General features: G+C 53.8%; 48 protein-coding genes and 1 tRNA gene (1 of these 49 only partly in view). 31 read left to right on the forward strand and 18 right to left on the reverse strand.

Annotation, left to right across the window (positions count from 1 at the left end):
• Together ACP7AL_RS06395 and ACP7AL_RS06400 are read left to right on the forward strand one after the other, a co-directional pair.
• Positions 1 to 634: the 3' portion of an ROK family protein gene (locus ACP7AL_RS06395; protein WP_425989883.1), read on the forward strand. The gene continues 443 nt to the left of window position 1, outside the view; the window shows 634 of its 1077 coding nt (coding positions 444–1077); the start codon falls outside the window, past its left edge; the stop codon is at positions 632 to 634.
• A gap of 221 nt (positions 635 to 855) precedes the next feature.
• A tRNA-Ser gene (locus ACP7AL_RS06400) sits at positions 856 to 945 on the forward strand.
• Between the two features lie 125 nt (positions 946 to 1070).
• On the opposite strand, the gene ACP7AL_RS06405 is transcribed toward ACP7AL_RS06400, so the two are convergent.
• On the reverse strand, positions 1071 to 1649 hold the full coding sequence (locus ACP7AL_RS06405; RefSeq protein ID WP_425989885.1) for a hypothetical protein: 579 nt from the start codon (positions 1647 to 1649) through the stop codon (positions 1071 to 1073).
• A gap of 521 nt (positions 1650 to 2170) precedes the next feature.
• On the opposite strand from ACP7AL_RS06405, the gene ACP7AL_RS06410 reads away from it, so the two are divergent.
• Both ACP7AL_RS06410 and ACP7AL_RS06415 read left to right on the forward strand, forming a co-directional pair.
• Positions 2171 to 2698, forward strand: a complete 528-nt coding sequence (locus ACP7AL_RS06410; RefSeq protein ID WP_425989887.1) for a hypothetical protein — start codon at positions 2171 to 2173, stop codon at positions 2696 to 2698.
• A gap of 534 nt (positions 2699 to 3232) precedes the next feature.
• Entirely contained in the window at positions 3233 to 3547 is a 315-nt protein-coding gene (locus ACP7AL_RS06415; RefSeq protein WP_425989889.1) for a hypothetical protein, read from the forward strand.
• A 1-nt stretch (position 3548) separates the two neighbouring features.
• Here ACP7AL_RS06415 and ACP7AL_RS06420 read toward each other — a convergent pair whose 3' ends face one another.
• The gene (locus tag ACP7AL_RS06420; protein WP_425989891.1) at positions 3549 to 3725 is read right to left on the reverse strand and encodes a hypothetical protein; all 177 of its coding nucleotides are present in this window, start codon (positions 3723 to 3725) and stop codon (positions 3549 to 3551) included.
• 261 nt (positions 3726 to 3986) lie between these two features.
• Here ACP7AL_RS06420 and ACP7AL_RS06425 point away from each other — a divergent pair, with 261 nt between their 5' ends.
• Positions 3987 to 4175, forward strand: a complete 189-nt coding sequence (locus tag ACP7AL_RS06425) for a DUF3606 domain-containing protein (RefSeq protein WP_425989893.1) — start codon at positions 3987 to 3989, stop codon at positions 4173 to 4175.
• 91 nt (positions 4176 to 4266) lie between these two features.
• The gene (locus tag ACP7AL_RS06430) at positions 4267 to 4389 is read left to right on the forward strand and encodes a DUF3309 family protein (RefSeq protein ID WP_425989895.1); all 123 of its coding nucleotides are present in this window, start codon (positions 4267 to 4269) and stop codon (positions 4387 to 4389) included.
• A gap of 601 nt (positions 4390 to 4990) precedes the next feature.
• On the opposite strand, the gene ACP7AL_RS06435 is transcribed toward ACP7AL_RS06430, so the two are convergent.
• Positions 4991 to 5413: a DUF6641 family protein gene (locus tag ACP7AL_RS06435; protein ID WP_425989897.1), complete on the reverse strand. Its 423-nt coding sequence runs from the start codon at positions 5411 to 5413 to the stop codon at positions 4991 to 4993.
• 171 nt (positions 5414 to 5584) lie between these two features.
• Positions 5585 to 5707, reverse strand: coding sequence for a hypothetical protein (locus ACP7AL_RS06440; RefSeq protein WP_425989899.1), 123 nt, complete (start codon positions 5705 to 5707; stop codon positions 5585 to 5587).
• A gap of 296 nt (positions 5708 to 6003) precedes the next feature.
• Between ACP7AL_RS06440 and ACP7AL_RS06445 the strand changes: the two genes are divergently transcribed.
• The 7 genes from ACP7AL_RS06445 (at position 6004) to ACP7AL_RS06475 (ending at position 11441) form a co-directional block, all read left to right on the forward strand.
• Entirely contained in the window at positions 6004 to 6654 is a 651-nt protein-coding gene (locus ACP7AL_RS06445; RefSeq protein WP_425989901.1) for a hypothetical protein, read from the forward strand.
• Positions 6655 to 7017: 363 nt separating this feature from the next.
• Positions 7018 to 7590, forward strand: coding sequence for a hypothetical protein (locus ACP7AL_RS06450; protein WP_425989903.1), 573 nt, complete (start codon positions 7018 to 7020; stop codon positions 7588 to 7590).
• 268 nt (positions 7591 to 7858) lie between these two features.
• Positions 7859 to 8230, forward strand: a complete 372-nt coding sequence (locus ACP7AL_RS06455; RefSeq protein WP_425989905.1) for a hypothetical protein — start codon at positions 7859 to 7861, stop codon at positions 8228 to 8230.
• A gap of 288 nt (positions 8231 to 8518) precedes the next feature.
• The gene (locus tag ACP7AL_RS06460) at positions 8519 to 9406 is read left to right on the forward strand and encodes a DUF4365 domain-containing protein (RefSeq protein ID WP_425989907.1); all 888 of its coding nucleotides are present in this window, start codon (positions 8519 to 8521) and stop codon (positions 9404 to 9406) included.
• Positions 9407 to 9418: 12 nt separating this feature from the next.
• Positions 9419 to 9874, forward strand: coding sequence for a hypothetical protein (locus ACP7AL_RS06465; RefSeq protein WP_425989909.1), 456 nt, complete (start codon positions 9419 to 9421; stop codon positions 9872 to 9874).
• Between the two features lie 350 nt (positions 9875 to 10224).
• Entirely contained in the window at positions 10225 to 10635 is a 411-nt protein-coding gene (locus ACP7AL_RS06470; protein ID WP_425989911.1) for a hypothetical protein, read from the forward strand.
• Between the two features lie 2 nt (positions 10636 to 10637).
• Complete coding sequence (locus tag ACP7AL_RS06475) at positions 10638 to 11441, forward strand: hypothetical protein (RefSeq protein WP_425989913.1); 804 nt, start codon at positions 10638 to 10640, stop codon at positions 11439 to 11441.
• A 57-nt stretch (positions 11442 to 11498) separates the two neighbouring features.
• On the opposite strand, the gene ACP7AL_RS06480 is transcribed toward ACP7AL_RS06475, so the two are convergent.
• Both ACP7AL_RS06480 and ACP7AL_RS06485 read right to left on the reverse strand, forming a co-directional pair.
• Positions 11499 to 11843 (reverse strand): KTSC domain-containing protein, encoded by a 345-nt coding sequence (locus ACP7AL_RS06480; RefSeq protein ID WP_425989915.1) that lies wholly within the window; start codon positions 11841 to 11843, stop codon positions 11499 to 11501.
• A gap of 193 nt (positions 11844 to 12036) precedes the next feature.
• Positions 12037 to 12933 (reverse strand): hypothetical protein, encoded by an 897-nt coding sequence (locus ACP7AL_RS06485; RefSeq protein WP_425989917.1) that lies wholly within the window; start codon positions 12931 to 12933, stop codon positions 12037 to 12039.
• Between the two features lie 292 nt (positions 12934 to 13225).
• Between ACP7AL_RS06485 and ACP7AL_RS06490 the strand changes: the two genes are divergently transcribed.
• The gene (locus ACP7AL_RS06490; RefSeq protein ID WP_425989919.1) at positions 13226 to 13792 is read left to right on the forward strand and encodes a recombinase family protein; all 567 of its coding nucleotides are present in this window, start codon (positions 13226 to 13228) and stop codon (positions 13790 to 13792) included.
• 147 nt (positions 13793 to 13939) lie between these two features.
• On the opposite strand, the gene ACP7AL_RS06495 is transcribed toward ACP7AL_RS06490, so the two are convergent.
• Together ACP7AL_RS06495 and ACP7AL_RS06500 are read right to left on the reverse strand one after the other, a co-directional pair.
• Positions 13940 to 14158 carry a hypothetical protein gene (locus tag ACP7AL_RS06495; RefSeq protein WP_425989921.1) on the reverse strand — a complete coding sequence of 73 codons (219 nt, stop codon included), beginning with the start codon at positions 14156 to 14158 and terminating at the stop codon, positions 13940 to 13942.
• A gap of 140 nt (positions 14159 to 14298) precedes the next feature.
• Entirely contained in the window at positions 14299 to 15243 is a 945-nt protein-coding gene (locus ACP7AL_RS06500; RefSeq protein WP_425989923.1) for a Ku protein, read from the reverse strand.
• 666 nt (positions 15244 to 15909) lie between these two features.
• Here ACP7AL_RS06500 and ACP7AL_RS06505 point away from each other — a divergent pair.
• From ACP7AL_RS06505 to ACP7AL_RS06525, 5 genes are all read left to right on the forward strand, one after another.
• Positions 15910 to 16305: a response regulator gene (locus tag ACP7AL_RS06505; RefSeq protein ID WP_425989925.1), complete on the forward strand. Its 396-nt coding sequence runs from the start codon at positions 15910 to 15912 to the stop codon at positions 16303 to 16305.
• Positions 16302 to 16691, forward strand: a complete 390-nt coding sequence (locus ACP7AL_RS06510; protein WP_425989927.1) for a response regulator — start codon at positions 16302 to 16304, stop codon at positions 16689 to 16691. Before ACP7AL_RS06505 ends, ACP7AL_RS06510 begins: the two co-directional genes overlap by 4 nt.
• 11 nt (positions 16692 to 16702) lie before the next feature.
• Entirely contained in the window at positions 16703 to 17659 is a 957-nt protein-coding gene (locus tag ACP7AL_RS06515) for a sensor histidine kinase (RefSeq protein ID WP_425989929.1), read from the forward strand.
• Between the two features lie 406 nt (positions 17660 to 18065).
• Positions 18066 to 18257 (forward strand): DUF3551 domain-containing protein, encoded by a 192-nt coding sequence (locus ACP7AL_RS06520; protein WP_425990042.1) that lies wholly within the window; start codon positions 18066 to 18068, stop codon positions 18255 to 18257.
• A gap of 212 nt (positions 18258 to 18469) precedes the next feature.
• Entirely contained in the window at positions 18470 to 18742 is a 273-nt protein-coding gene (locus ACP7AL_RS06525; RefSeq protein WP_425989931.1) for a SemiSWEET family sugar transporter, read from the forward strand.
• 79 nt (positions 18743 to 18821) lie between these two features.
• Here the strand turns inward: ACP7AL_RS06525 and ACP7AL_RS06530 are convergent, their stop codons facing one another.
• Positions 18822 to 19154, reverse strand: coding sequence for a hypothetical protein (locus ACP7AL_RS06530; protein WP_425989933.1), 333 nt, complete (start codon positions 19152 to 19154; stop codon positions 18822 to 18824).
• 184 nt (positions 19155 to 19338) lie between these two features.
• Between ACP7AL_RS06530 and ACP7AL_RS06535 the strand changes: the two genes are divergently transcribed.
• The 5 genes from ACP7AL_RS06535 to ACP7AL_RS06555 all read left to right on the forward strand — a co-directional run bounded on the left by ACP7AL_RS06535 (position 19339) and on the right by ACP7AL_RS06555 (position 25101).
• Entirely contained in the window at positions 19339 to 20844 is a 1506-nt protein-coding gene (locus ACP7AL_RS06535; protein WP_425989935.1) for an ATPase domain-containing protein, read from the forward strand.
• A 25-nt stretch (positions 20845 to 20869) separates the two neighbouring features.
• Entirely contained in the window at positions 20870 to 22888 is a 2019-nt protein-coding gene (locus ACP7AL_RS06540) for an ATP-binding protein (RefSeq protein ID WP_425989937.1), read from the forward strand.
• Positions 22889 to 23621: 733 nt separating this feature from the next.
• Positions 23622 to 23939 carry a hypothetical protein gene (locus tag ACP7AL_RS06545; protein ID WP_425989939.1) on the forward strand — a complete coding sequence of 106 codons (318 nt, stop codon included), beginning with the start codon at positions 23622 to 23624 and terminating at the stop codon, positions 23937 to 23939.
• 28 nt (positions 23940 to 23967) lie between these two features.
• On the forward strand, positions 23968 to 24573 hold the full coding sequence (locus tag ACP7AL_RS06550; protein WP_425989941.1) for a general stress protein: 606 nt from the start codon (positions 23968 to 23970) through the stop codon (positions 24571 to 24573).
• A gap of 354 nt (positions 24574 to 24927) precedes the next feature.
• On the forward strand, positions 24928 to 25101 hold the full coding sequence (locus ACP7AL_RS06555) for a DUF3606 domain-containing protein (RefSeq protein ID WP_425989943.1): 174 nt from the start codon (positions 24928 to 24930) through the stop codon (positions 25099 to 25101).
• 2203 nt (positions 25102 to 27304) lie between these two features.
• On the opposite strand, the gene ACP7AL_RS06560 is transcribed toward ACP7AL_RS06555, so the two are convergent.
• Both ACP7AL_RS06560 and ACP7AL_RS06565 read right to left on the reverse strand, forming a co-directional pair.
• On the reverse strand, positions 27305 to 28210 hold the full coding sequence (locus ACP7AL_RS06560; RefSeq protein WP_425989945.1) for an alpha/beta fold hydrolase: 906 nt from the start codon (positions 28208 to 28210) through the stop codon (positions 27305 to 27307).
• Positions 28211 to 28312: 102 nt separating this feature from the next.
• Entirely contained in the window at positions 28313 to 28483 is a 171-nt protein-coding gene (locus ACP7AL_RS06565; protein ID WP_425989947.1) for a carotenoid oxygenase family protein, read from the reverse strand.
• 276 nt (positions 28484 to 28759) lie between these two features.
• Here ACP7AL_RS06565 and ACP7AL_RS06570 point away from each other — a divergent pair, with 276 nt between their 5' ends.
• The gene (locus tag ACP7AL_RS06570; RefSeq protein WP_425989949.1) at positions 28760 to 29440 is read left to right on the forward strand and encodes a TetR/AcrR family transcriptional regulator; all 681 of its coding nucleotides are present in this window, start codon (positions 28760 to 28762) and stop codon (positions 29438 to 29440) included.
• A gap of 11 nt (positions 29441 to 29451) precedes the next feature.
• Here the strand turns inward: ACP7AL_RS06570 and ACP7AL_RS06575 are convergent, their stop codons facing one another.
• Positions 29452 to 30189 carry a flavin reductase family protein gene (locus ACP7AL_RS06575; protein ID WP_425989951.1) on the reverse strand — a complete coding sequence of 246 codons (738 nt, stop codon included), beginning with the start codon at positions 30187 to 30189 and terminating at the stop codon, positions 29452 to 29454.
• Positions 30190 to 30242: 53 nt separating this feature from the next.
• Positions 30243 to 31442: an ABC transporter substrate-binding protein gene (locus ACP7AL_RS06580; protein WP_425989953.1), complete on the reverse strand. Its 1200-nt coding sequence runs from the start codon at positions 31440 to 31442 to the stop codon at positions 30243 to 30245.
• A 149-nt stretch (positions 31443 to 31591) separates the two neighbouring features.
• Between ACP7AL_RS06580 and ACP7AL_RS06585 the strand changes: the two genes are divergently transcribed.
• Both ACP7AL_RS06585 and ACP7AL_RS06590 read left to right on the forward strand, forming a co-directional pair.
• On the forward strand, positions 31592 to 33421 hold the full coding sequence (locus tag ACP7AL_RS06585) for an AMP-binding protein (RefSeq protein ID WP_425989955.1): 1830 nt from the start codon (positions 31592 to 31594) through the stop codon (positions 33419 to 33421).
• A 56-nt stretch (positions 33422 to 33477) separates the two neighbouring features.
• Positions 33478 to 34605, forward strand: a complete 1128-nt coding sequence (locus tag ACP7AL_RS06590; RefSeq protein ID WP_425989957.1) for an iron-containing alcohol dehydrogenase — start codon at positions 33478 to 33480, stop codon at positions 34603 to 34605.
• A gap of 79 nt (positions 34606 to 34684) precedes the next feature.
• Here ACP7AL_RS06590 and ACP7AL_RS06595 read toward each other — a convergent pair whose 3' ends face one another.
• Together ACP7AL_RS06595 and ACP7AL_RS06600 are read right to left on the reverse strand one after the other, a co-directional pair.
• Positions 34685 to 35140 (reverse strand): MarR family winged helix-turn-helix transcriptional regulator, encoded by a 456-nt coding sequence (locus ACP7AL_RS06595; protein WP_425989959.1) that lies wholly within the window; start codon positions 35138 to 35140, stop codon positions 34685 to 34687.
• A 40-nt stretch (positions 35141 to 35180) separates the two neighbouring features.
• Complete coding sequence (locus ACP7AL_RS06600) at positions 35181 to 36743, reverse strand: long-chain-fatty-acid--CoA ligase (protein WP_425989961.1); 1563 nt, start codon at positions 36741 to 36743, stop codon at positions 35181 to 35183.
• Positions 36744 to 36891: 148 nt separating this feature from the next.
• On the opposite strand from ACP7AL_RS06600, the gene ACP7AL_RS06605 reads away from it, so the two are divergent.
• The gene (locus ACP7AL_RS06605) at positions 36892 to 37740 is read left to right on the forward strand and encodes an enoyl-CoA hydratase-related protein (RefSeq protein WP_425989963.1); all 849 of its coding nucleotides are present in this window, start codon (positions 36892 to 36894) and stop codon (positions 37738 to 37740) included.
• An 80-nt stretch (positions 37741 to 37820) separates the two neighbouring features.
• Positions 37821 to 38723 (forward strand): NmrA family NAD(P)-binding protein, encoded by a 903-nt coding sequence (locus ACP7AL_RS06610; protein ID WP_425989965.1) that lies wholly within the window; start codon positions 37821 to 37823, stop codon positions 38721 to 38723.
• Between the two features lie 155 nt (positions 38724 to 38878).
• On the opposite strand, the gene ACP7AL_RS06615 is transcribed toward ACP7AL_RS06610, so the two are convergent.
• The 3 genes from ACP7AL_RS06615 to ACP7AL_RS06625 all read right to left on the reverse strand — a co-directional run bounded on the left by ACP7AL_RS06615 (position 38879) and on the right by ACP7AL_RS06625 (position 40305).
• Positions 38879 to 39013: a hypothetical protein gene (locus ACP7AL_RS06615; RefSeq protein WP_425990044.1), complete on the reverse strand. Its 135-nt coding sequence runs from the start codon at positions 39011 to 39013 to the stop codon at positions 38879 to 38881.
• Between the two features lie 73 nt (positions 39014 to 39086).
• Positions 39087 to 39785, reverse strand: a complete 699-nt coding sequence (locus ACP7AL_RS06620) for a superinfection immunity protein (RefSeq protein ID WP_425989967.1) — start codon at positions 39783 to 39785, stop codon at positions 39087 to 39089.
• A gap of 253 nt (positions 39786 to 40038) precedes the next feature.
• Positions 40039 to 40305, reverse strand: a complete 267-nt coding sequence (locus tag ACP7AL_RS06625) for a helix-turn-helix domain-containing protein (protein WP_425989969.1) — start codon at positions 40303 to 40305, stop codon at positions 40039 to 40041.
• A gap of 146 nt (positions 40306 to 40451) precedes the next feature.
• On the opposite strand from ACP7AL_RS06625, the gene ACP7AL_RS06630 reads away from it, so the two are divergent.
• Both ACP7AL_RS06630 and ACP7AL_RS06635 read left to right on the forward strand, forming a co-directional pair.
• Positions 40452 to 41168 carry a hypothetical protein gene (locus tag ACP7AL_RS06630; protein WP_425989971.1) on the forward strand — a complete coding sequence of 239 codons (717 nt, stop codon included), beginning with the start codon at positions 40452 to 40454 and terminating at the stop codon, positions 41166 to 41168.
• A gap of 40 nt (positions 41169 to 41208) precedes the next feature.
• Positions 41209 to 41529 (forward strand): SHOCT domain-containing protein, encoded by a 321-nt coding sequence (locus ACP7AL_RS06635; protein ID WP_425989973.1) that lies wholly within the window; start codon positions 41209 to 41211, stop codon positions 41527 to 41529.
• Positions 41530 to 41536 lie beyond the last annotated feature (7 nt).

A 41536-nucleotide genomic window follows, 5' to 3' on the forward strand; every position in this document is an offset into this window, starting at 1 on the left:
GGCGGAGGGCGCGAAGGTGAGCCTGATCCCGATCCGCTTTCATCCTGATGAAGCGGCGCTGATCGGCTGCGCGCACCTTGCTCCGTCATGGATTTTCGAGGGCCACGATAGCCTTCTTGCGGTTGATATCGGCGGTACCAACATCCGGTGCGGCGTGGTCGAAACCCGCCAGAAAAAAACGCCGGATCTGTCGAAGGCGTCGGTCTGGAAGTCCGAACTCTGGCGTCATGCCGATGATGAGCCGACCCGTGAGGGAGCGGTGAAAAAGCTGGCCGGAATGCTGAAAGAATTGCTGAAAGAGGCCGATAATGAGGGCCTGAAACTGGCGCCCTTTATCGGCGTCTCGTGTCCCGGTGCGATCAATGCGGACGGGTCCATCGAGAAGGGCGCGCAAAACCTGCCGGGCAATTGGGAGAGCAGCAAGTTCAACCTGCCAGCCAGCCTGATCGAGGCGATCCCCAGCATCGGCGATCACGACACCGCAATTCTGATGCATAACGACGGTGTGGTGCAGGGCCTGAGCGAAATTCCTTTCATGCAGGACTACAAACGATGGGGAATCCTCACTATCGGCACGGGCCTCGGCAACGCTCGCTTCACCATGCGAAATCCGAAGGAAAAGAAGAAAGGGTGAGGCTCGCTCGGCGGGGATTTGAAGCAGGCTGACACGGTAGCGCCATCGTGGCGGCGCGTCGGAATCCGGATGGCGTGAGCAGGGATGAGACCGGAAGCCGGACCTTCGGCATGGCCGTCTCCCATTCTCAAGCCTGAAAAAGCAGACAGCGCCTTGTCTGGACCGGCATCCTCGCATAGAACTCGCCCCGCGACCCGGCGGAAACCGCCGTTTTGGTACCTGGAGAGGTGGCAGAGTGGTCGAATGCACCGCACTCGAAATGCGGCATAGGTGCAAGCCTATCGGGGGTTCGAATCCCTCCCTCTCCGCCATATCCCAAGATAAGTATCTGATTTCACAGTAGAAATAGCAGTCTTAGAAAATCTGCCCCAATCTCTGCCCAAACAAATTTTGTGGATCGGCACGGACAGAGATGGTCAATCGTGGACAGCATGCGCTATCGCGGAAGCAACTCATAACAGTCGCTGAGATGCTGCGAGCCGATGAGTGCTGCACCCTTGCTGCAGTACTGGATCATCTTCTCAAGCGAGCCCCTGCCTGGATCGTACGCCTCGACTTTGACTTCCCCAAAGCGACGAAGCTGATGCGCTGATCCCGCGACGAGCAGGGGCCTTCGAAAGGCTTGACCCTCCGGACGTAACGCGACAACCGCATGAACGTGAAGCAAACCGAACTTCAGAAAGTTTGCCGCTTCCTTCGCAGACATCATTCCCTTTGAGCCTGGAAAGTCGACATACGAAACGCTGAGCGGCTGTTGATAACGCTTACGTCCGATGTTGTTGCCGCATGCTTCGATAACCAGTCGCGTGAACCAATCACGATACTTGGTCAGGTAATTCGCAGGATCTTTCTTTGACTCGCTCGGATCAAAGACGACTGAATCAAACTTCATCGTGACCGCGAACACGTTATCGACGATAGCTTGATTCAACGCTGCTTCTTTTGAACCGACATGATCACGATAGATCGACTTGATTACGTAGGCGATAGCATCTGGATTGATGAAGTTATTCAAAATTATGACCTCTTGTTATTGTTTGTTTTGGGTCATGATAAGAAGCGCATCACGATAGTTTCGTGCGACGCTTTGAACCGCTACATCGTATAAGCAGTCACCAGCCATCAAACGTCAGCATCGCTGGCGCTGTGTAGGTTGGTGGCGCTTCTCAGCGCATCTGGCGAGCACAATCATCGTCCAGAGTGCGAAACATGGCGAGTTAGAAGCGTCGATGTGACGGTGGTCACTTCTATATATAAGCGCCGCCGCTTCAACTCGGCTTGCATAACAAAAAATACCGACGTGACGGTGCGCTCACGCTTTACGTATGATGATTTGGCGCGATCACATACTGGAATTTTGGGTGGTGATTTCACCGGTGAAATTCGCCCATTAAAAAGCCCATTATTTAGCCGGTAGGCTCTGGAAAGGCGACGAGCTCTCGTGGGTAAATCTGTTCGATAGAAGGCTCGCAATCTTACGTTGACATTCCGCCCGGAAAATACGGATAGGGGTTTGCGTCCGATCAGGAGACGCAGATGCCATCTCATCCGACGCGCAGAACTTTCATCGCGGCCTCATTGGTTGCGCCTGCCGCGTTGCCAGCAATCGATGCCCTTACGATAGATGATCCCGAACGAATTCGGCTGATACAACGTCGCGAATATCTTCATTCAGAAATTGCAAAGCTTGATCGGCGGTGGGCTTTGGCCTACGCGAAACTGCCGTTGTGGTGCCGACCTGGACCAAAGTATCGCGATCAAGATGGGCGTATGTTCGGTGGAACGGTCGGCTGGCCGGATGCGGGTTTGAACTCAATCGAACTAGATACCGGCGTTTATCTTGCTCGCCCGTCGATTCGAGATATCTTCGAACTTCGACGAGCCGATCGGTGGTTGATGGCTTACGACGAGAGCGAGAAGCTCTTCGTTTGCAGGCTTAGAAAGCTCGTCAGTCGTCTTCGTGAGAAGCGGCGGGTCGAACGTGCGGCGGAATTGCCGCGATCATCAGCATGGCTCGCGTTGGAAATAGAGCTGGAAGCGATCGAAGCGGCGATTTCTGTATAGAGGTAAATGCGGTGGTTGCGGGTCTCACACAAGATAGAGATGCGGATTGTTTCGGAGTTGATCCTCTGCCTTTCTAGCGAGGCGATAGTCATCAATGAATGAGAGGTTCGAGTACGCACCTTGCTTTGCTAACAGGTGATACACGCCTCCGATGTGTCGCAGCTTTATCTTGGTTGGACCGGGCGGAAGCTTTCGCGCTTCCATCAGGGTGCTGCGTGCATGCGCCATCAGATAATCAGTCGAATCGCTCATGGGACGCAAACGTAACGACGGCGAAGGTGTTCCTTGTATCGTCGGCGGTGGGACCCGCTAAATCTAGCGGCTTGAAGGGGTGTTCTGTATTTGTTCTAGTGAAGTCATGAAGCTGGAATTCGTGAGATCGGAGATTGCTCGCCTCCGGGTGCAGATACGCGCGCAGAGATCCGACATCCGACGACTTGAACATGCCGGGATCTGTTCGCAGTCAGCGCGTCAGCTACTAGAGCGAATGGAAAATCGGGTGGATGAGCTTTCCGCTGAGCGGGATAGATTGAAATGCATTGGGAAGAGCCAGAGGGCGGCGACCATTCCGTAGCAATCCGATCCGACTTTTATGAAGCATTGATAGACGAAGTGGACAGTTTCTTTGGCCGGCAGATCGCCAAACACAATCACTACTTCCAATACGAAGGCGAGACTTACGCCGTGTTCTCCTTCAAAGAGAAGCCAGACGCAGAAAAGTTCATGACTGCATTCGAAGGCGAACCGTTCGACTTTCGAGATGTCGGCAGAGGAATTCACTGGATGCGCTGGTATAAAGGCCGACACGCGAAGCGAATGAAGGCTAAAAGTCCGTACGACTTTCGCTGAGTTACTCTGCGGCCTGTGGGATTTGCTTGTAGACGGCAGCCAGCATCATTTCTGTGCCGCGAATTGTCGTCTCAAGACGTTCGCGTTCATATTCAGTACGGACGGTTTTTAGCTGAGCATTGAAATGTTCGAGATCGCGAACAAGGCGTTCGCGCGACGCTTCCAAATCCAAATACATGACGCGCACTCAATAAAAAAACAATCTGGGGAACGTATCAGTTTCCAAGGCCGGAGCAAGCATTGGAACTAGAACGGCTTTGAAGAATTTTTGGGTTATCGAAGTCATGACGCCCGAACAACGCAGCAACACCGTGAGGTGACGGCCAGTTACTGACAGCTTGCGATCGACCAAGATTCCGCAATGCGGAAAAAGGTCTAACGAGCGGTGCGATCAACTGGGTTGATTACGGCCTCATCGAAGCCTTGGAGAAATTCGAGCATGGACAATCTGGCGATCAGGGGACAGCAGGACCGCAGCAAAATCAACCTGAGCGAGGACCACGAGGTGCGACACTGGACAAAGCACCTTGGAGTAAGTCGAGAGCAACTCGAAAAAGCAGTTGAGAAGGTTGGAAATTCGGCGGCCGCCGTTCGCAAGGAATTAGGTGTGATGGGTACGGGCCATTAGGACATGGATGGCCTGTAGGACGCGCGGCAGCTTTTCGTCCCCAAGCGAATTGCCGCGCGTCTCCTATCCGCAACTTTGAAATTTCCACGCATTGCTTGGCGGATTCAGTGGAGTCGGCGGCGGCAACTTCTACGGAACGGGTTATTACGGCGGAGGCGGACTTGGCCTGGTTATCTTGATTCTAATTGTTCTTCTTCTGCTCGGCAGGATGTGAAACAAGGACGGACGTGTACTGCCTAAAAAGAGGCCCCGGCTATCCTAGGCTTTTTCTCGCCTCAGACCCGTGCCAGGTTCGGCTGCTCGCTATCCTCGATCCCTCTCTCATTCCGAAGATCGCGACCTTCCTGTGCGTTCTTCTGGCTCTCGGCCGACTGGCGTACTCGTAAGCCTCTTTTTGACGAAGCCAGCAGCTTCTCGCTGTTTCCTTCGGCACGCACGGATGGCTCCAGTTTTAGAGCTTGGTCAGCTCAAAACAAAGCTAGTGGTCCAATGCGGCCGCTCCCAAATGCGCTGCTGTCGCGGGCAGAAACCGGCAAAATGCATCCATGATCTCATTATGGCCGGTTGACACCCGGTGCCATCAACGCAGGGGAGGCGCATCGGTTTCCGGGGAGCTGAAGTCATTCCTGATGACCTCGCTGCTCACCGGTGAGCAACTAGTATCACAGGTTGGGCACCTATCGTCGCAGGTCGCGGACCATTCATCGGTCCATTTCGTGCCGCACGGGCATTCATAGAAGTTGAAGAAGAGCATCTTGCCGACTCTCGCGGTGGGTTCGGGGAGCGAGTCTCCTCGCCCCCGAACGTTGAATCAGCTAACTTACCTTCTTGCGTGTCGGTGGCGTTCGCGATACCTGCGCCAACTGTGTATCAAGTTCGCCAGAGCGCGTTGCCGCAATCAAAGTATCGATCACGGTCGGGAGCTTATCGAGCGAGGGAACTGAAATCGCGGCCTTTCCTTTCTCGAACTCAATCGATTTTGAGCCTGACTTGATTGAGAAGAGGTAAGAGCCATCGATGTTCTTACGCCACCAAGGCAGAACGCGTTGATCACTTTCGATCGATGTTCGAACCCCATCCTTCTTGGCAAAGGAGCGAACCTTGCGGACGAAGTTGGCGTCCCTGAGCAAAAGCTTCTGCTCCTCCAGGCGCGCGATTGTACGCAAACGACGATCGGCAGTCGGGTTAGAGTCCGCTTTCGGCAGCGTCGTGAAGTTCAGTGATTTCAGTGATGTCATGTAGTCCTCCAACAAGTGGTTGCTGAGGACGACCAAGTATAATGTCGATTGCCGCGATCACATACCGAAGAGTTAAAGAAAGTAAGCGGTGGTGCTTTTCCGCTGGCTCGCACCACAGATGACTTCAGGGGGATTTTCTACCACCTGGTTGAAGGCCTTTGGCTTGGTCAATCAACGCTCGCCCTCTTTTTTGCCTGCGACAAGATCACTTGTTTCAACATCCTCGATGTACGAAACGGTGCCTTCGCCGTGGGTCATAGTCTCGAAGTGACCGAGGCCGGATGCCTCAAACATTTGCTTCCAAACCGTATCCAAATCCTCTGCTGCGCGTAGTACAATGTCGGTGGTGCAAAACTGCTCCCATTTGCCGCTTAGATCGACACGACGGTTTGCTTCAATTGTTCTCTGTTTCCTAGCGTGGTCGACTTAACTGTAATCGGTATCGACCTCGGGAAACGTTTCCAGCCGCCGAAGATGTGACGACTGCTTAAAGCCGGCCGACGGGCGGTTTAATCACCGGCAAAAGTCCGCAGTGGGCTTGATTTCCGAACTGGAACCTTATCCAGTAACCGTCTGCCGGGAGCGGCTATATGGATATTTTCTTTTTTCAGCTCGTGATCATTTTTATTCCCGGCATCATCTGGGAGCGGGTGGATTGCGCATACGGCCGCGAACACCCGAAAGAGCAGTGGGACGTTATCCGTCGCTCGTTCGTTTTTGGCTTGGCGTCCTACGGCGTCCTCTATGGCGTGGCGTGGGTCCTTGGCTGCTTCTTCGGCGACCTCGGCTTGAAGATGCCTCAACTGAAGAAAGAGGAGGCGTTTCTTGACATCTCCACTTTCCGTGAAATCGTCCTCGCTTCATTGGTTGCGGTTATCTGTTCGATCCTGTGGCTTTACGTCACAAATTACAAACTCGTCACTCGCTTACTTCAGAAGATTGGCGCCACAAAGCGCTACGGCGACGAGGACATCTGGGAGTTCATGTTCAACTCCCGCAGAGCGGAGGTTGAATACGTGCATCTTCGCGACTTCGATAAGAAGCTCGCGTATGCGGGCTGGGTTGAAGCATTCTCGGAAAGTGAGAAGCAGCGGGAAATCGTCTTACGCGATGTAAACGTGTTCGATTTTGACGGGAATCTGATTATGGAAACTGCGAGGGTGTACCTTGCGCGTAAGGCTGAGAATATCGATATTGAGTTCCCGTATAGGGCAACAATCGGAGAGGGTGATGACAAATAAGCCGAACGATAGGCCGACTGTTCGACCTCTGACGGAAGGGTATGTCGTCAAAGGCGGGCACAATCCTGGCACGTCGCAGATCCAAACGAGACCTGCCGCACCAGCCCCCATGAATCCGAAGCCAGCAAGCACACCGCCTGCAACACCACCATCAGGGAACCGCAACAATGGGCGATAGTACGCGCGCACCCATGGCATTGGACGGCAAAGTCATGCGGGCAGAGGGGCAGAACGGGACTTCGCAAATCAAAACACGGCCAGCGCCACCTGCGCCGATGAACGCGAAGCCTGTCGTCACCCAAGGACAGGCACCGCCGTCTCCCAAGCAATAAGCAGCGCATTTTTTCGGTGGTTCGGATGGGGATGTCTAGCGAATTGGAGGCGGAGCAAAAGCGCCAGATCGAGAAGTGCGAGCAATTTTGCTTTGACTACACCAAATTTGATAAGGATATGAGGTCTGGCGATATCATTACGACGGTTTTGAAAGCGCACCTTTATCTAGAACATGTCCTTATCCAAACATTATTAGATGCCTGTCCTAACCCCGAGGCGATCGAACTGCGGCGCATGAACTTCCCCGCAAAGTTAGACCTCTGTATCGCGCTAGGTTTGCTGCCGGATTTGTGGTCGAAGCCTGTTAGAACCATAAATGATATGCGGAATACTGTGGCGCATCGCTTGGAATTTCAATTTAGCGACAGCGAACGGCTGAAGCTTTACAATTTGTTGCCCGAATTCTTGCGGGAAGAGTGCCTCGTAAACGCAGGCAAGAAACGAGGTGCGGAGAAGGCGCTTGAGTGGTGGCAAATCTTCGTGGTTATCGTGGTTTGGTTAGAAATAGCTCGACAAAAGGTAGCTGCTGGTCGCGTGAGGCAAGAATTTGCCGGACGTTCGCTTCGAGAGGTGCTTGATAAAAGTAAGGCCGCTACAACTTAACTGGACGACTATACCGGCAGTCTTTTATAGCCCACGCATAGTGTCGGTCCTCGTCCATGCACCACAATGCACGGGGAAGTCCGAAGTCGGGCGGCCCAGGGATATTTACTCGAAATAGGCTAGCCGATCTAGCACATCGGGTTAGGACCAGTCACCGTGTCCGGCAACAGTGACGAGGAGAGGGCGCCAGGTCTCTTGGCCGTTTGTCCTCGCCATCGCCCTCGATTAACATGAGCGCCTTCGGGCGCTTTTTGTTGAAGGAAAGATAATGAGGAAGGCGATATTGCTAATCTGTATTTTAGCCTGTGCCGGCCCCGCATTTGGCCAGAAAGCCATAGCTCCAGGTGAAGCGGAGATGGATGCGCTCAACCTTTGCATGTATACGGCCGGTGTCAGACTGTTTGGTATTCCCGCGTCGAATATGCTGACCTTAGTGAAGAACAGCTGTAGATCCCAGATGCACAATCTGGCGGATGCTCGCAAGCCGCCCCGAGACCCAAACGAAAAACTAAGCCTGTCCACACCGGAGGGCTCCCGCAAACTTCGCGAGGAATACGACAATGTCGCCAACGAGCACATGGTGAAGTTCGCGGTCGACTACTTCATGTCTGACTATCAAAAAGCGTTGGCCCGACAATAACGTACGAAATAGGCCCCGGCGGGGGGGCTTTGCTATCGAGCTCTTGGTCAATTGAGCTAGCGTTCTGAACCATATCCGGATTTCTTTGAAAGAAACCGTTCGTGTCAAGATTCGCCCGCCCTCGCTGAAGTTCATGTTGGCAGTACCGACATGCAATGCTGCTACTGCAATTAATGCGACCATTTCTCTATCTTCTCATTGATTTACATCCGCCTTTCGGCGTGAGGAATCATGACGCAATTTTCGGTGGCTATCACCACGGCCTAAATCTCAGCATTGAGAAGCCTCATGAAGCAGACGGATAGGGACGGTGTAAACGCCGTAGAGGGCATTTTTATCAGGGAGTTGAAGTGGATTTTCCGGGAGCAAACCATTTCCGACTGGGGGATCGATGCCCACGTAGAGGTGACAGACCGTGACGGGCCCCTTGGCCGACTCTTGGCGCTTCAAATCAAGAGCGGCAAGTCTTTCTTTCGCAAGCGGGGCGATAACTTCGTCTTTTACGGCGAAGGGCGGCACCTCCGTTACTGGCGAAACCATTCTTTGCCGGTGGCGATAATCCTGCATGATCCTGAAACAGGGCTGACTCTCTGGCAGCGTGTCGAGGAAAGCCTGATCAAGTACAGCAAGAAGGATCGCTGGTCGATTGAGATTCCGTCCGACCAGATACTGAATGCTACAGCGCGCGAAGGACTGGAAAGGGGCGTCTCCGATATAACGGCACTTCGCAAGCTTCGGCTGACACTCGATCTACCGCTGATACGGCAATTTGCCTCGAAAGAAGAGGTGTACTTCTCTATCGACGAATGGGTAAATAAAAGTCTCGGTATGCGGGACGTAAGCGTGTACTTCAACTCGGCTAACATCGACGGCGGAGAGCCAGATCACGTCATTGGTGCTTGGTACCCGACACATAGCATCGGCGAATACATGGCCAATGTCTGGCCCTGGTTGTCGTATGAATACATCGACGACATACCGGAGCGCTCCGGATATGAAGAGGTTGAAGCTCACAAGATCAACGTGACGCTGAACGATGTTGGAAACGCCTTTCTCACACTTGAGGACTATTATGCAAATGGCGCCGACGTGATTGAGCCAGAGTATGCAGAGCCCGAGCTAGAACATGACCCTGATGCCGAAGGGTATTACGAGTCGATGCGCGACGAGGAATAGGAATCATCCAGCATGTTTGGGCGACACAAATCGCCAGATAAAAGAGCTGCGGATACGATTGCGCTTACGAAGAGCTTCGTGATTGCGAGCTTCATTCCTTTGCTTAATGACGGAACTCTTCCGAAGCATGTTTCTTCAAAAGCTTGGGATACGTTAGCAATTGTGGCAGGCATTTACGCGGTTATGGCGCATCTAAAAGGCAGTGATAGTGACCAGTACGCGATCTATGGATCGCCCCTCATTTCCGCGCTGAGAGATGAGGTTAAACAGGGGCAAGCCGCGCTGGAAGACTGCGTGAAGTTTGTCGGGAAAATCCCGCCGGAGCAAATGGAAGCGACCGTGGGTCTGTGGTTGCTGTGGAATCTTCTCGGGAGACAGCCGGAATACGATGAAGCAAAACATGCGGGCGTGATTGGTGGAATGGTGTATCGGCTCGCGATTGAAGCGTGGACAGCCGTCGCGCACTAGCGATAGCAAGATCGACGCGGGCCGAATATCGCCATGCTCGCCTAGCGCGATCAGGAATTGATCGCGGGTCACGCGGCCGGCAAAATGCGCATGGCTCGATTGCCGCGATGGCGTCGGCAATATCGAACAACTGAGCGTCCTCCACGTAGATTTCGTTCATGAGTTTTCCCTGATCGCATCGGAGTTTTGCTGCGGGCTCTTCGGCATCGCCCTTGAGCTTGAACAGAAACTGCTGAATCACCTTAGGCATGGACTCATTTCATCATTTTCGGCCGCAGGGAAAAAGTCCTAGTTCTGGTGAGTTCCCGACCCATACCCGCTAGGATAAGGTTGCGTCCAGGGGAAGCATCATGGAATGGTCTACAATCGCGCTGCTCATGGTAGGGGCGGTCTTTCTCGTCTGGTGGAATCAGCGGGAGGAAAAAGGCAGTGAACGCGCGGAGGCGGCATCTGATCGCCTAAAGCGAGACAACAGCCTGTACAAGAACATCAAGACCGGGATGCGGGAAATTAACTGGCTGGAGCGTGACCGGGGCTTTAGGCGCCATCGGAATGGAGAAGTGATTTTCGAGAACGCGCACATGATTGCCTATCATGTTGAACACTTTGCGGAATCGCGCGTCGGATTTTATTTTAAAGATTTGAATGAGTACGGCCTATACGGCTTCTTCGCCGGGAACGGTGACGACTTTTTCGAAAGCTATTACCGCACGGATAAGGCCTTCCAAGATGAGGGCCGTTTGCTGCACGATGAGGATTGAGGATGGATTGGACAAGCTTTTTATTGCTGGGAGTGGGTGCCCTCATCGGATTTGGATTGCGGCCGCCGGGGAAAAAAGAATCCAGCTCGCAAGTACCTACCGTTTCTGCGCGCGCGTCAGCGGTGGACCGCAGCAACCTCATTCAAGCCTATGTTCGCGAACTCTCCAACTATCTCGTCCAGCTCAACCCGGAGCGGTATTACTTCATTTATAACCGGGCACTGGAAGAGCAGGAGAAGCTTTTCACTGCGGACAAAACCGTACGGGATGCCCAGCTGCTAATCCTCACCGAACGATACCCGATGTATGAGAACTTCGATTTCGTCAGCACCCGGCCGTATGTGGTCTATGCTCAGACGCTCAAGCGATACGATGAAGACGACATCGAAGAGCACTTCACGAACTTAGTGAAATTCCATTCCCTGCAACGCGCCGCGTCGGATGAATGGCGTTATGAAATGCCGATGCTCTCTAAAAAGGAACTGGATCACCTCGCCGGGTATATTCGCCAGATAAAGGATGGAAATTTCAAAGAGCGCTTGAAACTTGCCGTGAAGCTTTTCCATGCGGCGCGGCAAGCCCAGCTGTCAGACTTCCAGCTCCAGGACAGTGAGCAACTGTTTGAGAATGGAGAGATTGCCGTTTACCGGGTCTACGACGTCGCGGAGTCGGTGCACGGGATTTGGTTCAAGGACACCAACGAGTACGCGCTTTTCTCAGTGTTCTACGGCGATGATAAGACTTATGATAGCTTCTATCGCAGCGACAGAACATTCGAGAAGCGGGAAGTACTGCATGCATTATGATGCAATACCCTGTGCCTAAGTGCGCTGGAGCCCGGGTGGAAGAACCGTAGGGTGCCTTTAATACGTCGGCTTGCGATGCGTGCGGCAGTCATACGGGCCGTTGCTGCCTGTACTCTTGATGTTGGCATTGTAGAACCTGCCCATTGAATCAGCGGCAAGAAAGTTTGCGTAAATGCCCGCCGGCATCTCACAATACGGATAGTAGGTGGCATTGAGCTGAACCACCACGAACTGCTGCACCTTGTCGTAACAGGCCCGCTTGATGAAGCTGCTGCGGGTAATGTCGGTGCAGGCAAATAGATTCAGATCGAGCTGACCGCAATATTTGACATCGATGGTCTCGGCTCCTACCCAAGTGGCGCCTGTGAGGGTAGCAATGGCAACGATTAAGAACTTCATCATATGACCACCTATTTATAGTATACGATATCGATCGCCTTCCACGCGTCGCATTTTGCGCGCGACATTTTGATCGGTTGGCAAGCCGTGACAGTTTAACGGCGGCTGCCGCCGCTTCAAGGTATGCCGCCGCGATAGGCGGCGTTATGAGCGGTGGTTGCCCATCAACCAAGCTGTGCAAATGGTAGTAACCGCATTACTTGGAATGACGATGCGAAGCGGCACTGGTACCGGCGCCTAATGCGCGCTCTAAGTCGTCTCGACGTTCCTTAAAAGTGCGCTCTCGACCTGATTGCCATTCCTGAAAAAAATCATCGAATGGCGTGCTTTCTGGCGAGCAAGACGCGTTCTTGTCGTCATAATTCGACGTCGCAACTCCCTTTTCGATCTGCTTCAACAAATCGTTGAAAATACAAACCGTACGGACTGTCGCGAGAATACCGCGCGACTGCTGCTGAACCAACGAAACATAATCAACGATGAGGTCAGCTCGCCGAGCCCTAGCCAGCTCTTTTGATCCTGCAGCTTGCCAACGTTTTAAAGTCCAACGGAGAGGTCTGGCCTCATTCTCCAGCATTTCGATTGCCGCGATGATACGATTGAAATACTTCAACTCCACTAGCGGAGCCGATCGCATCAGCTGCCAAACCTCGGCCTTGTCGGCTACCAGGGCTTGATCAATGGTGTCCCAGTGCTGAGGTTGGACCCAGCGAGTCATCGCGGATGCAGTTTCGTCAAGTTGTGCGGGATCGTTGACGCAGCTGTCCAAGTTGATGTCGCACTTGATATCCACAGCACCGATGAGCGGAGAGCCTTTAGACGTGTAATTCGTCTGAGCTTCCAGAATCTTCGAGCGCAGATAAGATGAGACAATTAGGTGCTCACGTTGCTGCTCCTCGGTATTTCGCTGATGCAGCTGTTTATCGAAGATCGTGAACGCGACGAATACGGTAGCAACCGCAATCGCCATCTGTACCATCGTGCGTGCGAGATGGTCGTATAGGCGGGTGGGGTCAAACCGCCAAATCACGTAACCGCTTACACCAAGCAGGAGCAAGGCCAAGCACACCACAATTGTACCTGAGATAGTCATCAAGCCTCGCATTCCTGCTGACTACTTACACCACAACGAAGCCTCCGGTGAAGGGGCCTTTGCGTTAGAAGGCGATGGCGTTATCCACTTCTCGTTCTGAACGCTGTCGGTCGGTTATGATTGCGATCGTTGAGAAAGTTAGACACCCACCATGTCTTTCTAACGTTCGTTTTTCAGAGACGGCTGGCCGTCGGCCATCGTCGAAATTTCACTATGGAAATTGCTCTTAAAACACTATCTGGAAAATAGTCCTATCGGATGTTATGATTGGGGACGTTTTTCGGAGCCAAACATGAGCCTCATCGGATACGCGCGGGTGTCAACGATTGACCAGGCTCCCGATCTGCAACTTGATGCGCTGCGCTCAGTAGGTGTTTCAAGAATTTTCGTTGAGACGGCGTCCGGGGCAAAGGCCGATCGCTCGGAACTAAAAGCAGCGTTGGATTACCTCCGATCAGGGGACACGTTAGTCGTCTGGAAGCTTGATCGGTTAGCGAGGTCGATTACGCAGTTGATCTCCACAGTAGAGACGCTAGACAGACTTGGATGTGGCTTTCGCTCCCTAACGGAAACGATTGACACTACGACTCCAACAGGGCGTCTCGTTTTCCATATCTTCGGTGCACTGACAGAATTTGAGCGAAGTATCATTCGCGAGCGGACCGTTGCAGGGCTAGCAGCAGCGAAGGCTAGAGGACGACGGGGCGGTCGACCAAAAGCCATGTCCGATCAAGATATGGTCGCTGCTAAAGCACTTATTCGGGACGGCCACCTGACGATCAAGGAAGTCGCCGAGCAGTTAGGCGTATCGGATGCGACGCTCTATAAATACATTCCTCGTCCACGAACTATAGCGTAAAGCATAAAGCGGCGTCCGTATTTCCCTTCGGCTGTAGCCGATATCATGGCTCGACCATTCGTAGCACCGCGTCGCCCGTCAGCATGGCGAATGACGAAGTAACCGCAACAGGGCTCCTCCGGACTCCGCCACGAAACCGAAGACGGCTCAGCTCAAACGCTCAAGGTAGCTGCGATGGTATGTGGTCGGGTGTTTGTTGCCGTCCAGCAGAACAATGATTTTTCCTGATTTGGTTGCGGACAAGATCACCGTGCCAATCTTGTCCCGAAGCTTTGGGCTCCGAGATTTGCCAACTTCGGTGAACCGACAGCGATCACCAGGCTTGAGTGTCTCATCGCTCACGCCAGCTCTCTCGACTTTGCTCATGTTAGTCTGGTTTGGGTCCTTATTGAGGAAGTCCTTTGCCTGGCCCTCGCTTCCTCCTCGGGGGTGTGAATGCTTCGCGACAAGGCCGTCGTCTCGCTCGCGACGCATACGGTCATTAAGGTCTTGCGACGACTTCATGGTTATCCGGTCTTGCGTGAGCGCGCGGTCGATCGTGCGGGTTTCGCTACAGCCGCGCTTCGCTCCGATGTTCGTGCTTCTCCCTTTCCAGAGATCGGCAGCAGCATTTCATTCTGACCGGCGACTCGCTTCTTGCCCTTCTTCGGCTTAGCGGCCGGGGTTACTTTTGGCTCGCCTTTGAGGCTCTTGCGCAACGCGTCCATGAGATCGATGACGTTGCCCGACGTGCGAGATTGGGTCGGCGCGCTGATACTCTTACCGGCACGTTTCTTATTGATGAGTTCGATGAGCGCTGACTCGTAGTGATCCTCAAATTTCTCGGGCTCGAATTCACCGGATTTTTGATTCACGATGTGGCGGGCCAAGTCGAGCATTTCCTTGGTGACCTTCACGTCCTGAATACCGTCGAAATATTCCCTCTCATCGCGGACCTCGTAAGGATAGCGCAACAGACTTCCCATGAGCCCTTTGCCCATCGGCTCAAGGGCTATGATGTGCTCGCGGCTTGTTAGAACGACGCGGCCCAGCGCGACCTTGCCCATGTCGCGGATCGTTTCGCGGATCACCGCGTAGGCGTCGTGCCCAACCTTACCGTCAGGCACCAAGTAGTACGGTCGGATGAGATAACGGGTGTCGATTTCAGATTTTGGAACGAACTCGTCAATCTCAATCGTGCGAGTGGACTCGAGCGCGATGCTTTCTAGTTCGTCCTTGCTCACTTCAATGTAAGTGTCTTTATCGACGGGATAGCCTTTGATGATGTCGTCGTTCTCGACTTCGTCGCCGGTTTCCGCATCCACCTTCTTGTACTTGATGCGATGGCCGGTGTTCTTATTGATCTGGTTGAAGCTGACCTTCTCCGCATCGGAAGTCGCGGGATACAAAGCGACGGGACAGGTCACCAAGGACAGACGAAGGAAACCCTTCCAATTGGCGCGGGGGGCCATACGCGATACTCCGGTTACGCAACGCAACTGAATTGTGACTCAAGTCCCGTCGTCCTGCCAAGTTCCTGTTTTTTCGGTTTAGTTCTTCTTTTGTACTATCCGAATACTTAAGTCGAAATGTGGAACGTCTTTGCCGACCCGGGGTTTTGAAATCGTTCTGTAGGACGAATATCCCCCATCTCCCGCGCTGGTTTGCCCCCGCTTCCCGGCGCGGGCTTTTTTGGCGCGGCCTAATCCAAAAATTGGACTCGATTCTCATTCAGCGCACGAATTAGGATAGAGCGATCCTTGGCAGGGTGACCTCGATGCCGATAAACGAGCGCGTTTGTCCGAAGTGCGGGCGGCCCGTGAAGTTGATGCTGCCGCCGGGCGGTAAAGGACAACGCACGTACCAATGCCTCCACTGTGACCGGCCAGACCCAATCAAGTCACCTCAGGTGAAGAGCTTGCTGAAAGCGCTCTTGCACGATGAGAAAAAGTGAGGCGCCGGTACGCAGTCGTCTCCCAATGGATCGCGTTGATCGTCTTCAACGCCCACGAAGCCTGCTGAGATGGGAGAGATCAGATCGCTTCAAGGGGCTGCTCACCGGATGATTATCGCGCAGTCAGCCTAGGCGGGAACCAAAACCTTAGATCCGGCGTTTCCGATGCGGACTGGGGGAACTAATGGAAACACCTGATTTGGTTCCGGCAGATCAAGACGATGCGACCGTCGTCCTGGTAGTCGAGGATGAGTTTGTTGTGCGACTTGCCATTGCCGACGAGCTTCGATCCTTTGGCTTGACTGTTGTGGAAGCCGCGAATGCCACCGAGGCATGGCTTTATGTCAAATCAGGAGGTCGAGTGGATATTGTCTTTTCTGACGTTCAGATGCCGGGTTCAATGGACGGGGTTGAGTTCGCTCGGAGGGTTCGTGCCGACTATCCAGCCATCCCGTTCATTCTCACGTCCGGCAACGTCCCCGAGGAAAGCCTTGGAGGATTAACTCCCTTTGTGCGCAAGCCGTATCGTTTTGAGGAGGTTAAGAGGATCATTCTGGAAATCTTGAGACGAAACCAATGAAGCCATCTGACAAACACTGCATTCTTATAGTGGAATCCGATGTCCTCGTTCGGCAGCCACTAGCTGAGTATCTGCGCGAATGTGGTTATCGCGTTATTGAAGCGGTCAATGATGCCGAAGCGCGGGAGTTTTTCGCCAAAGGCGTTGCTCAAGTTGACGCTGTGCTGGCCGATGTGAACACCTCGGGCGAGGCGCGATTTTCTCTGGCCACTTGGATTCGGCAGAATTACCCTGGCACGCGAGTTATCCTTGCGGGCACCATGGCAACCGCCGCTCAAAAGGCGGGCGATCTGTGTGAAGATGGCCCGGCGCTTTCGAAGCCATATGATCATCGCCTCGTACTGGATCACATCAAGCGCATGCTGGCTACGCGAGACCGTAAGTAGCGCTGCCCATCATGACGAGTTTGCGAGATTTTCGATCAGCATGGCGCGGCGGGACGGCTCCGCTGCATCTGGTCATTTTATTTGGCGCTCTTTGCCTCCTCGTCTGCACCGGCATTCGTGCAGGAATTTCACAACTCCGGCCCGACCTACCTTTTTCCCCCTACGTTCCAGCGACCATCCTGGTCACAATGTTTGCTGGCGTTCGACCTGGTGCAATAACTGCTTTCATAGGAGCCGTACTCGGGTTCGTTCTCGACTTCGGCCCTTCATCGCACGCCGCCACGCTGCCCCTCTTAGCCATTTATACTACCATCAGCAGCATTGTGATCTGGGGCATCGAGCATTACCGCTCGATGGCGAAGCAAAACCATGAGATCACCACACGCCTTATCGCCGAGGAAAAATATCGCAAGCTGGTCGTTGAAGAGTTGCAGCACCGACTAAAAAACAAACTGGCAACGATCCATGCTGTTGCCCGACATACTCTTCGCCAGCATCCCGATGCCTGGGCGACCCTGGATGGCCGAATTCGCGCGTTGTCACTTACCGACGATCTGATAGCGAAGGCAGATAACCTCAGCTGTGATTTAAAGGAAATCCTAGTTGCTGAGCTAGAACCTTATGGCCATGTTCGGTACACCCTGTCGGGCAACGCGGTGGCGCTACCCCCCAAGCTGGCCGTTGCAATGGCTCTCCTGTTTCATGAGCTTGCTACCAATGCTGCCAAGTACGGCGCATTCGCCCTAGGTAAGGGCGTACTAAACGTATCGTGGACCACAGATCATAATGTCCTGCACATAACTTGGGACGAGACAGACGGCCCCCTTGTGAAGACCCCTACAAACGATGGTTTTGGGTCTAAGCTGATTCATTCGGTTCTTGCGGGGTTCGATGGGAAGGTAGACCTCCACTTTCTGGAAACGGGAGTTCACTGCAAGATCCGATGCGTTATACCGCAAAACGAATAAGGCAATCAAACTGGCACCGGCCGGATTAAGCCGCTGGATACGAGGCATCCTTGAGATGATACCCCCTCTGGCTTTGATTCCGGGCGGCCGTTACGCAGGTGAGAATGGTACAGCTGAGTACGTCTTCACGCGCAGGCCATCACTTCGAGTTGTTATGAGAGTTGTGCGGCGACGGCCATTAGCCGGAGCGGGGGCTTTCTGCCCTTTTCTAAGAATTGGTCCTATTGATCATTTCCATTCTCATTCGCGCTTAGTTCACCGAGTTCCCATCGGGACCTGCTGGGGCCCTGCTCGGGACGAGTTTTTGGTTCTGGAACACCGCGCAAGGATCGATGTTGAGAAGGAGGCAGGACAACGAAAGAGGTTGGTCATGAAAATTCTGACAGCAGGAGTTTGCTTAGCGCTTATGGCGTCGAGCGCGACGGCGCAAAATGCAGGTAAGCGGGAACGCAGTACCACTGGACAGGCAGCCGGATACTCGTATTGCCTCCGGACCTCAGCAGGCCCAGGCGATTGCAAGTACAAGAGCTTTCAGCAATGCCAGGCAGCGCTATCTGGCACATTGGGATCGTGTGAACGAAATACTGGTCCCCGATAGGAAGACCTTGAAATGAAACAGCCGATCCATCTCGTGTTCGGGATTATAGCTGCTATGGCCGTTGTCTTAGTCGTGACACTGACTATGACAACGTCTCAAGGGAGCAAGAAAACCATCAGTGAGAGCATGCCTCACGGGGCGAATGAGAAGCCGATACGTAAGTAATGAAAGAAACGCGGCGTAATGGACGCGAATAGTTGTCAGGAAGTGCGATGGCATCTGAACCTTGGATGACAGTCCTTGGCCTCGTAGCAGCGACCTTAACCTCCCTCTCTTACGTTCCCCAGGTGATTAAGGCATTCCCCCGAGGCGCAACTGACGACATTTCGCTGAAGATGCTTATAGCGTTGCTGACGGGGCTACTGCTCTGGGTGTTCTACGGCCTATTGAAAACGGACTTGGTTATCGTCGCCGCCAACAGCGTCGGGTCTTTGCTTGTTGGGGCCATGCTTGCTTTCAAGCTCCGCGATCTTGCCGGCGCATAGTCATCTGCTCTCGGAGGCATACAGGCGCGAATATGCGGAAGGCCAACTGGGTCAGGCCGCGGTCTTTAGCCTTATCCATTCAAACTCGATCGCCTGGTATGCGCCAAGGCTTCTTTGAAGCTAACTTCGGAGCTTCGAGAAAGTATGACGCTTCGTCTATGATCGGCAAAATGGCGTTTTCTAAATATGCAGAAAACCCATTGATCCACGCTTCCTTGCGATGCGCAGTTTCTATTGCGCTTGATAGTCTTAATCTACTGGTCTGGCTCCGGCTTGGGGGCGCGTTTGGCTCGCTAGGGTGTGATTTCTCTCCGGGATGACCCCACGGGTTCTGGGTGCCTTTTGTTGGGAAGCGATTATTCTTCTTGTCCAAAACGTACGGCTCGCTATGAGAACCGTTCTTCTTCGACATTTCATTTCCTCCGTTGCATCGTTTCGTGGGCGAACGAACAAGGCGCGCGAAGGTTCCCCGGCGTTTGCTGCAAATAGCGGGCGAGCGGGGCAGCGTTTCACAACGGACGATCTACAAGGTGAGGATTTCCCGGCTCGCTCGACCCGAAGCCTGGGGAACCTGGGCAACGTAGCAGCGTTTGCCAATGTATTCAAAAAAGGAGCCCGCATTGACTCGTTCGGCCGATGATCCAACGCGCATTGCCACCGGCATAAGCGGGCTTGACGATATTCTTGGGGGTGGCCTCACAAAGCACAGGGTTTACTTGGTCGAAGGAACACCAGGCACCGGCAAGACAACGCTCTCTCTCCAGTTCCTCCTGGAGGGTGCCCGCCGCGGGGAAGTGGGTCTTTACATCACGCTTTCTGAAACTGCGGAAGAACTTAGTGGGGTTGCCGCCACGCACGGCTGGTCGTTGGAGCCGCTATCGCTATTCGAGCTTGTCAACCAGGGAGACCTGGATCCTGAACGGGAGCAGACGATTCTCCATCCATCAGAGGTCGAATTGGGGGAAACGGCTCGAGAAGTGATGAAGCGCATCGAGGAGCTCCGGCCCTCACGCGTCGTTTTCGACAGTCTGTCGGAAATGAGACTTTTGGCTCAGAATCCGCTGCGCTATCGTCGCCAGATTTTAGCGCTAAAGCAGTTTTTTGCGAGCCGCGATTGCACGGTCCTTATGCTCGACGACCGGACCTCAGATCCCAACGATCTTCAACTGCACAGCATCGCTCACGGCGTAATTTCGCTCGAACAGGCTGCACGAGACTTCGGCGCGGAGCGGCGAAGGCTTCGCGTTGTCAAAATGCGCGGGATTAAGTTCCGAGGCGGTTATCACGATTTCATTTTGGATCGCGGTGGCCTCACGGTGTTCCCAAGACTCGTCGCGGCCGAGCACGGCGCTGCATTTTCATCGAACGCGTCGTCTACGGGCAACGCCGAGCTGGATGGCCTCCTAGGTGGTGGTTTAATGCCCGGAACCAACACGCTCTTGAGTGGCCCTTCGGGCGTCGGTAAAACGACGACGGCGATGTTCTGTATTCGAGCAGCGCTCGATCGCGGTGAGAAGGCAACATACTTTCTTTTCGACGAAGGAATCAAAACTCTACTTGTACGAAGCGCAGCTCTCGGAATGGATCTCGCGTCGTACATCGAGCGTGGAGTTCTCGACATTCAGCAGATTGATCCAGCCGAGCTTTCGCCCGGCGAATTCACCAGTCGAGCGAGAGTTGCGGTGGAAGAGAGTGGGTCGTCTTTCGTCTGTATCGACAGTCTGAATGCCTATCTGCAGGCGATGCCTGGTGAGCAATTTCTGCTTCTGCAGATGCATGAACTGCTCAACTATCTCAATCAGTCCGGCATCACCACCATGCTGATACTTGGCCAGCACGGACTGGTCGGCGACATGCGCAACGATATCGACCTGAGCTACCTCAGCGATACGATCTTGCTTTTCCGATTCTTCGAAGCAAAGGCAGAGGTTCGTACTGCCATTTCGGTTGTGAAAAGCCGTACGAGTTCTCACGAACGCTCGATCAGGGAATTCAAGCTTGCAGCCGGCGGTCTCGAGGTTGGCGAGGCGCTACGCGACTTCGAAGGCGTATTGTCGGGCTTGCCCTCCTACAAAGGCGACACAGCGCTGTTGAAATCGTAGTCGAATTAATCAATGGGCCCTTTTCGTGCACGAAACCTTGTTAATACTGGCACCTCGCGGAAGAGACGCTGAGGTTATCCGCCAAGCCCTCGATCGAAACGGAGTGAAATCGAGCATCTGCACTTCCTTGCAAACCCTTCAGGATCGCCTTTCCACTGAATCTGTCGGCGGTGTCATTTTGACTGAGGAGTCTTTAGCGGGGGCTGGTCTTGATGACCTGCTTGACGGATTGGCTCGCCAACCTCCCTGGTCCGATCTTCCAATCATAACGCTCGCCACCAAGCAGGCGGGCCACCGTTCAAAAAGTTCTTCCGACCTTCTCCGGCGACTGGGGAACGTCATACTTCTAGAGCGGCCTATCAATGTCGAAACCCTCGCGAGTGCCGCTCAATCCGCGCTGCGTGCACGCCGGCGACAGTATCAGGTCGAGAGTCTCCTCGCCGAACAAAAGCGCTTCTCCACGGAGCTGAGCGCTCTGAACGATACTCTCGAACAGCGCGTAGAACAGCGCACCGGCGAGTTGATCGAGGCGCAAGAAACGTTGGCATTCGCATTGGATTCGGCAGGGATGGGGTCCTGGGATTTCGATTTGATTCAGGATTCTGCTCGCCGCGGCGGGAGGCACGACCAAATCTTCGGATACGAGACTCCGGTTCCATCGTGGAGCACACGCGAATTTCTCTCCCACATAGTTGATGAAGACCGGAAAACGGTCAAAGCCGCGCTTGAAGACGCCGCGCAAAGCGGCGTTTTCGAAACCGAATTCCGTATCAATCATCGCGACGGCAAGATGAGGTGGGTTGCAGCCAAGGGTCGAATAGGTCACGGCGCGAATAACCGTCCGGTCCGCTTGGCTGGAATCCTAATGGATATTACCGAGCGCAGGCAAACAGAAGCCGCGCTTCATCAGGCGCAGCGGATGGAAGCCATCGGTCAACTCACCGGAGGCGTTGCTCACGATTTCAACAATCTATTGACGGTTATCGTCGGCGGCCTCGACATGATCAGCCGTCGTCCAGACCAGCCGGAACGCGTGGCACGGTTGGCACAAGCGGCGATGACTGCCGCCCGCCGCGGTGAGCAGCTAACGCAACAGCTTCTCGCGTTCTCCCGTCGCCAGATGTTGCGCCCGGAAGTATTGGATCCAAATCGCCTGCTGCTCGATTTCAAGGGCTTAGCCGAACGCGCCGTCGGAGATTCCATTACTCTGAAGCTCGACCTTGACCCGAGCGCTCATCCTGTCCGCGCCGACCCTGCGCAGCTCGAATCTGCAATTTTGAACCTTGTCGTGAATGCGCGTGATGCTATGCCCCAAGGTGGGACCATCTCGATCGCCAGCAAGAACGTTTACTGGGGACCGGAGGCAGTAGCCGGAAAGGGAGTGAGCCCGGGCGCCTACGTTCGAATTGAAGTCACCGACGAGGGGGTTGGGATAGATCAGGAGACGTTAGATCACGTATTCGAACCGTTTTTCACGACAAAGGAAGTAGGCAAAGGGTCGGGACTCGGGTTGGCCCAAGTCTATGGGTTTACCCGCAGCGCCGGCGGATACGTTGCGATCGAATCGGAAAAAGGACGGGGTACGGCCGTCCAGCTTTTCCTTCCTCGATCAGAAGAGCGGCTCACGAAACATCAAGTATCTTCGGTGGCGCAATTGCCGTTAAGGCGGGCCTCCACTGGTGAAACCGTGCTGCTGGTGGAGGACGACGAGCAAGTGCTCACTATGGCCGTGGAAAGCCTCAAAGAACTGCACTACCAGGTGATCGTCGCACGTGACGCGCGCGAGGCACTCAAGCATCTACACGGCCCCGAACGCATCGACCTCATGTTTTCGGACGTTGTGATGCCAGGGGGCATGAATGGCGCGCAATTGGCGACCGAAGCGCGAGCGCTAAGGCCCCAACTGAAAGTCTTGCTTACGTCAGGATATGTGGGGGACGCCGGAAGCAGCCAAGTGGTGGAAACGAACCTGCCACTGTTGACCAAGCCTTACCGTAGAGATGAACTGGCAGAAAAGCTCCGCTTGGTTCTGGGCTCGCGGTGAGGACACGTCAGCATCCGCCGCGCTCCGGGTCGTTAGCAAAGTTTCCAGAACCGCCGCGTTCTTCATTCGCCATCTGACCTCTCCATGGTTGGCTTCGAACACGCGGCCAACAAGCTACTCTTGAGCTGGTTGCAAAATCAAAAAAGAAATTTTTGTGGCCGCGGCGTTGGCGCGCGTCGCGCATGCAAGGTCGGCGGCAGTCTGATCTCCGATCACTTTACGAACGTTGTCGGCGGGGGCGCTGAACACGCGTCTCACGGTGTCGCGCGTCCTTGCGGTGATGCACGAGGGCGGGCCGAACGGAGCGGCGTGCGGGAGAATTAATCTCACGATCGGGGCGTTCCGGTTCTATCGCGGGCAATGGAGGTCACGATCGACGGCGCGCTCTTAATTTCGATGACGGCAGGATCGCGCGGCGCGTCCCGGAAGACATTGCAACGCTCAGTCAGGATCGGCAAAAGGCCAATGCGTTCCGGTTGAGCGCTCTGATCCTTCACGCGCCGCTGACAGCAGCACGAGATGTTGGTCGTTCATCCCGACAAAGACCACTTCCGTGTGATGCGCGCCAGTTTCTGAGAGCGATTGGGCGGAGACTTGCGGGCCTCGAAAGCAGCGGAAGATTCAGTCGCGCGACTTTAGCTCGGAACAAACGCTGTAGCGATCAGTTGAAGGCTCCCAAGCCGGAGCAGGCGCGCGTTCGTTTTCAGCGAGCGATAATCAAAGGAACAAATGAATGAAACACAGAATCGTTAGAGCCGCGGCGTTTGCCGCCTTGTTCGTATCTACTGCCGCGTTCGCACAAACGCCTGCGGCTTCTGGCCCAAGCAACAACGCCGTGAACACGCCCGGACAAAATAATTCTGACAAGCCGGTTGAAGGGCGCAACAGCTTCACCGAGGACCAGGCCAAGGGCCGTATTGAAGCGGCGGGATACACGGATGTATCCGGCCTCAAAAAAGATGATGCGGGAGTCTGGCGCGGGAAGGGGTCAAAGGGCGGCTCGGTCAAGGATGTGAGCCTAGATTTCCAGGGCAACGTCAATCCGCAGTAATCGACCTCTCAAATAAGGATTCACTCAAATGACTGTTACCATTTCTCGTCTCTACAACAGCTATTCAGAAGCGGCGAAAGCCGTGAGCGAGCTCGAAGCCGCAGGCGTGCCCCACTCGGACATCAGCATCGTCGCCAACAATTCGGACGATTGGTACTCAAACAATGGCAAGGTCGACAAGGACCGGGACGGTGTTGACGATCGTGCTGAAGGTGCAGGCAAGGGCGCGGGCGTCGGCGCAGCACTTGGCGGGACAGCCGGGCTTCTCGCAGGATTGGGCTTGCTAGCGATTCCCGGTATCGGACCGGTTGTTGCCGCCGGTTGGCTTGCGGCAACAGCAGCAGGTGCGGCTGCAGGTGCTGCAACAGGTGGTGTTATCGGCGCACTCACGGAAGCCGGCGTGTCAAGAGAAGACGCGGAGACCTATTCCGAGGGTGTGCGACGCGGCGGGACACTTGTATCCGCGCGGGTTCCCGATTCCAACAGGGCGCAACTCGAGGCTATATTGAACCGTTCCGCCGTCGACGTGCAGTCGCGGAGGACCGCTTGGCAGAAGTCTGGCTGGAAGTCTTTTGATCCTGCTGCAAAGCCATATACCGCTGATGAAGTTCGCAAGGAGCGCACGCTGTATTGACTTAAAAAAGTTGTGACAACATAAAGCCCGGGGCCCCCCCGGGCTTTTTCTATCGAAGCCTTGGTTCCAACCAGCGACCGTGATGCAAGCCGCCCCGATTTTAGTGTGGGGGTGAGTCGTCCACGGACAAATCATCGGGGCGGGAACGGGACGACGTTAAAACCGTTTGTAGCTGACTAGCGTGGAGTAAAGCGTATGACCCCAGAACAGCGCATTGCGGCAGCCGTGAGAGATGCTCAGCTCGTGTTGTCGGCATATGTTGAGCCCGGTTTTAGAAATCCTCAGCGGACATCAACGAGCTTTTCAACGTGCTCGACGACTACCAGCTGATCGAGGCTCTGGAGACATTCGAAAATGGAGAACCTTGCAAAGAAGGTCCAAGCCGATCGCAGGAGGATAAACCTGAGCGAACACTTCGAGCAGAAGTACTGGACAAAAAGCTTTGGGGTTAACGGCAAACAGCTTGAAGGGGGGGTCGAGAAGGTTGGCAACACCGCGTCGAGGTCCGCAAGGAATCAGATTTTATAGGTACCGCTCATCAGCTGCAATGAGCGGCACGGCGCCTGCCTGCGAGTTTTGGAGCAGGGCCCGCGCGCTTTTCACATTGGAGGGTATCCCTGTTCCTTCTACGTGCGCGCGTCGGTCCTTAGAAGCACCTAGCTCAGAGCAACGCCACTTGGTGGGTCCGGATAACGATTTTCCGCTGCTTGAACGTGCTTTCAAGCTGAGCGCGATATTTGCGCCACCAATCACGATCCAATTCTTTCGCCATTACCTCGAATACGACGCTCGTCTCTCTCGAGATCCCTCCGCCCGCGCGGTCCCTTCGGCCGAAGCGCGGATAAAGGCGCCCCCAAAGGCGTCGGTCAGGTGTTCCTGAACAGCCCTAAAGAGGCCTCTCGGAAAGGGCGTCCCGCGGTTGTCCTGAAGAGGTAAGAGCAATTCGACAAGATGCATGATCGACAATTCAACGAACTGGCGTGTTCGCAGTTCCCGTTGTAGTAAACGCGAACCGCGCGGGTGGTCCCTCTTTCGCCCAGGATCAGCCGATCAAATGCCGGAAGATTCGAGTTGGTCTGGGTTCAAAATCGGGAAGTTTAGAGCCATACAAACTGAGCTTTGCCATCCAGTACTAAAATGTGGCTACATGGGGTGCTTGTTTGAGGTGTCTCATGCAACTGGTCCCAATCACAGAAATCGATCGGTCATGGTCGAAGCTAAAATCCCAATGGGAGACCGAGAGTGCCTCTCTGCGAGAGGATTTTTCGACGTTCGCCGTAGGCACATTTTCCGCCCTAGATCCGCTGGCTTTCAAAGATGCAAGAGAAAGCGGCCTTTTCGGCCTTAGGCAGGAAGATTCATTTCTGGCCTTTTGCCAGGTCAGTCGATTGCTCGTGAAGAAATATACGAGCCCTATGCTGCGCGCTCGCTTCGTTACGGTGTCGCCTAAATTTGACTTCGGAGTTGCGGGCTTAGAGGAATACGCCAATGTCTTAGTGCAAATTTTCTCTGGCGTTGTATGGCTCGCGCGAAGTCAATTGCCGGCATCACACTTGAGATTTCACTTGCGAAGCCCTGCTGACGCTCAGTACTTCGCAGGATTACAAGCGTGCTCGATCGAACAAAATCCTTTTCGAGAATTCGCCATCCGCGGCTCTTGGGTAGAGTGTACGCTCAGAGCAGGCTAGCCCGAACGGTAGGACGCTTCTGCACGTTGAGCGAACCTCTTCGCCATCCCGTTCAGAATTGAGCTTCCAAATCCTGTGCGGTCGTTGCACCGGAGGTCCCCCACTTTCGATCCAGGAGAATTCAAACAGCTCACCTGCTTCACAGGATCGAATCCTGCCTTGTATGGTGATCCGCCATTCCGGCCGAGAGAGCGCCCCGTGCCTAACTGCATTCGTAGCAAGCTCGTGTTCGTAAAACATAAACGCTGGTTTATGATTTAAAAAGAACGATGGTTTTTCGGCCGTTTTGGCAACGTTCTAGGAAGATTGCTTCGCGTCTCGGAAGGCCAACCGTGGAAAGTGATCTATCGTCCATAGAGCCGCAATTGTCCCACGTTCTTCAGCATCGACAATCATTGCTCCGGTTCTGTCTTCTAGATCATCCACTTTTTTCAATATCTCCTGACGAGCTGCAATTGTGAACGGCCCAAGGCCGGCTCCACCGTTTCGCCTCGTCTTCCACCGTTTTGCCGGATCATTGCGAAACTCAGCCAACCAATCTCGGAATTGCAAGAATGGCTGAAGCTCCAAATATCCGGCAGCTATAAGCTCTCTAGCCGATTTGTCGTTGCGAACGACTGTACACGTCCAACAACCGAAACGACCGGAAGCACACGGCGGCGCTTGTGGGGATTTGATTATAGGGCACTCTCCCGATGCTCCTCGATACAATTGCTCGAGCGTTACAGCGTCTAACGCTTTCGGTCGATCTAACCAAAATATTGAGTCCCAAACGGATGGGATGTCCAATTCGACGATGGGGAGAAATAAATCGTAATCACCTTTTCCTTCACGTTGTTTTTGCCAGTAAAGATCGTCGCTGAGCGCGAGAGACCGGTCACGTTGCTTGCTTTCGGATTTCCTCAATCCCAAGACCACGACTGTGTTCTCGGGGTCATGTTTCGCTATAAACGAAGAGACCGGCTTAATCCGAAGACCAGTCGTACACCACCTGAAACTGTTGGTCGAAGGGGGATAGCCGCGTATTCCACGGTCGTTGAACGTTACGCGCCGTCGCGCACGAAGTTTTTCAGCAAGACGTCGAACCACGCCGGGTCCTCGATCTCCGGAAAATGTCCGACGCCTTCATGCTCGATGTATCGCGCATGTGGTGCGATTTTCAACAACGAGCGTTTATCGCTCCTCCGGTGGGAGCGGTCGTTCATGCCCCAGACGGCGAGCGCCGGCTGCGTGAAGGCCGGAAACGATGGATCGTCGATACCCGGCCCGAACCAGCTCTGGATCAGCGATGCTAGGCAGAAGCTTCCGCCGTGCGCTAAGCATTCGCATGACTGCTTGAGGAACGGTTCCGCCAGCTCAGGCGCGCCGAGCGCCATGGGATACCACGTCTTTGGTATCTCCGCGCGCGTGCGGTAATTTTGCTCCTGGCCGAGAAACGGCCTGCCGAGATCGCCGGCGGGGTCGATGATCTTGCCCGTCCAGATTTTTTCCTGCTCCCATTCGAGCGCCTGCATCATAATGAGATGGCTGACCAATTCAGGCTTTTTCGCCGCTATTTGCGCGCAAGGATAGACATTCGTGCAGGTTGGGCAGAGCACAAACGGCCCCCCAAGCGACGACAGCAGTTGGGTATAACTGTCGGTGAACGCAGGAAGCGTGAAATCGAAGTTCGGCTTCGGCGCTGAAAACCCGAAGCCCGGAGGATCGACCAAGATCACTTGAGCCCATTGGGTAAGTCTCTCAAAAACCGGATCGTGATGCTCCAGTGCGTTCGGGCCATCGGCGAAGAACACGACGGCCGGGCCGCCGGTACCGCCTTCGCGGATACGAAAGTGGACGGCATCTGTCTCGACATAGCGGACACCAGGGCGCGACGCCCGCGCCCATTCGCTGAGCCTCGCGGACTGAACGGGCGAAAAAGGATGGGTGTCGAGCAGGCTGGGATGCATCTGACCCTCAGTTTGATCAAAACGTTGTCGCGCCACGCGCGATCCTAACTCGGCATCTCGTTTCGCAACTCATCGGGCTATTGCGACCGCTAGCTACAAACGTCACAAATCTAGCGTCCAGCAGTCATCTTGCGAAGGATCAATCGGGTTCGGTCCATTGCGTACGAAAGTGCCGCGAAGTTGCGCGGGAATTTCACCAATCACCTTAAGTTGCTGACAATCTGACTCTTGTTCAACTGGTGCGAAGCCACCCAAAAGGAAGGGATTGGACATTTTATCTCCCCTGCGTCGGACAGAGCGAAACTAACCCTAGCTATTGCTGCATAAAACATAGGTCACGAATCTTAACGCTGTCAAGTTTACCGCGGTATTGTAGAAGTTATTGGCGATGTCGAGGCATTCGAATAGTGGATTGGAAATGCCCGTGATAGACAAACGACTTAAATCGATTGCCGCGCTGTACAGTTGTGAATAGGCTGAGCCTCTAGGCCCTTTGCATAACAGGCATGCTGCTATCGTGTCGCAGCTTTTAGTTTCAAACAGTCAAACATGCAGAATGAAAAAAGACGCAAACGGCCATCATCCGACGCAAAAAAGCATCCCTCGGTTCGTGAGTCCTATCATCACGGAGAACTTGTCGCCGCCTTGGTCAAACAAGGACGGCTGCTTCTTGAGGAATCAGGCATAGGGGAATTGAGCCTGCGAGAGACCGCGCGCAGGGTCGGAGTTTCGCAGACCGCGCCACTTCATTATTTTGACAGCAAGGCGGGATTACTTGCCGCGATCGCATCGGTGGGCTTCCAAGAGCTTACCGATTTGAGACGAAAGTCCTCTCACAAAATTCCCGACCTTCGGGCCCGACTACGCGAACATATCAAGGAATATGTAAAGTTTGCGATCGCCAACCCGGGCTTGTTTCAACTTATGTTCGGACCAACGCTCGATAGATCGGAACACCCAGATTTGGCGCGCCTGGCTCTGGAATCTTATGCCGTGTTCGCCTCGGACGTGGAACAGTTTGTACTCAATGCTAACTGGCCCAAGAAGTACACTGCGCTTGCTACTGCAACTGCATGGTCCGTTGAGCATGGTTTAGCTAATCTGATTATTAGTCACCAAATACCGATGCCAATGGCTCCAATCAGTCATACGGTCATGATCTCAATTGCAACCGACGTTCTCCTCAACGGTTTGGATCTGCGGTTCGCGGCGCTTGATAAAAGAAAATAACCGACGTGAAGCTATTTTTTTCTTGGTGGCATTATCGCGTCGATGTCCGCTGCAAGTCGCTGTGTCGTTTCGACTTCTTCTGGCAACACGGTTGTTGAGATATCTGATATCTTTTTCCCAGCCATTATGTCTTCGTAAGTGATCCGGGGCAAAATCATCAAATCTCGGGTCTTTGAATAAATCCCACTCCCCCCCGGCATACGGCCGAGAAAATTAAGCCGATCATAATGGATGTACATTCGATCGAGATCGATCAAGTCGTCCCGCACATGCATCTCCACAACTTCGCCGAACAGAACCTTGTTACGTCCAATGTCGAGAGCTTCGATAAGCTCGCATTCTAGGTTGACGGGAGATTCCGCTATTCGCGGAGGCTTAATCTGGCGAGAGGGCAATAGCGAGATTCCCATTGCATCAATTTCGCTTTTATCTGATGGGAAGGCCGCGCCAGCTATCGTCATGGGCTCTGCAAGCTCTTCGGTGACCATGTTAACAACAAACTGCCTCGTTGCTAGTACGTTCGCGCGCGTGTCTTTCACGCGAAGCGGATTGATACTGTGCGTTCCGGGGGAAAAGGCAACAATAGGCGGGTTACTCCCGAGTGCATTGAAGAAGCTAAAGGGAGCGGCGTTTACCTCGCCCTGCTCGTTAGTCGTTGTTATGAGGGCTATCGGCCTTGGCACAACTGTACCAGTGATTAAATTGTAGCGCTCGCGGGCGCCGAGTGTTCGCATGTCGAATCGAGCCATAGATCATTTCCTCACATAAGACGGATGCTCAACGGAGCTTGAAAATCTGGAATTTACTCTTCAATTAGTTCGCCCACACTCTCCCAGCCTTTACCGTTGAAACGTCGCATCTGTTCCTTCTTGATGAGGACGTAGTCTGTAGGGCTCGTAGAAATTGAGATTCCCGGGAGTAGCAACGGTAGCGTCAGATTTTTTAGACTCGTTGCTTTTGCCATCACATTTGTGCGCGACAAATCGTTGCCGCAGGCCTTCAGCACTTCGACCATCGTCTGAGCCGCTGAATATGCCATAATGGCTGTCGTATCGGCGAGATCACCCTCCGGTAAGTACTTGGCCATGAAGGCGAGATATTCCTTCATGCCCAGATCATTTTCCCACTGAGGATCAAAAGTGGTTTTGGTATAGGCGAGCGACATTAACCCCGTGGAATTGTCTAAGCCCGCGGGGCGCAGCACTGCGGCGATCGAAACTGCAATGCTGCTCAAGAACTGCGTCGGAACCCATCCGATTTCACGGGATTTTCTGATGGCCTGCGCAGCGAATTTTGGCGAGCTGATATTAAAGAATACGTTTGCTCCGGATGCTGCCAAAGAAACAACTTGAGAGTCTACAGTCGGGTCCATTACGTCGTAAGACAATTTACTCACAATGGTTGCAGACGTGCCCGCGAAATTTTCTTCAAAGCCTTTTAGGTAATCTTTTCCAAGATCGTCTGCTTGGTAAAGAATTGCGACTTTCGCGTTTGGAATTTTTTCCACCACATACTTAGACATGATCCTGGCCTCCGTGCGATATGACGGAATCCACGCCATGGACCATGGCGATGATTTATAATCTTGCCACCTCGACGCGCCTGACGCGATAAATAGTTGAGGCACTTTTTTAGTGTTGAGATACTTTTGAACTGCCGCGTTGGTCGCCGTACCGAGCGAGCCGAAAATCAACAAAACCTCATCGCTTTCGACGAGGCGCCTGACCTGTTCGACCGTTTTCGGCGGAGAAAAATTGTCATCAAGAGAGATTAGATTGATTTTCCGTCCGTTGATTCCGCCATTGTCGTTTATCATACGGAAATACGCCGACTGCACCTTGCCCGCGATGCTGAAACCCGAGACAGGTCCGCTGTACGGCATTGTTTGACCTATCTTGATTTCGGTGTCGGTTACACCTGGCGTCTCATTGGCAACACTTCGACCCGTTGACAAAATTGTCATCACTAGTGTGATGACGGAACCCACTTTTAAAAGACTCATTTCCAACGTCCTCGGCTTGAAACGCTTCAACTACCTAGTCAGCGCTTTTTTACTTGACGCCGTTAAGATCAGAATGCATCCTCATCTTAACACTGTCAAGTCGAACGCGAAGCTTTTAGAGTACCCGCGATACGCCCGGGAGCGACTGAGTGGTTGATGGCATTTATCGCGAAACAAACTTCGCGCCGCGTGAGGTGGTGCTGTCTCGCGACAGCGACGGAACAATCTTTTTAAATTCCCCGATTAAGTTAGAAACGTACGAGCGATCGCTGTGCGAATACCTTCGGACTTGGGCAAGCGACGAGCCTGACCGCATTTTCCTTGCACAGCGTTCCAACCAAGGGTCGTGGGAAACGATCACATATTCTCGGACTTGGGCACTCGTGCAATCGGTCGGGCAGTATTTTCTCGACATCGAACTTGGGCAAGGCCGACCCATCGCCATTCTGACCGGAAATTCTATAGAACATGCGGTAATGATGCTTGCCGGGCTTGCCGTGGGTGTCCCGGTAGCACCAATCTCGCCGAACTATAGTTTTATGTCCGGAGGCTTGGAAAAGCTCCGCGAAATTGGTGCCGTACTTTGCCCGGCATTAGTGTTCTCACAAGACGCCAAGAAAACCGCGACAGCGCGATCTCTGCCTGAGTTTAACTCAGTGCCCTGGGTTTCCGTTGTTCCAGATCCAAAGTGCATTTCTTTTGAAGAAATCTGTCTGACAAAAACTACAGCGGCTTTCCTAGACGCCTTTGCGGCGGTGGGACCCGATACTGTGGCGAAGATTCTCTTCACTTCAGGATCGACTGGTAAGCCCAAAGGCGTGATCAATACTCAAAAAATGCTCTGTGCTTCCGTTGCGATGTCAGCGTTAGTCGCACCTGCTGTTTCCGACCCGGTGCAGGTGGAATGGATGCCATGGCACCACACCATGGGGGGCAATGCCACCCTAAACTCTATCTTGAAGAACGGCGGCACTCTCTACATCGACGACGGTCGACCGACGCAAGAAGGATTTGCTAAATCGATTGAGAATATTAAGGCCATATCACCTACCTCTATACAAACCGTACCGGCAGGCTTCACGCAACTCATCGCGGCCTTGCGCTCTGACGCAGGTTTCAGACAATCCTTCTTTTTAAGAATAAGCCGTGTTTCATATGGAGGTTCGGCAGTTGCTGATGGTCAGATCGACATCTTCCAAGAAATAGCACTTGCCACGATAGGCAAGAAGATTCCGGTGATGTCTGGATATGGAGCAACTGAAACCGCACCTACGGTTTGCGTTACGCATTGGCCAAGTGAGCATGCGGGCGAGATAGGGCTGCCGGTCCCTGGCGTTACGTTGAAGCTCTTGCCTCTTGATGATCAGCGATTTGAACTTCGCGTCGCTGGCCCAAACGTTACTCCGGGCTACCTGAATTCTCCGGAACTTACCAAAGCCGCCTTCGATGAAGACGGGTATTTCCGCCTCGGGGACGCCGTAGCTTTCACAGACCCAACTAAGCCCGAGATGGGCTTAAAATTTGTAGGACGTGTCTCTGAAAATTTCAAACTTGCAACGGGTACATGGGTCTTGGTTGGAATGGTAAGGCTCGCGCTTATCCATGCGGCCTCGCCAACTTTGCTAGATGTCGTAGTAGCCGGAGAAAATCATGAAGAGGTTGCAATCCTTGCGTGGCCAAACCCAAAAGTACCCGACGAAATCTTATCTGATCCGTCAAGCAAGAATGATCCCGACAAACTGGCTATGGACGAGGGATTGCGAAGTTTTGTGCGCGACGCGCTAAAAAACTATAATAGATCTCAAGGATCAAGCGGACGCGTCGCAGCTTTCATGTTGCTTAGCGAGCCCCCGTCATTGGCAGCAGGGGAGATAACCGACAAAACATACATCAACCAAAAGGCTGTATTGGAAAGGCGAAAAATACTCGTCGATCAGTTGTTTACGAAATCGGCTATCTCAAGCGTTGTTCGCGTTTAATCGTTTCAATCCCTCTCGGCATTATGCGCATAACTGGATCATTCAAATTCCCGCCGATGGACCGAATAATATTCGGTACTCCGTGCGTTGATGCCGTAAGTTCTGAAGTCGAACGTGCAAACGCAAAGAGAGTATTAGTTTTTGCGAGCTCTTCGCTCAATAGAGGTACCCAGGCAGTAGAAGAGTTGCGACTTGCCTTGGGATCTCGCCACGTCAAAACCATTGATAAGTTTGGTAGCTTCGCAGACTGTAAGGCAGCGACAGTTCTCGCGGCCGACGCACGCGCGGACTTTATTGTAGCTGTCGGGGGCGGCACAATAATCGACACGGCGAAAATCGTTGCATTATCGATTCAGTCTGGTTTCGCAAAGCGACGTGATGAGGCGCAGCTTGTACCCGATTACGACGCCGATTTGCCTTTGTTTGAAATCGAGAATAGCCCGGTGCGCATACGCGTTGTTGCGGTACCGACAACTCTTTCATCGACTGCTTATAGCGCACAAACTGCATGGCTTGAAAATAGCCCTCAGCTGACAGGCCCCTCGTTTCAAATTGGCCGCATGCCCGACGTAACCGTTATAGATCCAGAAGTAACCTTACATACGCCCGAAAAATTGTGGTTTGGCTCAGGCATGGGCGCAATCGGACAAGGAATCAGTGCCATTCTCTCTCCGGAAGGAAACCCACTCGTGGATGGCGCTGCGCTTCAGGGAATTCGACTGACGCGACTCGGTTTAGTTGAATTAAGGAGAAACCCTCAGGATGTAGATGCGCGACGACATTGCCTCTACGGGGCGTGGCTTGCTTCTTTCGGGATGCACACCTCAATGAAATTTAGTATTATTCACGCCATCGCAGGCGCGCTGAAAAATAATTTCGGTATTCCTCATCATCTCTCGTCAGGCCCACTGCTTCCAGCTTTATTGGACCATACTTTGTCAGAGACACGGGACACGCAGAAGCTGATTGGTGAGCAGATCGGCACTAGGCGTATGAGCGCTGCAACTGGCATCTCGAGGCTTCTTCAAAAACTTGGTCTTCCGCGTCGGCTTTCCGAATTGGGGATTGATCGAAGTAACTTACAGATCATCGCTCGAACAACCATGACGGAAAGATACCCGCTCGGTCAGCGGGAAAAGCACGACGCTTCTGACATTCTAAAAATTCTGGACCTCGCCGCCTAGGGCTGGTTGTCAGAGAATCGGTCAGTCAGCACTGGGCATTCCTAAGTCCGCGCGAAAAATCCGCTGGTCCGATTTCCGCTTATCTAGATTTGAAATGGGCGAGCGAAACATCCAGCGTTTTGGAGAGAGCTGCCGCTTCCGCCTTGCCCAACAGTTCGTAAACATGGTCGTGAGCGGCTTTCCAAAGTGGAGCCGCGCGCCAAAGCAGCTTGCGCCCGGAAGATGTAAGCGCAATTATTTTTGACCGACGGTCGCGATCATGAGTGATCATTCTGACCAACTTGCGCTTTTCGAGAGGCTTCAGGTTTCGGTTCAGCGTGGTAGGGTCCATGCTCAATTCAGTTGCCAGAGCCGACACGCTGAGGGGAGCCTTGCTGATTTCCAGATGGGCGAGCAACCCAAACTGGGTAATGCGAATACCCGACGGGGCAAGGAACTCATCGTAGATTTGCGTGGTTTGTCGCGCACCCTTGCGCAAGCCTAGACAAATACACTGTGCAAAGTCCTCGGCAACGAGTTCTATTTTTTTGGTCATGTGCCTTTTCATTCAAGAGAGTTGGCCAGCGGCACTGGGATCAGTTGACTTGCCGATCCATATTCTCCCAGTATTTTTTTCTCAGTTCACGTTTGATGATCTTTCCAGATGAATTTCGCGGAAGAGATTCCAGAACGTCCACCGATTTTGGAACCTTGTAGCCTGCGAGGTGCTGGCGGCAGTGATCCAGAACGGACGCTGAGTCATAGATATCGCTCTGCTTCACCACAATGATCGCTTTGGTCGCTTCTCCCCAGTGCGGATCCGGCACGCCGATAACGGCGGCATCAGCAACGAGCGGATGATCTAAAAGAACACTCTCAATTTCAGCAGGGTAGATATTTTCGCCCCCGGATACAATGAGATCCTTCAAACGGTCGCAGATGTAAAGGTAACCTTGGTCGTCCAGGTAGCCCACGTCGCCGGTGTGAAACCAACCGCTTCTCAAGGCGTTGGCGGTTTCCGTCGGTAGTTTCCAATAGCCCTTCATCACCTGAGGAGACCGGCAAAGAATCTCACCAGTCTGGCGCGTAGCCATAGCTTGGCCCTTGCTATTGACTATTTTCAAATCCACGCCGTCCAGCGGTTTTCCGCAGGACGCGCCGTTCTGAAGGGCGGCAGATTTGTGATCATCCGCGCTCAAGGCAGTAATCACGCCCGTCGTTTCCGTTAAGCCAAATATCTGCACGAAGCCGGCGGCGGGAAATGCGCGCATGGCTCTTACCAGCAATGCCTTGGGCATGGGTGAGGCGCCATACACGACGGTTCGAAGCGCGGGGAGATCGGCGACCTGCGGCTCGATTGCGCCCAGAAGGCCTTGAATCATGGCGGGAACAAAAAGAGCGACGGTAACAGCTTCACGTTTCATCGTTTCCAATATGACCGCCGGAACGAAGTCCTGAACGATCACGTTCCGGGCACCGGCGAGGAATCCGAGAATTCCCGTTCCGCAGCCAGCAACATGAAACAGGGGCGGCGCAATAAACAGAACGTCTGACTCTTTCAATTCGCCGAATGCCTCCACGGCACGGGGCAACGAGGCGAGCATGTTCTTGTGAGTGAGCTGCGCGCCCTTGGGATTACCCGTTGTTCCGCTGGTATAGATCTGCAGAAAGACATCATCCTCCTGCGGATTCGCGGCGGCCTGTGTATCGGCATTGGCATCCCGCCATCGCGCATAGTCGGACATCGAAATGATCTGCTTGAGGGCAGGTAGCGACGGACGGAGCTGACGCGCAACCTCGGCAAATTCGTCGCCCACAAATAAAATCTCCGCTTCGGAGTCGTTAAGCAAAAACTGCAGTTCGGGCCGCGCAAGCCTAAAATTGACAGGGACCAACGCCGCGCGGGCCTTTGCTGCGCCCAAGCATACTTGGAAGAAAATATCGCTTGTTTTGTCCAAGACTGCGATCCGCGAGCCGGGCTGAATTCCCATAGCGGCAAGTCCGTTCGCAACACGATTAGACAATAGGTTCAGCTCTTTATAAGTGCTGCCCGTACCTGCGAAGCTCAAAGCGGTCTGACCAGACTGCCGCTGTGCCTGATAAGAAATAATGTCAGCGACAGTCCGTATTCCGGCGGCTGCAAATCGCTCGAAGTTCATTCAATCGGCCTTTCGCTCTGGACAATGTCTGACAGCGGCAAAAGTCATGCCGCCTTGACGGCATCCTTTAGCTGCATATACAGTAATTTATCTGCATATACAGTAAAAAATTTGGCATCAATCCAAACTTAAACTCCGGGAGCAGACGATGTCCGAAGCGCCGTTTAGGGTAGAAATCGAGGATCAGGTTGCGACGGTTACGTTGTCGCGCCCAGACTATTCAAACAGCCTCACGGGTGAATTCTGGGATCAATTCCCGATCGCCCTTGAGAAGACGTGGGATGCATCGGCCGTGCGCGCCATTGTCCTCGCGGGCGACGGAAAGCATTTCTGTTCGGGGATCGACACCGCATTCATATCGAAAATGGTCGTTCCGCCCGCCGCCGAGGCGGGCCGGCAGCGGGTTCGTGTTTTTATTATAGGGCGGAAGATGCAGGCGGTGATCACATCCATCGCGAACACGCCTGTGCCGGTCATTGCCGCCGCGCAGGGAGCGTGTCTGGGAGCAGGGCTGGATCTCTTTACGGCATGCGATCTGAGATACTGCACGGCTGATGCATTTTTTGCGATCCAGGAAATTCAGGTCGGAGTTGCCGACGATATCGGTGCCCTTCAACGTTTGCCGCGGCTCATCCCTGACGGAATAGCGAGAGAGATGGCCTTCACAGGCCGGAAGTTAACCGCCGATCGAGCGAAAGCATTCGGTCTTGTTTCCGAGGTCTTTGAAACAACCGAAGCGATGCAATTGGCCGTCGCCAAGGTCGCGAAAGAGATAGCAGCGAAGTCCCCGCTTGCCGTATGGGGATCGAAGCAGATGCTGAACTACAACTACGGTCATACAACGGACGATGCCCTGCATCATGCGATCATGTGTGGCGCCGCGATATTTCAACCCGATGACGTCCTCACGAGCATCGATGCGATGACACAGCGTCAGCAGCCGGTCTACGACGATCTGATCGCGCGACCGAAGTCGTTCGCGGACATCGGTAGGTGATGAGATCGCTCACCGGCGCCGATGCCGGAATGAGCGGTCAATCGAACTGAATCATAAATCAAGCGATCGAAGAGGTTCCGATGAAACACTCAGTGCCGATATTTGTCGTCGGAGGAACGGGACGTCACGGAGGGACCGGCCGAATGGTGGTTCGGTCGCTGCTCGACCGGTTGATCCCTGTTCGCGCTTTGGCGCGGACGCGCGACGACCGCGCCGATGATCTGGAAAAGCTTGGGGCCGAGGTCGTCATCGGTGATCTAACTGATCGACAAAGATTGATCGCGGCGCTGTACGGCATTGAGACCGCGTACTTCACCTATCCTATCGCCGGCGGCATTATTGAAGCTGCGGCGAGCTTTGCCTCGGCGGCGAGATCGGCTGGCGTGAAACGGGTGGTGGTGATGTCGATGGCCCCCGCGACCCCTATGAGTCCCAGTCACCTTGGCCGCGCCCAGTGGCTGGCGGAAGAAATCATCGGCTTTAGCGGTGTTCAGTGTCTGAGCTTGCGTATCGCAGGCGTGTTCTTCGAGAACATCGAATTGCTCCACAGATCGGAGATCAAAAGCGATCGCGCCATATTGAACGCGTTTACCGATATTCCAGTGAACTGGCTGGCGGGAGAGGACGTGGCCCGCTTTGCAGTGGAAGCGCTGGTCCATCCGGAAAAGTTCGGCGATCAAACCGCCGTATATCCCGGCTCGCCTGAACCGTATACCCAATCGCAGGTCGCAGCCGCCATAAGCGATTTTCTCGGTGAAAGCGTCCGGCACAGGACGATATCGCAGTCCGAATGGCATGACCGAATTCTGGAATTGACCAAGCATGACGTGCGCATCAGCCGCGACATGGCCGGTCATATCTCCGCAGTCGCCGCGCATCTCAAGGAGCCTTTCAAACCGAACGACCTCATTGCCGAAATTACAGGAACACCTCCGATGTCGCTCACGGACGCCTTGAATTCCGGGGTGATCAAGCTCACGTAGGGCTCAACAATGCTTCTGGATGGCCGCTGCTCGACTGGCCACCTTGGTCCGTACCAGTTCTGACGACTCACTAAGATCGTTTCAGGTATTGGCGACTGCATTCCGAGCGCAGGGTTGCCTTTTTACACCGGCGCGCGCGTGGCCGCAATTTGCCTTCAGTGAGCGATCATCTCCGTGACGAGTAGGAATGGCGCGCGCGACCGGCGGACCCGAGCAAGGATCCAGGCGCCCTCTAGAGCTATCGTGACGCTTTCTGCGCGTCGCATCGCCACTTTGCGGGGGAAGCCCAGGCGAACCGCGTTGCGACAACCTGGCTACCGAGCCGAGCCGTTTGACGCACCGCGATAGTCGCCTTTCCCAAGTTTAACGGAGCGCATCCAATATCTGAAGCATGGCTCTAAGCTGCCTCGCTACTGACGTGCACCACTGGGTGGCCAATTGGAGCTGGCGTTGCTTCTCGCTCAGCCATTCGGATTCCGTCATCGTGTAGCGCAACCCTCCGGCAACCCTTTCTGTTGGCCGATTAGGGTAGTGAATAAACTCCAGGGCATCCCAGATCTTGTGGTATTCGGCACTCTTGAGCCAACTGTTAGGATCATCCATTATCGCCTTACGATCGATCTTAGCGTTCTCAGCGGCAAGATAGATTGCGCGATGCAATCTGGCGTCATCGGCTTCTGGCAGTTTGGCATTCAAGATTTTCTGGCTCTCGCAAAGGTACGCTTTGTCCCCAAGGTCTCGATAGGCTGCGATGTGTTCGCGCGTAATGTTCGGATAGAGTTCTTGAGCCGGCACATCTGACGAAAAGGTCGCGCTTGTCGCCCAAATCGCTCCAACGAATATGACTGCTGTGGTCGATTTTGTCGTCGCGGACGTCGCCGACCATATCAACGCTCCAAGCCAGCCAATAATCGACCAGCCCAAGAAAAGGTTGATAACGAGAATAGCGTGCCTGTTCGCATGCCAACGCTGATACGCAATAAAGGCCGGTAGCAGATAGATGAACAAGCCGAACATGGTGCCGAGAACGACTGCACCACTGCCGCCATAGGCCGCGCCCACGGGTGCAACTGAGTTGTTCCGCAAAATCGGATCAACGTAATTTGCCAGTCTTATTAGAGCGTGAATCGGTAGGTGTAGAATGCCGAAAATATCCGCTTCGGGTCAATTTCGGACTTGGGCACTGGCAGTTACGGTGTCAGCTCTACACTCGAAAGCAGATATGAAATTCGGCAAACGCGGCCGGTAGCCACGGCCATTAGCGATAAGCACTAGCAGGCGAAGTCATACGGTCCCGTCCAACATAAACGCTGGATTACCTTTTAAAGCGCCGACCCGACGGCTTCTCCGTTGGCTTCTTGTCGGATGTCCGACTTAACGGCTTCAGAAATGCGTCCGGCGGTACGCCTAGTTTCCTCGCAAATTTCTCGACAATCTCTAGACCCACATAGGTCAAACTGCGCTCGATTTTGCTTACGTGAGCGCGATCGACGTCCGCCTCATAGGCCAATTCCTCTTGGGAAAGGCCCTTTTCATGCCGGATGCGGCGCAGATTCGCGGCAAATAGCTGGCGGATGTCCATGGTTTAGACAACCGCTTCGTGGGTTTGTGCCCCACGGCTTTAAAACCGAAATCCGTCCTAACCATTGCAAATCACGTCTTGTGAAACTCGGTCTTAAAGCCACATAATTGGTCCGCACGCCAAGTCCAGTTGTGGGGATAAGCAGAATGAGACCTAGACGCAATACTTTGATATCACTTTGGTTTTTTCCATGGCTTTGGATATCAAACGCTTCGGCTTCCCCGACCTGCGAAGACAGAGAGGTCATCGACCGCCTGGAAGAGCGGTTGAAATGCGCGAGCACCATAAAGTGCTCCGGCATGGGCTTCGAAAATTCGAAGGCTTGGGCCAATGCAACGGATGAAGTGCTCGAAGAGAATTCAGTCAGGATCAAGCAAGAGCGCATTTCATCTGAGTTCAGCGCGACAAAAAAATCGGCGTGGAGTGCGATGTTCGAATTACGCCGCCAAACGCTGTTCGGAATGCGAAGCTTTTTCCGATCGTTCTCGTTGACAGCGAGGACTGTCGATTACAATCCGGCACGCGGACGATATGAGTGCCGAGCCAGCCTATCCTTCGATCGCGACACTCTTGATGCCGCATTCTTATGGACTGCATTATTCGGTGTTTATGCGGATGAGTATGCTGCGAGAGCCGACAGTCAGATAGATCGTGGCATCGATCCTATGCCTGAGATCATGGATGGAGTGCGCGTGCTGGTCGCCTACCAGAAGCGATGCATGAGCGATACCAGACGCTTTGCACTTCAGCCGACAGACTCCGACGTTCTGATTGTCCTCTATCCGGGCTTTTACGTTCCCGGCTGTATGCCGACACCCGCGAGCAATAAGACGGAGTCCTTCCTGCTGGGTGTAAGGAACTGAACGAGCGGCTGCGATTCAATAAGCGAGAGGATTTTAAGGGATGTCAGAAGTTGCAAACATTGCGCTAGAGATTGAGAAACTCGACGAACTGCGAGCTCGAAAAGTGATTACCGATGAAGAATTCGCAGACCGGAAAGCAAAGCTTCTGGCGACAACAAAGCCGGGCAATCCTCCAAAGCAAAAGCGACCGGGCACAACACTAGCAGTCTCAGTTATCGCTGTATCTTTGCTGGCGGGTGCTGCATATGGGTACGCATCCGGCCAGCACCCCAGGCACGATGACTACCGCGAAGCGCTCAGGCAGCAACGGCGGCCTTTGACCGTTGGTTCGCCTTCCAATTCCAGGGAAGCAATTCGTTGACTTTGTT

Origin of the sequence: Afipia sp. DC4300-2b1, assembly GCF_049895725.1 — a bacterium.
Lineage (GTDB): Bacteria > Pseudomonadota > Alphaproteobacteria > Rhizobiales > Xanthobacteraceae > Afipia > Afipia broomeae.

Bases quoted from the DNA above. Each gene is read 5' to 3' on its own strand.
- ACP7AL_RS06565 (WP_425989947.1), bottom strand. From the start codon at position 28,483: ATGTCCAATCCCTTCCTTTTGGGTGGCTTCGCACCAGTTGAACAAGAG.
- ACP7AL_RS06525 (WP_425989931.1), top strand. From the start codon at position 18,470: ATGGCATCTGAACCTTGGATGACAGTCCTTGGCCTCGTAGCAGCGACC.
- ACP7AL_RS06420 (WP_425989891.1), bottom strand. From the start codon at position 3,725: ATGTATTTGGATTTGGAAGCGTCGCGCGAACGCCTTGTTCGCGATCTC.
- ACP7AL_RS06440 (WP_425989899.1), bottom strand. From the start codon at position 5,707: ATGTTTGAGGCATCCGGCCTCGGTCACTTCGAGACTATGACCCACGGC.
- ACP7AL_RS06590 (WP_425989957.1), top strand. From the start codon at position 33,478: ATGGACCGAATAATATTCGGTACTCCGTGCGTTGATGCCGTAAGTTCT.
- ACP7AL_RS06625 (WP_425989969.1), bottom strand. From the start codon at position 40,305: ATGGACATCCGCCAGCTATTTGCCGCGAATCTGCGCCGCATCCGGCAT.
- ACP7AL_RS06445 (WP_425989901.1), top strand. From the start codon at position 6,004: ATGGATATTTTCTTTTTTCAGCTCGTGATCATTTTTATTCCCGGCATC.
- ACP7AL_RS06520 (WP_425990042.1), top strand. From the start codon at position 18,066: ATGGCGTCGAGCGCGACGGCGCAAAATGCAGGTAAGCGGGAACGCAGT.
- ACP7AL_RS06535 (WP_425989935.1), top strand. From the start codon at position 19,339: ATGTATTCAAAAAAGGAGCCCGCATTGACTCGTTCGGCCGATGATCCA.
- ACP7AL_RS06605 (WP_425989963.1), top strand. From the start codon at position 36,892: ATGTCCGAAGCGCCGTTTAGGGTAGAAATCGAGGATCAGGTTGCGACG.
- ACP7AL_RS06560 (WP_425989945.1), bottom strand. From the start codon at position 28,210: ATGCATCCCAGCCTGCTCGACACCCATCCTTTTTCGCCCGTTCAGTCC.
- ACP7AL_RS06485 (WP_425989917.1), bottom strand. From the start codon at position 12,933: ATGACTATCTCAGGTACAATTGTGGTGTGCTTGGCCTTGCTCCTGCTT.
- ACP7AL_RS06490 (WP_425989919.1), top strand. From the start codon at position 13,226: ATGAGCCTCATCGGATACGCGCGGGTGTCAACGATTGACCAGGCTCCC.
- ACP7AL_RS06510 (WP_425989927.1), top strand. From the start codon at position 16,302: ATGAAGCCATCTGACAAACACTGCATTCTTATAGTGGAATCCGATGTC.
- ACP7AL_RS06580 (WP_425989953.1), bottom strand. From the start codon at position 31,442: ATGAGTCTTTTAAAAGTGGGTTCCGTCATCACACTAGTGATGACAATT.
- ACP7AL_RS06555 (WP_425989943.1), top strand. From the start codon at position 24,928: ATGGAGAACCTTGCAAAGAAGGTCCAAGCCGATCGCAGGAGGATAAAC.
- ACP7AL_RS06415 (WP_425989889.1), top strand. From the start codon at position 3,233: ATGCATTGGGAAGAGCCAGAGGGCGGCGACCATTCCGTAGCAATCCGA.
- ACP7AL_RS06495 (WP_425989921.1), bottom strand. From the start codon at position 14,158: ATGAGCAAAGTCGAGAGAGCTGGCGTGAGCGATGAGACACTCAAGCCT.
- ACP7AL_RS06610 (WP_425989965.1), top strand. From the start codon at position 37,821: ATGAAACACTCAGTGCCGATATTTGTCGTCGGAGGAACGGGACGTCAC.
- ACP7AL_RS06630 (WP_425989971.1), top strand. From the start codon at position 40,452: ATGAGACCTAGACGCAATACTTTGATATCACTTTGGTTTTTTCCATGG.
- ACP7AL_RS06500 (WP_425989923.1), bottom strand. From the start codon at position 15,243: ATGGCCCCCCGCGCCAATTGGAAGGGTTTCCTTCGTCTGTCCTTGGTG.
- ACP7AL_RS06530 (WP_425989933.1), bottom strand. From the start codon at position 19,154: ATGTCGAAGAAGAACGGTTCTCATAGCGAGCCGTACGTTTTGGACAAG.
- ACP7AL_RS06545 (WP_425989939.1), top strand. From the start codon at position 23,622: ATGAAACACAGAATCGTTAGAGCCGCGGCGTTTGCCGCCTTGTTCGTA.
- ACP7AL_RS06410 (WP_425989887.1), top strand. From the start codon at position 2,171: ATGCCATCTCATCCGACGCGCAGAACTTTCATCGCGGCCTCATTGGTT.
- ACP7AL_RS06425 (WP_425989893.1), top strand. From the start codon at position 3,987: ATGGACAATCTGGCGATCAGGGGACAGCAGGACCGCAGCAAAATCAAC.
- ACP7AL_RS06505 (WP_425989925.1), top strand. From the start codon at position 15,910: ATGGAAACACCTGATTTGGTTCCGGCAGATCAAGACGATGCGACCGTC.
- ACP7AL_RS06470 (WP_425989911.1), top strand. From the start codon at position 10,225: ATGGAATGGTCTACAATCGCGCTGCTCATGGTAGGGGCGGTCTTTCTC.
- ACP7AL_RS06515 (WP_425989929.1), top strand. From the start codon at position 16,703: ATGACGAGTTTGCGAGATTTTCGATCAGCATGGCGCGGCGGGACGGCT.
- ACP7AL_RS06455 (WP_425989905.1), top strand. From the start codon at position 7,859: ATGAGGAAGGCGATATTGCTAATCTGTATTTTAGCCTGTGCCGGCCCC.
- ACP7AL_RS06450 (WP_425989903.1), top strand. From the start codon at position 7,018: ATGTCTAGCGAATTGGAGGCGGAGCAAAAGCGCCAGATCGAGAAGTGC.
- ACP7AL_RS06550 (WP_425989941.1), top strand. From the start codon at position 23,968: ATGACTGTTACCATTTCTCGTCTCTACAACAGCTATTCAGAAGCGGCG.
- ACP7AL_RS06595 (WP_425989959.1), bottom strand. From the start codon at position 35,140: ATGACCAAAAAAATAGAACTCGTTGCCGAGGACTTTGCACAGTGTATT.
- ACP7AL_RS06635 (WP_425989973.1), top strand. From the start codon at position 41,209: ATGTCAGAAGTTGCAAACATTGCGCTAGAGATTGAGAAACTCGACGAA.
- ACP7AL_RS06460 (WP_425989907.1), top strand. From the start codon at position 8,519: ATGAAGCAGACGGATAGGGACGGTGTAAACGCCGTAGAGGGCATTTTT.
- ACP7AL_RS06600 (WP_425989961.1), bottom strand. From the start codon at position 36,743: ATGAACTTCGAGCGATTTGCAGCCGCCGGAATACGGACTGTCGCTGAC.
- ACP7AL_RS06435 (WP_425989897.1), bottom strand. From the start codon at position 5,413: ATGACATCACTGAAATCACTGAACTTCACGACGCTGCCGAAAGCGGAC.
- ACP7AL_RS06570 (WP_425989949.1), top strand. From the start codon at position 28,760: ATGCAGAATGAAAAAAGACGCAAACGGCCATCATCCGACGCAAAAAAG.
- ACP7AL_RS06480 (WP_425989915.1), bottom strand. From the start codon at position 11,843: ATGATGAAGTTCTTAATCGTTGCCATTGCTACCCTCACAGGCGCCACT.
- ACP7AL_RS06475 (WP_425989913.1), top strand. From the start codon at position 10,638: ATGGATTGGACAAGCTTTTTATTGCTGGGAGTGGGTGCCCTCATCGGA.
- ACP7AL_RS06575 (WP_425989951.1), bottom strand. From the start codon at position 30,189: ATGGCTCGATTCGACATGCGAACACTCGGCGCCCGCGAGCGCTACAAT.
- ACP7AL_RS06465 (WP_425989909.1), top strand. From the start codon at position 9,419: ATGTTTGGGCGACACAAATCGCCAGATAAAAGAGCTGCGGATACGATT.